The organism is Gemmiger gallinarum (genome assembly GCF_014982805.1).
Classification (GTDB): Bacteria; Bacillota; Clostridia; order Oscillospirales; family Ruminococcaceae; genus Gemmiger; species Gemmiger gallinarum.
In genome coordinates, this window is sequence record NZ_JADCKC010000003.1 from 1 (window position 1) to 57671 (window position 57671).

53 protein-coding genes and 3 tRNA genes (1 of these 56 running past the window's edge) are annotated in these 57671 nt (G+C 58.6%); 13 read left to right on the forward strand and 43 right to left on the reverse strand.

Going from position 1 to position 57671, the window contains the following annotated elements; translation table 11 throughout:
• A partial coding sequence (locus tag INF35_RS13710; RefSeq protein WP_207728298.1) for a hypothetical protein occupies positions 1–279 on the forward strand: 279 nt, incomplete at its 5' end.
• A 347-nt stretch (positions 280–626) separates the two neighbouring features.
• On the opposite strand, the gene INF35_RS09215 is transcribed toward INF35_RS13710, so the two are convergent.
• The 11 genes from INF35_RS09215 to INF35_RS09265 form a co-directional block, all read right to left on the reverse strand.
• Entirely contained in the window at positions 627–1337 is a 711-nt protein-coding gene (locus tag INF35_RS09215) for a sigma-70 family RNA polymerase sigma factor (protein ID WP_193501806.1), read from the reverse strand.
• Positions 1338–1397: 60 nt separating this feature from the next.
• Positions 1398–1850: an anti-sigma F factor gene (spoIIAB, locus tag INF35_RS09220; protein WP_193501808.1), complete on the reverse strand. Its 453-nt coding sequence runs from the start codon at positions 1848–1850 to the stop codon at positions 1398–1400.
• A gap of 15 nt (positions 1851–1865) precedes the next feature.
• Complete coding sequence (locus INF35_RS09225; protein ID WP_193501810.1) at positions 1866–2162, reverse strand: anti-sigma factor antagonist; 297 nt, start codon at positions 2160–2162, stop codon at positions 1866–1868.
• 214 nt (positions 2163–2376) lie between these two features.
• Positions 2377–3669 carry a bifunctional folylpolyglutamate synthase/dihydrofolate synthase gene (locus INF35_RS09230; protein WP_193501812.1) on the reverse strand — a complete coding sequence of 431 codons (1293 nt, stop codon included), beginning with the start codon at positions 3667–3669 and terminating at the stop codon, positions 2377–2379.
• Positions 3666–4280, reverse strand: coding sequence for a VanZ family protein (locus tag INF35_RS09235; RefSeq protein ID WP_193501814.1), 615 nt, complete (start codon positions 4278–4280; stop codon positions 3666–3668). Before INF35_RS09235 ends, INF35_RS09230 begins: the two co-directional genes overlap by 4 nt.
• Positions 4281–4493: 213 nt before the next feature.
• Positions 4494–7199: a valine--tRNA ligase gene (locus INF35_RS09240; protein WP_193501816.1), complete on the reverse strand. Its 2706-nt coding sequence runs from the start codon at positions 7197–7199 to the stop codon at positions 4494–4496.
• 412 nt (positions 7200–7611) lie between these two features.
• On the reverse strand, positions 7612–8232 hold the full coding sequence (locus tag INF35_RS09245) for a hypothetical protein (protein WP_193501818.1): 621 nt from the start codon (positions 8230–8232) through the stop codon (positions 7612–7614).
• 77 nt (positions 8233–8309) lie between these two features.
• Entirely contained in the window at positions 8310–8948 is a 639-nt protein-coding gene (locus INF35_RS09250) for a hypothetical protein (RefSeq protein ID WP_193501820.1), read from the reverse strand.
• Positions 8949–8951: 3 nt separating this feature from the next.
• Positions 8952–9866 carry an ABC transporter ATP-binding protein gene (locus INF35_RS09255; RefSeq protein ID WP_235983196.1) on the reverse strand — a complete coding sequence of 305 codons (915 nt, stop codon included), beginning with the start codon at positions 9864–9866 and terminating at the stop codon, positions 8952–8954.
• The gene (locus INF35_RS09260) at positions 9863–10243 is read right to left on the reverse strand and encodes a GntR family transcriptional regulator (protein ID WP_235983197.1); all 381 of its coding nucleotides are present in this window, start codon (positions 10241–10243) and stop codon (positions 9863–9865) included. Before INF35_RS09260 ends, INF35_RS09255 begins: the two co-directional genes overlap by 4 nt.
• A 255-nt stretch (positions 10244–10498) precedes the next feature.
• Positions 10499–11575: a 6-phosphofructokinase gene (locus INF35_RS09265; protein ID WP_193501824.1), complete on the reverse strand. Its 1077-nt coding sequence runs from the start codon at positions 11573–11575 to the stop codon at positions 10499–10501.
• Between the two features lie 281 nt (positions 11576–11856).
• Here INF35_RS09265 and INF35_RS09270 point away from each other — a divergent pair.
• The 3 genes from INF35_RS09270 (at position 11857) to INF35_RS09280 (ending at position 12324) form a co-directional block, all read left to right on the forward strand.
• Positions 11857–11930 (forward strand) — tRNA-Gln (locus INF35_RS09270).
• A gap of 35 nt (positions 11931–11965) precedes the next feature.
• Positions 11966–12041 (forward strand) — tRNA-Pro (locus INF35_RS09275).
• Between the two features lie 207 nt (positions 12042–12248).
• Positions 12249–12324: transfer RNA gene (locus INF35_RS09280), tRNA-Thr, on the forward strand.
• Positions 12325–12478: 154 nt separating this feature from the next.
• On the opposite strand, the gene rpsR is transcribed toward INF35_RS09280, so the two are convergent.
• The 4 genes from rpsR to INF35_RS09300 form a co-directional block, all read right to left on the reverse strand.
• Positions 12479–12730, reverse strand: coding sequence for a 30S ribosomal protein S18 (gene rpsR / locus INF35_RS09285; RefSeq protein ID WP_193501826.1), 252 nt, complete (start codon positions 12728–12730; stop codon positions 12479–12481).
• Between the two features lie 35 nt (positions 12731–12765).
• Entirely contained in the window at positions 12766–13233 is a 468-nt protein-coding gene (locus INF35_RS09290) for a single-stranded DNA-binding protein (protein WP_193501828.1), read from the reverse strand.
• 15 nt (positions 13234–13248) lie between these two features.
• Complete coding sequence (gene rpsF, locus INF35_RS09295) at positions 13249–13533, reverse strand: 30S ribosomal protein S6 (RefSeq protein ID WP_193501830.1); 285 nt, start codon at positions 13531–13533, stop codon at positions 13249–13251.
• 229 nt (positions 13534–13762) lie between these two features.
• Positions 13763–15445: a phospho-sugar mutase gene (locus INF35_RS09300; protein WP_193501832.1), complete on the reverse strand. Its 1683-nt coding sequence runs from the start codon at positions 15443–15445 to the stop codon at positions 13763–13765.
• Positions 15446–15670: 225 nt separating this feature from the next.
• Between INF35_RS09300 and INF35_RS09305 the strand changes: the two genes are divergently transcribed.
• Entirely contained in the window at positions 15671–17191 is a 1521-nt protein-coding gene (locus INF35_RS09305) for a YifB family Mg chelatase-like AAA ATPase (protein ID WP_193501834.1), read from the forward strand.
• A gap of 95 nt (positions 17192–17286) precedes the next feature.
• On the opposite strand, the gene INF35_RS09310 is transcribed toward INF35_RS09305, so the two are convergent.
• The 4 genes from INF35_RS09310 to INF35_RS09325 form a co-directional block, all read right to left on the reverse strand.
• Positions 17287–17652, reverse strand: coding sequence for a PadR family transcriptional regulator (locus INF35_RS09310; RefSeq protein WP_193501836.1), 366 nt, complete (start codon positions 17650–17652; stop codon positions 17287–17289).
• A gap of 144 nt (positions 17653–17796) precedes the next feature.
• Positions 17797–18141: a winged helix-turn-helix domain-containing protein gene (locus tag INF35_RS09315; protein ID WP_193501838.1), complete on the reverse strand. Its 345-nt coding sequence runs from the start codon at positions 18139–18141 to the stop codon at positions 17797–17799.
• A 36-nt stretch (positions 18142–18177) separates the two neighbouring features.
• Positions 18178–20586 (reverse strand): hypothetical protein, encoded by a 2409-nt coding sequence (locus INF35_RS09320; RefSeq protein WP_193501839.1) that lies wholly within the window; start codon positions 20584–20586, stop codon positions 18178–18180.
• 21 nt (positions 20587–20607) lie between these two features.
• Positions 20608–21399, reverse strand: coding sequence for an ATP-binding cassette domain-containing protein (locus INF35_RS09325; RefSeq protein WP_193501840.1), 792 nt, complete (start codon positions 21397–21399; stop codon positions 20608–20610).
• 351 nt (positions 21400–21750) lie between these two features.
• On the opposite strand from INF35_RS09325, the gene INF35_RS09330 reads away from it, so the two are divergent.
• The gene (locus INF35_RS09330; protein ID WP_235983198.1) at positions 21751–22077 is read left to right on the forward strand and encodes a PadR family transcriptional regulator; all 327 of its coding nucleotides are present in this window, start codon (positions 21751–21753) and stop codon (positions 22075–22077) included.
• A gap of 147 nt (positions 22078–22224) precedes the next feature.
• Here the strand turns inward: INF35_RS09330 and INF35_RS09335 are convergent, their stop codons facing one another.
• The 5 genes from INF35_RS09335 to INF35_RS09355 all read right to left on the reverse strand — a co-directional run bounded on the left by INF35_RS09335 (position 22225) and on the right by INF35_RS09355 (position 28822).
• Positions 22225–23430: an aspartate kinase gene (locus INF35_RS09335; RefSeq protein WP_193501842.1), complete on the reverse strand. Its 1206-nt coding sequence runs from the start codon at positions 23428–23430 to the stop codon at positions 22225–22227.
• 75 nt (positions 23431–23505) lie between these two features.
• Positions 23506–24396, reverse strand: a complete 891-nt coding sequence (gene thrB, locus INF35_RS09340; protein WP_193501843.1) for a homoserine kinase — start codon at positions 24394–24396, stop codon at positions 23506–23508.
• A gap of 24 nt (positions 24397–24420) precedes the next feature.
• The gene (locus INF35_RS09345; protein WP_193501844.1) at positions 24421–25638 is read right to left on the reverse strand and encodes a homoserine dehydrogenase; all 1218 of its coding nucleotides are present in this window, start codon (positions 25636–25638) and stop codon (positions 24421–24423) included.
• A 35-nt stretch (positions 25639–25673) separates the two neighbouring features.
• The gene (locus tag INF35_RS09350) at positions 25674–26102 is read right to left on the reverse strand and encodes an ACT domain-containing protein (RefSeq protein WP_193501846.1); all 429 of its coding nucleotides are present in this window, start codon (positions 26100–26102) and stop codon (positions 25674–25676) included.
• A gap of 374 nt (positions 26103–26476) precedes the next feature.
• Entirely contained in the window at positions 26477–28822 is a 2346-nt protein-coding gene (locus INF35_RS09355) for a transglycosylase domain-containing protein (protein WP_193501848.1), read from the reverse strand.
• A 425-nt stretch (positions 28823–29247) separates the two neighbouring features.
• Between INF35_RS09355 and INF35_RS09360 the strand changes: the two genes are divergently transcribed.
• The gene (locus INF35_RS09360; RefSeq protein WP_193501850.1) at positions 29248–29562 is read left to right on the forward strand and encodes a hypothetical protein; all 315 of its coding nucleotides are present in this window, start codon (positions 29248–29250) and stop codon (positions 29560–29562) included.
• A 22-nt stretch (positions 29563–29584) separates the two neighbouring features.
• Here the strand turns inward: INF35_RS09360 and INF35_RS09365 are convergent, their stop codons facing one another.
• The 17 genes from INF35_RS09365 to INF35_RS09445 form a co-directional block, all read right to left on the reverse strand.
• Complete coding sequence (locus INF35_RS09365; RefSeq protein ID WP_193501852.1) at positions 29585–30589, reverse strand: hypothetical protein; 1005 nt, start codon at positions 30587–30589, stop codon at positions 29585–29587.
• Entirely contained in the window at positions 30582–31325 is a 744-nt protein-coding gene (locus INF35_RS09370; protein WP_193501854.1) for an SDR family NAD(P)-dependent oxidoreductase, read from the reverse strand. The genes INF35_RS09365 and INF35_RS09370 overlap by 8 nt, the downstream gene beginning before the upstream one ends.
• 141 nt (positions 31326–31466) lie before the next feature.
• Positions 31467–31883 carry a MaoC family dehydratase gene (locus INF35_RS09375; protein WP_193501856.1) on the reverse strand — a complete coding sequence of 139 codons (417 nt, stop codon included), beginning with the start codon at positions 31881–31883 and terminating at the stop codon, positions 31467–31469.
• A gap of 88 nt (positions 31884–31971) precedes the next feature.
• Positions 31972–32214 (reverse strand): acyl carrier protein, encoded by a 243-nt coding sequence (locus INF35_RS09380; RefSeq protein ID WP_193501858.1) that lies wholly within the window; start codon positions 32212–32214, stop codon positions 31972–31974.
• Positions 32215–32354: 140 nt separating this feature from the next.
• The gene (gene rsmA, locus INF35_RS09385) at positions 32355–33251 is read right to left on the reverse strand and encodes a 16S rRNA (adenine(1518)-N(6)/adenine(1519)-N(6))-dimethyltransferase RsmA (protein WP_193501860.1); all 897 of its coding nucleotides are present in this window, start codon (positions 33249–33251) and stop codon (positions 32355–32357) included.
• Positions 33252–33456: 205 nt separating this feature from the next.
• Entirely contained in the window at positions 33457–34668 is a 1212-nt protein-coding gene (locus INF35_RS09390) for a S41 family peptidase (protein WP_193501862.1), read from the reverse strand.
• Positions 34669–34854: 186 nt separating this feature from the next.
• Positions 34855–36075, reverse strand: coding sequence for a murein hydrolase activator EnvC family protein (locus INF35_RS09395; protein WP_193501864.1), 1221 nt, complete (start codon positions 36073–36075; stop codon positions 34855–34857).
• Positions 36076–36122: 47 nt separating this feature from the next.
• Positions 36123–37334 (reverse strand): murein hydrolase activator EnvC family protein, encoded by a 1212-nt coding sequence (locus INF35_RS09400; RefSeq protein ID WP_193501866.1) that lies wholly within the window; start codon positions 37332–37334, stop codon positions 36123–36125.
• Positions 37335–37367: 33 nt separating this feature from the next.
• Positions 37368–38273, reverse strand: coding sequence for a permease-like cell division protein FtsX (gene ftsX, locus INF35_RS09405; RefSeq protein WP_193501868.1), 906 nt, complete (start codon positions 38271–38273; stop codon positions 37368–37370).
• Between the two features lie 18 nt (positions 38274–38291).
• Positions 38292–39032, reverse strand: coding sequence for a cell division ATP-binding protein FtsE (gene ftsE / locus INF35_RS09410; RefSeq protein ID WP_193501870.1), 741 nt, complete (start codon positions 39030–39032; stop codon positions 38292–38294).
• A 406-nt stretch (positions 39033–39438) separates the two neighbouring features.
• Positions 39439–40524, reverse strand: coding sequence for a PucR family transcriptional regulator (locus INF35_RS09415; RefSeq protein WP_193501871.1), 1086 nt, complete (start codon positions 40522–40524; stop codon positions 39439–39441).
• 145 nt (positions 40525–40669) lie between these two features.
• The gene (locus INF35_RS09420; RefSeq protein ID WP_193501872.1) at positions 40670–40879 is read right to left on the reverse strand and encodes a hypothetical protein; all 210 of its coding nucleotides are present in this window, start codon (positions 40877–40879) and stop codon (positions 40670–40672) included.
• Positions 40880–40907: 28 nt separating this feature from the next.
• Positions 40908–41522: a sugar transferase gene (locus tag INF35_RS09425; RefSeq protein ID WP_193501874.1), complete on the reverse strand. Its 615-nt coding sequence runs from the start codon at positions 41520–41522 to the stop codon at positions 40908–40910.
• Positions 41523–41548: 26 nt separating this feature from the next.
• Entirely contained in the window at positions 41549–43549 is a 2001-nt protein-coding gene (locus INF35_RS09430; RefSeq protein WP_193501876.1) for a polysaccharide biosynthesis protein, read from the reverse strand.
• Positions 43550–43841: 292 nt separating this feature from the next.
• On the reverse strand, positions 43842–45683 hold the full coding sequence (gene glmS, locus INF35_RS09435) for a glutamine--fructose-6-phosphate transaminase (isomerizing) (RefSeq protein WP_193501878.1): 1842 nt from the start codon (positions 45681–45683) through the stop codon (positions 43842–43844).
• A gap of 312 nt (positions 45684–45995) precedes the next feature.
• Positions 45996–46898: a class B sortase gene (gene srtB / locus INF35_RS09440; protein ID WP_193501880.1), complete on the reverse strand. Its 903-nt coding sequence runs from the start codon at positions 46896–46898 to the stop codon at positions 45996–45998.
• A 227-nt stretch (positions 46899–47125) separates the two neighbouring features.
• Positions 47126–47758 (reverse strand): type I phosphoribosyltransferase, encoded by a 633-nt coding sequence (locus INF35_RS09445; protein WP_328740891.1) that lies wholly within the window; start codon positions 47756–47758, stop codon positions 47126–47128.
• Between INF35_RS09445 and INF35_RS09450 the strand changes: the two genes are divergently transcribed.
• Genes INF35_RS09450 through INF35_RS09460 form a run of 3 tightly spaced genes read left to right on the forward strand, consistent with a single transcriptional unit; the run spans position 47751 to position 49893 of the window.
• The gene (locus tag INF35_RS09450) at positions 47751–47978 is read left to right on the forward strand and encodes a hypothetical protein (RefSeq protein WP_193501884.1); all 228 of its coding nucleotides are present in this window, start codon (positions 47751–47753) and stop codon (positions 47976–47978) included. The genes INF35_RS09445 and INF35_RS09450 overlap by 8 nt on opposite strands.
• A gap of 40 nt (positions 47979–48018) precedes the next feature.
• Complete coding sequence (locus INF35_RS09455) at positions 48019–48921, forward strand: DnaD domain protein (RefSeq protein WP_193501886.1); 903 nt, start codon at positions 48019–48021, stop codon at positions 48919–48921.
• A gap of 3 nt (positions 48922–48924) precedes the next feature.
• The gene (locus INF35_RS09460; protein ID WP_193501888.1) at positions 48925–49893 is read left to right on the forward strand and encodes an ATP-binding protein; all 969 of its coding nucleotides are present in this window, start codon (positions 48925–48927) and stop codon (positions 49891–49893) included.
• Positions 49894–49998: 105 nt separating this feature from the next.
• On the opposite strand, the gene INF35_RS09465 is transcribed toward INF35_RS09460, so the two are convergent.
• Positions 49999–52398, reverse strand: a complete 2400-nt coding sequence (locus INF35_RS09465) for a cation-translocating P-type ATPase (protein ID WP_328740676.1) — start codon at positions 52396–52398, stop codon at positions 49999–50001.
• 320 nt (positions 52399–52718) lie between these two features.
• Positions 52719–53840: a peptide chain release factor 2 gene (gene prfB, locus INF35_RS09470; RefSeq protein WP_193501889.1), complete on the reverse strand. Its 1122-nt coding sequence runs from the start codon at positions 53838–53840 to the stop codon at positions 52719–52721.
• A gap of 463 nt (positions 53841–54303) precedes the next feature.
• Between prfB and INF35_RS09475 the strand changes: the two genes are divergently transcribed.
• From INF35_RS09475 to INF35_RS09485, 3 genes are all read left to right on the forward strand, one after another.
• A complete protein-coding gene (locus INF35_RS09475; protein WP_193501890.1) occupies positions 54304–55323 on the forward strand; it encodes an RING finger protein in 1020 nt (339 codons plus the stop codon).
• A gap of 111 nt (positions 55324–55434) precedes the next feature.
• Positions 55435–56361 (forward strand): nucleotidyltransferase family protein, encoded by a 927-nt coding sequence (locus INF35_RS09480; protein WP_193501891.1) that lies wholly within the window; start codon positions 55435–55437, stop codon positions 56359–56361.
• 182 nt (positions 56362–56543) lie between these two features.
• A protein-coding gene (locus INF35_RS09485) for a UDP-glucose--hexose-1-phosphate uridylyltransferase (protein ID WP_235983199.1) crosses the window boundary here: on the forward strand, positions 56544–57671 show its 5' portion. It continues 468 nt past the right edge of the window; the window shows 1128 of its 1596 coding nt (coding positions 1–1128); its start codon is at positions 56544–56546; the stop codon falls past the right edge of the window.

Genomic DNA, 57671 nt, shown 5'->3' on the forward strand with positions numbered 1-57671 from the left:
CGTCCTGTCGAATTACTTGTTTTTGGAATTGTTTATCGTGTTCTTTCCAAACACGTTCAAGGTTCCACAAGTTTCAGTATTGTTCAATTTTCAAGGTCCTGTGCCGACCGTTTCTCGCGGGCAGCTTATTTATTATATCTCATTGAGTTCCGTTTGTCAAGAACTTTTTTGAAGATTTTTTTGAGCCGCCCGGCCGTTCGGCCGGCGCTGTCTCGCGACAGCTTTTTTATTTTATCTCATCGAGATCTCTTTGTCAAGACCTTTTTGAGATCTTTTTGAGCAGCTTTTCAGTTGCTCATTTACCGGCTTGTCCGTCCTGCTCCGCTCAAAGCGGTGATTCAGGCCCCGGCCGAACCGGTGCAATTATATTACCACGAGGCCAGAACAGAGTCAAGCGCTTTTTCGAGTAAAGTATCACTTTTGTCGTTTTTTACAGTTTATTTACCTCAAAGCGGACGTTTTGACAGTTGTATCACCACTGTTTATACATTGTGTAGAGCCTTTTTCCACCTCAAATTCACAAACTGTATTGGTTTGTTTTTCAGGTTTCGTTTTCTTGCCGTTTTCTATTTCTATACACATTCTTTTTCTTGTATTACGAGATTTCCCAAGCAATGCTGTATGCCTTATATTTCCCCCGTCAATTCGCTGCGCATCCACTTGAGGATCTTTCGTTCCCTGCGGGAGATCTGTACCTGCGTCGTCTTCAGGACACGCGCTGTCTCGCTTTGAGTCTTACCCCCAAAAAAGCGAAGCTTGATCAAAAGACGATCCTGAGGAGAAAGCTTATTCATAACTTCATTCAGGCTGATGCGCTCTGACAAAATCTCTTCAGGAGAATCCACTGGAATATCCCACTCTTTGCCGCTGTCCTCGCTCTCTACCGGCGTGAGGGACAAAGCTGGCAGAGAAGCCCGTATAGCCAGGGCCACCTGTTCAGGTGTAGTGCCGAGGGCTTCGGCCAGCTGGGTAACACTGGGTTCTGTACCATTTTTCTTCAGCGCCCGTTCCCGCTCGGCATTGATCTTGAGGCCCAGTTCCTTTAATGTCCGACTGACCTTGACAGTCCCTCCATCCCGAAACAGTTTCTTGATCTCCCCCAGGATAACCGGCACCGCATAGGTGGAAAAACAGAGGCCGCGGGAACTGTCAAACCCGTCGCAGGCCTTGACCAGACCCAGACATCCAGCCGCATAAAGATCTTCATATTCGATTCCCCGTCCACGGAACCGCCCGGCACAGCAATGGACCAATCCAAGGTTTTTCTGGATAAACTCTCCCCGCCGGGCGCGGGATTCTTCCAAAGAACCGGCAGCCGCCGGAAATTGTGCGGACATACGGTAATCCCTCCTTATCAGATGCGGCCGCACCGGTTTGTGCAGCCTATGTAAGGGGAATCAGCCGCGTGCGGGCAGAGCCTCCTGCACGTCCAGCCTCTTGACCATGGTGACGCGGGTACCGCGTCCAGGCGCCGATGTGACGCGCACCTTATCCATAAAGCTTTGCATCACCGCAAAACCGAGCCCTGCCCGCTCATCGGGATTGCCGGTGGTGTAGAGCGGTTCCATGGCGCGGGCCACGTCCGCAATGCCCACGCCTTTGTCCGATACTGTAATACGGACAACGCCCCCCTCATACAAGGCCGCCCGCAGTGTGATTTGCCCGATGGCTCCGGGATAGGCATGCACAATACAGTTGGTGACCGCCTCCGACACTGCTGTCTTGATGTCCGCCAGCTGCGGGACCGTAGGGTCCGCCTGCACCAGAAACGCCGCCAGGGCCGCCCGGGCAAATCCCTCATTGACGCTGCGGCTGTAAAAGCTGATCTTGACCTGATTGAGCAGTTTCATAATGCTTGCCCCCATTTACACATAATGAATCTTTGCAAGATCCAGCATTTTGCAGATCTGCGGCGGCGGGTTCTGCACCGTCAGGCGCCCTCCCAGAGACGCGATGTACTTGCCCCGGCCAAGGATCAACCCTACGCCGGAGGAATCCATAAAGGTAACCCCGCTGAAATCCAGTGCCAGCAATTCCGGCATCTGGGTGTCGATCTGGGCATCGATCTCCCGCCGCAGCGTTTGGGCTGCATGGTGATCGATCTCTCCCGAAAGATATGCCGCCAGGGTTCCGCCCGCCGGGATGAACCACACCTTTGCCATAGCTTGTCCCCCATTTTTCTGCTTCGGATGGCCGGGCATCGTCTGCCATGGCAAACAAAGAGCCCCGCATACCGGTTTGTGTCCAGTATACGGGGCCATGCCCAAATATTTTGTTGCACTCTGTCGCGCGGCAGAAAAAGATGGGCGCGATGCCTGTGGAGAAGCATCGCGCCCGGGTCGTACTTATTCTGTCTTGCCGCAAGCAGGCGGCTGGTCAGTTCTTTGCTTCCTCCAGCAGAAGCGGACGGGCTTCCGCTGCAAGGTAGAGGCTGCCGCAGACCACCACACCTGCCAGCGTATTGTCATCTGCATAATCTACCGCCTTACGGATGGCCTCGGCAACAGTACCGCCCACCTCGGCATCAAAGTGGAAACGAGCTTTTTGGTACATATCCTCCGCAGAGAGGGCCCGGGGCGTGGCGGGCGCCGTGGTAAACACCTTGGCAAAGCAGGGCTCCAGCTTTTCCAGAAAGCCGTCGCAGTCCTTGTCCGCCACCATACCGATAACCGCCACCAGGTTATCCGCGTATCCGGCATCGGCAAGAGTCTGGGCCAGGCCGGAAGCGCCGTCCGGATTGTGGCAGCCGTCCAGCAGCAGCAAGGGATGCCGCCGCAGCACCTCGATGCGAGCGGGCAGGCTGGCCACACGCAGGCCTTCCAGAATGGCCTCGTCCGAAATATCATAGCCGTATTCCCGCCACAGGGTCAGGGCGATCTCCACCGCCATGGCCGCATGGTTGCCCTGATGACGGCCCGGGAAGTTGAGGGCCACCTCATAGCCGCCGTAGTCAATGCGGTTTTCCAGCGGGCGCCCCTTGCGGCGAACCAGATCCTCCGGCTCGGGGGTAACGATGGTGACATGCTTTTCTGCCGCAGCCGAGAGGATGGGCCCCATGGCCTCGGGAGGCTGGTCGGGATAACAGACCACGGTACAGCCTTCCTTGATAATCCCCGCCTTCTCATTGGCAATCTCCGCAATGGTATTGCCCAAAAGCGCCATATGGTCCATGCCGATGCGGGTAATGGCAGAAACCAGCGTGTTGGGCACCACATTGGTGGCATCGTAGCGGCCGCCCAGGCCGGTTTCCAGCACCACAAGGTCGCACTTTTCCTGGGCGAACCACAGGAACGCCACCGCGGTGACCACTTCAAACTGGACCGGCGCTGGGCCGCCTGCAGCCTGCACGGCATCGGCGGCGTCCAGTACCCGCTCCGTCAGGTCGGCCAGCGTCTCAGGCGGGATCATCCGGCCGTCGATCTGAAAGCGCTCCCGGAAATCGGTGACATAGGGACTGATGGTCAGGCCCGTCTTGTATCCGGCCCGGGTCAGGATGCAGGCTGTCATGACGGCAAGGGTTCCCTTGCCGTTGGTTCCGGCAATCTGGATGCATTTGAGGGAGCGCTCGGGGTTGCCGAGAGCCTCCATCAGGGCGCGCATCCGGTCCAGCGTGGGTTTGCCGCCACCGGGCAGCGCGTGCAGTGCCTCAATGGCCTGTTGTGGTGTCATATGGTATCCTCCCCTTCTTCGGGTGTATTGTTGTAAAACTCACTGTCATCTCTTACGGCAGCGCGGCGGATGCGGGCGTCACGGCTGCGGCGCAGGCTGTCGCGCTCGGCACGCAGGCGGCGGTTCTCCTTTTTGATGGAGTGAAAGGCCATGATGCCCCGCAGAATCAGCAGCAGCACCAGCGAGACCAGCATGCCCGCCACCACGCCGGAAAAGTCGATCCACACATCGGTGAGCTGGGACGAACGGCCTGAGACATACTTCTGAATCGTCTCATCGGTCACGGCGGTGAGCAGCCCGCCCAGCAGCGGCCAGCTGATATGCCGCACAAACCGTGCGGTGTAGACCCGCAGGCAGAGGGTCAGCAGCAGGCCTTCCAGACAGTACTCGGCAAAGTGGGCCAGCTTGCGCACCGAGTGCTCAGACAAAGGTCCCAGGCCGATGCGATCAAGAATGGCATTCATGTAGCGCATAACTTCCTGGCTGCGGGCCGACGAGATCGCGCCCGCCTCCAGTGAGTTGCTGAAAATAAAAGCAATGCAGGCCAGCACCGCCATGGTAAAAATGATGCGGAAAGCGATCAGCCAAGGGCTTGTTTTGTGTTGTGTCATATGATAGGTTCCTCCTGCACGGCCGCCCGGGCCGTGTGTTTCCCCTCCTCCGGACGGGGCATACCCCTGCCCCATCGTACCGACATTATAGCATCGCACCGCCTTGAGGGCAAGCCGAAAGGCCGCGCCTGCGGGAAGGATTTCTCCTTCGCAGGCGCGGCCTTCTTTTCGGCAGTTCTGCCGGTTTTGTATTGTTTTGCCTAACTTGCCGGATCAGCCCAGTGTCTCAATGGACTGGCGGATGTTTGCCTGCTTGTCCTTGGCGGCGGCAAGCTTGGCGCGGACATCCTCCACCAGTTTGGCGGGAGCCTTCTCCACAAATTTGGGGTTGGAGAGCTGATTTTCAAACATAGCCAGTTCCTTCTCGGTCTTGGCCAGTTCCTTGTTCAGGCGGGCCAGCTCCTTGTCCCGGTCAATGAGCTCCATCATGGGAATGAAGCCGCGGGCGGAGGTGGTATTCACCTGCACCATACCGGAAGTAGAGCCCTCATAGCGGTCGGTGAGGGTCACATCGGTGGCGAATGCGAAGCGGGCCAGATAGACCTCGCCCTTGCGGAAGGCCTCGGCGTCCGCCGTCTCGATGACCATGCTGGTCTTTTTGGCGGGATGGACGTTCATGTCGTTGCGCACCGCACGCACCGCCTTGATATAGTCCATCAGCTTGGCAAAGTCCGCTTCCTCCTCCGGCCAGTTGTGCTCGGCGTCGAAGGCGGGCCACTGTTCGGTCATGATGGTCTCGGCGCTGCCGGGCAGGCTCTGATAGATGGCCTCGGTGACAAAAGGCATAAAGGGATGCAGCAGCTTGAGCGCCTGGCTCAGCACGTACACCAGCACCTTGCGGGCGGTGTCGGCCTGCTGCTCGTCGCCGGAGTTCAGACGGGCCTTGCAGATCTCGATATACCAGTCGCAGTAGACCTCCCAGATAAAGCTCTCGATCTTGTCGGCGGCCAGGCCCATCTCGTACTTGTCCAGGTTGGCCGTGGCATCCCGGGCGGTGGTGTTGAGCTGAGTCAGCACCCACTTGTCGCTCATATCCAGCAGGGACACGTCGGGCAGGCCGGGGACAAAGTCCTCGGGCAGGTTCATCTGGACAAAACGGGAGGCGTTCCACAGCTTGTTGGCAAAGTTGCGGCAGGCCTTGACCCGCTCCTCGCTGTAGCGCATGTCGTTGCCTGCGGTGGAGCCCACCACCAGCATCATGCGCAGGGCGTCGGCGCCGTACTGGGCGATGACCTCCAGGGGGTCAATGCCGTTGCCCAAGCTCTTGGACATTTTGCGGCCCTGGCTGTCGCGCACGATGCCGTGGATGAGCACCGTGTCAAAAGGTGCCTTGCCGGTGTAGGCCAGGCCGGAGAAGATCATGCGGGAGACCCAGAAGCCGATGATGTCGTAACCGGTGACCAGGGTGTTGGTGGGATAGAAATACTGGAGGTCCTCGGTCTCCTTGGGCCAGCCCAGGGTGGAGAAGGGCCACAGGGCGCTGGAGAACCAGGTGTCCAACGTGTCGGGGTCCTGGGTCAGGTTGGTGCTGCCGCAGTGGGGGCAGGTTTTGGGAGCTTCCTTGGCGACGATGGTCTCGCCGCAGTCGGCGCAGTACCAGGCCGGGATCTGATGGCCCCACCACAGCTGGCGGCTGATGCACCAGTCACGGGTGCCGTACATCCAGTTGAGGTAGTTCTTGGTGAAGCGCTCAGGCACGAACTTGATGTCGCCCTTTTCCACCGCCTCAATGGCAGGCTTGGCCAGAGGTTCCATTTTGACGAACCACTGCTTGGACACCATGGGCTCAATGACGGTATGGCAGCGGTAGCAGGTGCCCACCTCATGCTTGAGGGGCTCGGTGGACTTGAGGTAGCCGCCGGCTTCCAGGTCGGCCAGAATGGCCTTGCGGGCTTCCATGGCGGTCATGCCGGCATACTTGCCGCAATCGAGAACGTCGGGTTCATCGGCGGCGGCGCGGCCGCTGGCCTTGAGGGCATCGGCGGCAGCCTTGTCGGCAGCGCCGGTCATATGGCCGTCGTAGGTCAGCACCCGGATCATGGGCAGGTTGTGGCGCTTGCCCACCTCAAAGTCGTTGGGGTCATGAGCAGGGGTGATCTTGACCACACCGGTGCCCTTTTCCATGTCGGCGTGCTCGTCGCAGACGATGGGGATTTCCTTATTCAGCAGGGGCAGAATGACATGGCAGCCGTGCAGATGGGCATAGCGGGGGTCCTCGGTGTTGATGGCAACGGCGGTATCGCCCAGCATGGTCTCGGGACGGGTGGTGGCCAGCTCCAGCATTTCGCCGGTCTCCTTGACCTGGTAGAGCAGGTGCCAGAAGCTTCCATCCTTTTCCTCATACTCCACCTCGGCATCGGAGATGGAGGTGTTGCAGTGGGGGCACCAGTTGACCATGCGGTTGCCGCGGTAGATGAGCCCCTTGTCATACAGGCGGACAAACACGTCCTTGACAGCGTCGGAGCAGCCTTCGTCCATGGTGAAGCGCTCCCGCTCCCAGTCGCAGGAGCAGCCCAGTTTTTTCAGCTGGCTGACGATGCGGTTGCCGTACTTTTCTTTCCATGCCCAGGCGCGCTCCAAAAATCCGTCGCGGCCCACCATCTCCTTGGTCAGGCCTTCCTCCTGCATGGCGGCGACGACCTTGGCCTCGGTGGCAATGGAGGCATGGTCGGTGCCGGGGACCCACAGCGCGGCGTAACCCTGCATCCGCTTGTAACGGATGAGGATGTCCTGCCAGGTCTCATCCATGGCGTGGCCCATGTGCAGCTGCCCGGTCACGTTGGGCGGGGGCATCACGATGGTGAAGGGCTTTTTGCTGCGGTCGATCTGTGTGTGGAAATATCCCTTGTCACACCAGTCCTGATAGATGCGGTCCTCGGTGCTTTGGGGATCGTACTGTTTGGCGAGTTCTTTTGCCATATCCTGCGTCCTCCTGTCTGTTTGGTGCGGGACGAAAAAAGCACGGCCGTCCCGGGATGTGAATCCTCATGGGACGGCCGTGCTGATGCACAAACCGCGGTACCACCCAAATTGCCTGCCCGGCATACTGATTGCCATGGCACAGGCCCCTTGAACGCCCGGTAACGGGGGCGAAACGGAGCGGACTAGGACGCATTTGCGCCGTTCCCCCGCCCTGCTTGAAGGTGACAGCCGCCTGCGGCCTTTACCGGGTTTCCACACTCCCCGGCTTTCTGGAAAAGGCTGATGCCCGCGGCACTCCTTCGCACTGCATTTCGATACCGTTAAGTTTAGTGCAGAACGCCGCGCTTGTCAAGCCGCCGGGCGGGGTTTTGCACATACCGGTGTGCAGAAATCACTTTTTTCACCGGCATCAGCCGTTTTTGATGTTGACCCGGAGAAGCAGGATCGTACCCACCACGCCGCAGACAACGCCCAGCACTGCAAAAAACCAGGGCAGCGCGGCAAGGAGTTGTTCTTCCTCCAAAGGAATTATATTGTTCATCTGGGACGGAACGATGCAGAATGCCATGAAGGCGATATACAGAACCACACCGCCCCTGGTGCCGAAGGTCCTTACAATCCCGCTGCCGAACACCGAGAATGCCACGGGCAGCAGTGCGGCGGAGGCCCAGCCCCACCACGGGATCAGCGAAATCATATCCAGCACCGGGCGCCCGCCCGCAAAGGTTGCCGCCCAAAGCATCTGCAAAAGCACGGTAGTCAGCATGATGGCTGCGCCGTACAAAGCCCCCAGGGCCCAGATGCCCGCTACCACGCGGCGGCGGCATACCCCCAGGTTTACCGCCAGTGCAAAATAGACACCGGTCAGGGTGACGCTCATGCAAAACACCACCAGGATACCGCCGATGAATGCCGCCATGCCGGGAATGCCCAGGGCAACACCCTCCGAGCCGAATATCTGTTCCGCGATCAGCATCACGACCGAAACCAGCAGCCACAGGCCGAACTGAATACACCAGTATGTCAGCATCGTGCCGCGGCCCAGACACACCTGACGCCACACATAACTCGGGAAAGAATATCCGCCTTTTGTCTGTATTGCAGTTGTCACAGCTGCACCACCGCCCTTTCCATTCCTTTGCGGGCCAGCACGCCGAACACGATTCCCGGCACCGCAAACACCAGGCAGACGATTGCCCAGAAGGGCGTAGTCAATGCCACGGGGCTAAAAAATGCCGGGATATCGTCAAACAGGCAGACCAGTTCAATGCCCACACCCAAGAACCACCCGGCACACCAGGTCACGCCCCAGATCACGTTGCGGAGTCTGCCTTTTGACATCTGCATGATAAAAAGCACGACCTGCACCTGGGAGATCGACGGAATCACCAGCACCGGGATCGTATACAGTCTGACGGGCGCAACCTCGGGGGAAGCGGCAAGATTGGTCAGCAGCACGGTGATCCCCACAAAGAAAGCAACAAGCAGCAGCCCCACGACTTCCAGGCTCCAGAAGCAGCTTGCCCGCCGGGCGCCGAAACTCATGGCCAGGTTGGCCGTAGCCCAGCTGTTGGAGATCATCAGTGCCGGGAAGATCACGCAGAACATGGACATGACGTTGCCGTAGGTTTCAAACAAACTGATGTCCGTCAGCCGTATCCCGGCCAGGAGCAATGCGGTAAAGCCGCCCAGCACCACAACGGTGTAAAAAATCAATTCCCGATAGAGACGAAGTACCCGGGTCATTCCTCACCCCTCCTCGTCGCCGTGACCGCAAAGGGCCACGAACACATTCTGCAGGTTCATGCCCGCCACCGTCAGGGCCGGATCATCGGCAAGCGCCGCAAACAGCCGGGCATCGCCGCGGACGGCGGCCATCTTGTGTGCGCCCAGTTCCTGCACCTGCAAAGGCTGCACACCGTGTCCGGCAAGGGCTGCATCCAGCGCCGTCTTTTCTCCCGAGACATAGCGGAACTCGTCGATCAGTTCCTCGGTGGGACGGTCGGCAATGATGTGTCCCTCGTCCAGGACGATGACCCGCTCAAACACACCGGAGGCTTCCTCAATGATATGGGTGGAGACCAGGAAGGTCCGGCCGGTGGCGGCGTATTCCTCCAGCAGCATACGGTAAAACTTTTCCCGCATGATGACGTCCAGCCCCGCGGCGGGCTCGTCCAGAATAGTGATGGGAGCCTTGGACGCCAGCGCTGCCGTGATGGTGACCATGCTCATCTGGCCTTTGCTCAGCTTGGCAATGCGCTTTTTGCGGTCAATGCCGAACTTTTCGATCAGGCTGTCGGCCATGGCCTTGTCCCAGTGGGGACAGAACAGCTGCCCCGCGTACAGATATTCCTTCACCGAGATCTGGGCAGTCTCAGCGGTGGCGTTGAGTTCCCGGGCAAAGCAGAGTTCGCTCAGGGCGCGGGGGTTTTCCCACACCGGTTCGCCGCCGTAGGTCACCTTGCCCGCATCCATGGTGTTCTGCCCCGTCAGGATGCTGAGCAGTGTCGTCTTGCCTGCACCGTTGCGGCCGATCAGGCCGTAAATGCAGCCTGGTTCAATGGTAAGGTTGAGATCAAGCAGCACCTGCTGCTTGCCGTAACTTTTGCAAAGGCCCTCGGCCCGCAGTACGCGGCCGTCCGCCGGATTGGTTCTTTCCATCATTTCAGTCCCTCCTCTTGGGATACGTCGCCCACAAGCTGCAGCAGCTCTTCCCGCGACATGCCCAGGCGCATTGCTTCCCGCACAAGGGCGCGGACCTGCTCCCCGGCAAAGGCTTTGCGCCGCCGGGTCTGCAGGGTTTTCAGTGCACCCTCGGCCACAAACATGCCGATGCCCCGCCGTTTGTACAAAAGACCTTCGTCCACCAGGCGGTTGATGCCCTTGGCTGCTGTGGCCGGATTGATGTTGAAAGCCCGTGCCAGTTCATTGGTGCTGGGCACCTGGCTTTCCTCCGGATATTCCCCGCGCAGAATCCCGTCTTCCAGCATCTGCGCGATCTGCTGGTAGATCAGGTTTTGGTCGTTCAGGATTCCTTTCAACTCCGGTCCCCCTTTCTTTTTCCCGCAACGCACCTTGAAACAGGCGTCCCTGTTCACCGGTTCATTACTTGTGTAATTAACCATACCACCATTTCACCATTTTGTCAATGGCTCGCTCCTCTGTGGCGGCAATTTTACATATCGCCATGCGGGAAGGCATAAAAAAGCCCCGCAGATTTCGCGCATCTGCGGGGTCTGTCACTTTTGCCTCTTGGCAAAAGTCCGTTTTCTTTTGTGTTTTGCTTTCAAAAAGGATCAGCCCAGACTGATGCCCATGGAGCGTGCGACGTTGAGCATGTCGCAGTCATCGGGCACGCCGCGGGTCTTACCGGCAATGTCGATAAGCGGGTTGGAAGTGACATGGCGGTTGACCATGGCCACCGTCACGCCGTAATGCTCATCCGCCACCAGGCTGGCAGCGTAGGAGCCGAACTGCGTCGCCAGCACACGGTCATAGGCCGAAGGCGAACCGCCGCGCTGCATATGGCCCGGCACACAGATGCGGGTCTCGGCACCGGTCATCTGCTGAACCTGCATGGCAATGCGGTTGGTTGCGGTGGTATAACCTGCCTCGGCACGCTTGGCAGTCCACTCCTTGCGCTTCATCTTGGCTTCCGCCGTGGAGAGGGCCCCTTCTGCCACCGCCAGGATAGAGAAGTTTTTGCCCGCCTTGGCACGCTTTTCCACTGCCGCGGCGACCTTGTCGATGTCATACGGATGCTCGGGGATGAGGATGATATCCGCACCGCCCGCAATGCCGGAATACAGCGTCAGCCAGCCTGCCTTGTTGCCCATGATCTCGATGCACATAACGCGGCTGTGGCTGCCGGCCGTGGTGTGGATGCGGTCGATGACCTCCGTGGCAATGTCCACCGCAGTGTGGAAGCCGAAGGTCACATCGGTGCCGTAGATGTCGTTGTCAATGGTCTTGGGAAGGCCGATGATGTTGAGGCCTTCCTGGCTGAGCAGGTTGGCCGTCTTGTGGGTGCCGTTGCCGCCCAGGCAAAGCAGACAGTCCAGTTTGGCCTCTTTGTAGGTCTTTTTCATGGCTGCGACCTTGTCGACCTTGTCCTCCTCGACCACCCGCATCTTTTTGAACGGAGTACGCTTGGTGCCGAGAATGGTGCCGCCCACCGTCAGGATGCCGGAAAACTCCGACGGGTCCATATCTCGATAGTTGCCGTTGATGAGTCCGTCGTATCCGTTCATAATACCGACGATCTCAACCTTGTCCCCCATGCGCTGGTACAGAGCCTTAGCTGCCCCGCGAATGGTTGCGTTCAGGCCCGGGCAGTCGCCGCCCGAAGTCAGGATGCCAACACGCTTTTTCATTGAGAAGTACCTCCCTCCGCCCGACCGGTTCCGGTCGATATGGCGTTATCGACGCCGCAGCTCTGCCAGCTGCCTGCGTCTTATAGTATAGGTTAAATTTACCGCGTTTTTCCCCGCTTTGTCAATACAAACAGGATGGTTCCCCACGGTCTTTTAGGTCGGAAAGACTATCAAAAAACTTTTTTGGAAAACTTTGAAAAAAGCTGTTGACAAAATGATATTCTCCCGCTATAATAGATAACCGTTGAGGGCAGCGCCAAACGGCAAGCCCAAAACCCTGATGGGGATTCGCATAATGGTAGTGCAGCGGACTCTGACTCCGCCCGTGGGAGTTCGATCCTCTCATCCCCAACCAAAACCGCAGCAGCGAGGTTGCTGCGGTTTTTTTATCGGGGTGTAGCGCAGTTGGTAGCGCGCTTGGTTCGGGACCAAGAGGCCGTGGGTTCAAATCCCGTCACTCCGACCAGAAAAAGGACTGTAACCGAAACGGTTGCAGTCCTTTTTCCTTTTCTTTTTTCTCCTTCAATCTCTGGACTCCCCGGTAATTCCCTTTCCCTTGTTCCTGCTCTTATGTGCCTCCCTCTCCCCCACAACTTGTCATACCGGCGGAAAGTACAGCCACACAGTTCCGCATTGACAAAAGTCCTTTCTCATGATAAAATATACAAGTTCAGCTGGCATAGCTCAATTGGCAGAGCAGCTGATTTGTAATCAGCAGGTTGCAGGTTCGATTCCTGTTGCCAGCTCCAACCGCAGCCGCGATCCATATTGCCGAATCTTGGCCATGGATCGCGGCTTTTTTATTTTGCGCCGGAAAGTCCGAAATAAATACACAACAAAAAAGCCGCCCGCGCACTAAGACACGGACGGCTTTTTCACGAGGCTTTTGCCCGTCAGGCGAGATTAGTCGCTGACGTAGGGCATCAGAGCCATATGACGGGCGCGCTTGATGGCAACCGTCAGCTCACGCTGATGGAAGGCGCAGGTGCCGGTCACACGGCGGGGAATGATCTTGGCACGCTCGCTCACGTACTTGCGCAGGCGGGGCAGATCCTTGTAATCGATATGATCGATGCGGTCAACGCAGAAGCTGCAAACCTTTTTGCGGCCGCGATGCATGGGGCGAGACGGACGCTCGCTTCTCTCCATAGCCATGTCAGTTACCTCCTTATCAGAGTATGAAATCGAAATCAGAAGGGCAGATCTCCTTCGTCCTCAATGACGGCAAAGTCGTCATTGGAGCCGGCCGAGTAGCTCGGAGCCGCAGGCTGTGCGGCAGGACGGGAGTAATCGGCCATGGGGGCCGGAGCGGGCTGAGCTGCTCCGACAGAGTTGGAGGATTTGGGGCCTGCAAAGTTGATGTTGCTGGCCACGATCTCGACAGCAGTGCGATTGTTGCCGTTTTTATCCTGATAGCTGCGGGTCTGGAGACGTCCGTCAACGACGATCAGAGAACCTTTCTGGAAGTAACGGCAGACAAACTCTGCGCTACGGTCCCAGGCAACGACATCCAGGAAGTCCGCCTGGTTCTGGCCGTTGGCGTCCTTGCGTCCACGGTCACAGGCGATGCGGAAAGACGCAACGTTTTTGCCCGTCGTCGTCTGGCGCAGCTGAGGGTCCGCCACAAGGCGGCCCATGATCGCAACAACATTCAGCATGATGTCTTACCTCTCTTACTCTTCCTCAGCAATGATGATGCTGCGGAGAACACCCTCGGTGATCTTGTAGACGCGATCCAGCTCCGCCGGGAAATCGGGGTTGCTGGTGAACTTGATCACGGTGTAAACGCCCTCGGTCTGGTCGTTGATGGGGTAAGCCAGACGCTTTTTGCCCCACTCATCGACAGAATCGATCGTACCATTTGCCTCAATCAGGGACTTGAACTTGCCAACCAGAGCGGCGGAAGCCTCCTCGTCCAGAGCGGCATTGGTAACCAGCATGGTTTCGTACTTAGCCATTTCTGTGCACCTCCTTTTGGACATAAGGCCCTCTTTTGCAAGGGCAAGGATACCCGAAAAAAACTTTCCGGGGTTGTGTCGTCTCGACACAGCAATTTATTATACCAAGTGTGTCACTGCTTGTCAAGGCATGTCACACGGAATTTCTGCGGTGTTGCGACGGCATCCGAAAAAAGAGACCGCCCTGCCTTTCAGAGCGGTCTCTTTGATGGCATTTATAAAGGAGAAATTATGCCAGAATGGGCTTGATGGCCTCAGCCAGCTTGTCCTTCTGGGCCTGAGCCTCTGCCAGGTCCTTGCCCAGAGTGGTAAAGTAGGTCTTGATCTTGGGCTCGGTGCCGGAAGGACGCACCACCACCGTGGCGCCGCTCTCGAGAGCATAGATCAGGACGTTGGCTGCGGGCAGCCCCGTCTCCTCCGGCTTCTTGTAGTCGGTGACCTTGACCACCTTGTCGCCGGCAAAATCCTTGGGCGGATTTTCGCGCAGGCCCGCCATAATGCCGGCCATCTTGTCCATGCCGGACAGGCCGGGGAACTCAAAGCTGTCAACCTTGTTGAGGTAACGGCCGTACTCGGCATAAATGCGGTCCAGCTCCTCCTTGATGGAGCTGCCCTTGGCGCGGTAGTAAGCCGCCATCTCGCAGATCAGCATGCTGCCGATGATGGCATCCTTGTCGCGGACGTAGGGACCTGCCAGATAGCCGTAGCTCTCCTCGAAGCCGAAGATGAAGCGGTCCACCTGACCGTCGGCCTCCAGCTTGGCGATCTGGTCGCCGATCCACTTGAAACCGGTCAGCACGTTGCGGCACTCCACACCATAGTGGGCGGCCACCTTGTCGGCCAGCGGGGTGGAGACGATGGACTTGCACATGACGGGGTCCTTGGGCATAGTTCCCTGCTCAATGCGGCCGGCGCAGATGTAATCCAGCAGCAGAACGCCCACTTCATTGCCGGAAAGCAGCTCATAGCTGCCGTCCTTGCACTTGACGGCAATACCCACACGGTCGGCGTCGGGGTCGGTGGCCAGCATCAGGTCGGCGCCGTTCTTCTCTGCCAGCTCCAGGCCAAGGCGCAGAGCCTCGAAGATCTCGGGGTTGGGATAGGGGCAGGTGGGGAAATTGCCGTCCGGGTCCTTCTGCTCGGGAACGATGGTAACGTCGGTGATGCCGATGTCCGCCAGAACATGGGTGACGGGGACCAGGCCGCTGCCGTTGAGCGGGCTGTACACCAGCTTGAGGCCTGCGGTCTTGCAGATGCCGGGACGGATGGAACGGGCTTCAATGGCCTCGTACAGAGCGTTGATGCAATCGTCGCCCACATACTCGATCAGGCCCTTCTCCATGCCCTCGGCAAAAGGCATGGTCTTGGCTCCGGTGAGGATGTCGGTCTTCTGGATCTCGGCATAGACAATGTCAGCGGCCTCATCGGTCATCTGGCAGCCGTCGGGACCGTAAGCCTTATAGCCGTTGTACTTGGCAGGGTTGTGGCTGGCCGTGACCATGATGCCGGCATTGCAGTGATAGTAGCGGGTGGCAAAAGAAAGCGCAGGCACCGGCATCAGATGCTCATAAATGCGCACGTGGACGCCGTTGGCGGCCAGAACTTCGGCCGCGGCCTTGGCAAACACATCGCTCTTGATGCGGCTGTCGTAGCTGATGGCAACCGTCTGGGTGCCGCCCTGGGTTTTGACCCAGTTGGCAAGGCCCTGGGTCGCCTGGCGCACAACATAGACGTTCATGCGGTTGGTGCCGGCGCCGATGACGCCGCGCAGACCCGCCGTACCAAATTTGAGAGCGATAGCAAAACGATCCTGAATCGCGGCGTCATCTTCCCGGATGCTTTCCAGTTCCGGTTTGAGGTCCGCGTCATCCAGATCGGCTGCAAGCCATCTCTCATACATTTCTTTATACATATGTGACCACCTTCGCTTTCCAAGTTGCTCCATTTTTGGGCAAAATCACTGTTACAAGATAAATATACCAATCTGTAACGATATTGTCAATGAAAACGCCCGGTTTCGAGCCGTTTTTTGCCCGCCTGACCTTGTTTGCAGAGCCCCCGGGCGGTATACTGAGAATAAGAATACAGTTTACCGGGCAGTTTGCCCACTCAAACTGCCGGTACAGGAGGGCTGCACGTGTTTGCCAGGGTGATGAGTTTCGGCGTGAGCGGAATGGACGGCTACCCGGTGGGTGTCGAAGTGGACACCTCCGGCGGGCTGCCTCAGTTTGCCATAGTAGGCCTGCCCGACTCCGCTGTCAAAGAAAGCTCCGAGCGGGTGCGCAGCGCGGTAAAGAACCTCAAATACCCCTGGCCCGCCAGCCGCATTACCGTCAACCTCTCCCCTGCCGACGTGCGCAAAACCGGGCCGGTCTACGATCTGCCCATCCTGCTGGGCATACTGGCCGCCGAGGGCACCTTGCCCGCTCCTGACGCCCATCAGGCCTTTTTGGGGGAATTGAGTCTGGACGGCAGTCTGCGGCCGGTATCCGGCGTACTGCCCATGACTCTGGCCGCTGCCCGCCACGGCATCCGGGAGCTGTTTGTTCCGGCGGAAAATGCTGCGGAGGCCGCCGCGGCGGAGGGGATCACTGTCTACCCGGCCCACACCGCCCGGCAGGTAGCCGCTCATCTGGCAGGCGACACTTCCCTGTCCCCCGCCCGGCATGAGACATACAATGCCGACCAGACCTGGAACGGTCCCGACTTTGCCGATGTCCGGGGACAGGAGGAAGCACGCCGGGCGCTGGAGGTCGCGGCGGCAGGCGGACACAACATCCTCCTCATCGGCCCGCCGGGCACCGGAAAAAGCATGCTGGCCAAGCGGCTGCCCGGCATTCTGCCGCCCCTGAGCTACCAGGAATCACTGGAGACCACCGCTGTCTACTCGGTGGCGGGGCTGCTGCCCGAAGGCGGGCTGCTGCACCAGAGACCCTTTCGCAGTCCTCACCATACCACCAGCGCTTCGGCCATATCGGGCGGCGGCAGCGTCCCCCGCCCCGGGGAGGTCAGCCTGGCCCACAACGGCGTGCTGTTTCTGGATGAGCTGCCCGAGTTTTCCCGGGAGACACTGGAAGCCCTGCGCCAGCCGCTGGAGGATCGGATGGTCACCGTCAGCCGGGTACACGGCAGCGCAGTGTTCCCCTGCCGTTTCATGCTGGCCGCCGCCATGAACCCCTGCAAGTGCGGTTACCTGGGCCATCCCACCCGGGCCTGCACCTGCACCCCTGCCATGGTGGAACAGTACCGGCACCGCATTTCGGGGCCGCTCCTCGACCGCATCGACCTGCACATTGGCGTGCAGCCGGTGGAATACAGTGCTCTTGCTGCCGAACACGGCGGAGAATGCAGCGCCGATATCCGGGCCCGGGTCATGGAGGCCCGCGCCCTTCAGCTCAAACGCTATGAGGGTACCGGCGTTCGCTGCAACGCCGATCTGCCCAGCGGCATGCTGCGCCGCTACTGCCGCATGGACACCGGCGCCGAACGCCTGCTTCGCGGCGCCTTTGAACGTATGGGCTACAGCGCCCGTGCCTACGACCGCATCCTGCGGGTGGCACGCACCATTGCCGATCTGGATCACAGCAAAATGATTACCGCCGCCCATCTGTCGGAAGTTCTGCAGTATCGCAGTCTTGACCGCGGAGGCCGGAGATAAAACACAAAAAGGACATCTTCTCAAAGGGGAAAACTCCCCCGCGAAAAGATGTCTTTTTCTATATGCTATTGAAATGCCATTGACAATGTTTCGGATCAGAACCGCGTGAGGTCAACGACCCGGTCGGCGGCCGATATGAAAGCGCGGTAATCCTCCACCATTTCCTGCAAATGCTTTTTGCCTTCGTCTGTGGCGATGAAATACACCCTGGCCGCATCCCCGTCGGGAGGGACCTCCGTCTGTCGGATAAACGCCTGACGCTGCAGACGGTTAAGCGGAGAACTCAGTTTGTCAAAAATCAGTGCCTGGTCGGTCAATTCCGTCAGTTGCCGGCGAATCTCATACCCGCACATGGCTCTGCGGCACAAAAGCGTCAGCACCAGCATGTCCACCACATCCCGCTGCAGCAGCTGTTTCAGGATTCCCGGTTTCCATATCCGCGGTTTGGGGGTTCTCGGCATAGCGTTCTCCTTTGGCTCAAAAATACCGCACCACAGCCGGTCAAAAACCGACGGGGTCTCAAATTCCGGTAGATTATTATATCAAAGAATGTGCCATGTGACAAGAATTCCGGCAGCGGCGGGCCCCCTGCCCCGCCTTGTCTTTTACCGCCGAAGCATGTATCCCACCTGAAACACTGTTACAATGTCGTTTTGCAGGTCCAGCTTGCGGCGCAGGTGGGTGATATGCATATCGGTGGTACGGCTGCGCACCGGTACCGAGGTGCCCCAGATGCGGTCCAGCATTTCCTCCCTGGTGACCGGGCGTCCGATCCGGCCCAGAAGGCAGCCGAACAAAGCACACTCCGCAGGGGTCAGCTGCAGCTCATTATCCCCGCGCAAAACCCGGCCGGTCTGAAGATCCACGGTCAGTTCCCGGTACCGCACCTTACCGCGGGGGATCCTGGGTTTACGTTTGTTCACTGCCTGCCGATTATTGGTCATAGACATATGGGTTCGACCTCCTTTTTCCGGATGCTTTGGGCGTCACCCTTCTGTGTCCAGCGGTGCGCCGCGCCATTCATATTGCCCAATCAGATTTTGGGCCAGAGCCCACGCCGCTGTCAGCGACAACAGCAGAATCAATACCACGGCCCAGGACAGCGAATAGGGGCTGCCGTCCAATGTACTGTACCCCTGCGTCGAAAGCAGCGCTGCCCCGTGAAACAGCGGATAGGTGCCCAGCCACTCAATTCCGCCGGACATTCCCGACAGGGAAAGCAGCGGAGGCAGGCACCAAATGACCGCGCTCACAAACATGGCCGGGAGAAAATTTCCCAGAGCCTGTCCCAGCCACAGAGTCACCGCCGTCATCAGCAGGCAGGCAGCCACCCGGCACAGGACCCAGAACACCAGCAGATCACTCAATCGGATGGCCCGGGGCAATGTTTCAAAGCCGGAAATGCTCATGGCCGGGGCTCCTGCGGCCGGCAGTCCGTAGTCCCGCAGAATCTGCCAAAGATGGGGCAGGCAGGTCGTCAGGGCAATGCATACTGCCAGCAGTCCGCTCTGCATCAGTTTGGCCCGCACGGTGTGCCGGCGTCCCAGCGGCGTTGTGCAGAGGATCTCCTCCATGCCGCCCCGCCGCTCCATGGCAAACAGCCCCGCAAAGCAGACGGCACACAGCAGCCCCGCATACAGCGTGTCCTGAACATCCGCCGTCCCCGTCAGCCCGAACAGTTTCATGTAACCGGTCTCGTACACCGGCCAGGCGCCGGGGTGCTCTTTGAGGTAGGTATTGATGCGGTCGTCCACCACCCTGCAGTAGACGTTGTACTTCTGCTGCAGCGCGGTGTAGGCATACATGGCTTCCGGCGGGGCGGTCCCCGCCTGGATCATCTGCTGTGTTTCCAGCATGGGGGTGAATTCCTCCCCCTGCTGCGTCAGCCAGTCGGCCCGCTCCTGAGTGAAGGGACCGGAGATTGCCTTCATGTAGTAAGCGTAATAGATTTCATCGGCATCGATGTAACTTTGGGCCGACGCCCCCTGATAGATGCCGAACGCCAAAAACACTGCGGCAAAAACACCGGCTCCGCAGGAAACCAGCAATTTCCTGCCTTCCTCTATAAATACGACAGTCGGCCGCGTTTTGTGGCAAATCTGCAAAGAAAATTTATTTTTTTCTGCTGTAAGCAGTTGGGCCCGGGCAAATACCAGGCAGAATGCCCCGGCGAACGCTGCCGTATACCCTGCCGCAGCCGTCCATTCCACCAGCGGCAGACCGATGGGGCTGCCGAACCAATAGAGATTCCGATAGTTGCCCAGCAGTTCGTTGGTCTGCAGCAGGCTGGCAAGATTTGCATACTTAACGACGTTGAGCCGTCCCGTAGCAGGAATCCATTCCCGCACGCCATACATGGCCACCGGCACTGCCAGGGCAGCCGTCCACCCGGCCGAGGCACGCCGGGCATACAGTGCCGCCAGCATGACCCACAATCCCATGGCAAATGCCCCCGCCCACTTGGCCAGCAGGAACCGCAGCAGATACTGCCCCACCGAGATCTGCATGGTACAGCGCATGAGGGCGGGCACGCTCTGAATGGTGCGGGTCACCGGCCCCAAACCAAAGGTCGCCCCGCAATAGGCAAGGTTGACGCCGTACAACACCATAAGCACCGCCAGCAGGCTGGTGGCAAACGCCGCCAGCTTGGCCAATGCGGTCTGAAGCCTTCCGCCGGGAAGGCTTCGCACAAGTCCCAGCAAACCGCTGTCCCGCTCCCTGCGCACAAGAATCAGCGCCAGAAGAAGCATGGCCGCCAGCAGGATCACATCGGTGAAGGCATAGGAAATGGCCATGTACAATCCTTTTTGCGGATAGTAGCGGATTTGGGTCTCTCCCAGGCCGGCATATACGTCGGCCGTCATCTCAATGTTTTTGAGGTCGTAGCCGGACTCGTCATTTTGAAAAATGGAGATGCCCGCCAGCTGCCCTGCCTTGGTCTGCACGCTTTCCAAAAATTCCGGATAGGCCGCTACCGTGTCGTATTCCCCGCAAAGCTCACTGAACAGACGGTAGTCTGTATTCAGGTCTCCGGTATACAGTGGATAGCTTTTATCCCTGTAGCTTTGTTCATAGGTATCGAACAGCTCGGCGTTTTCCTCCCGGTAATTGGAAAGATAGCTTCCGCCATAGGCAAGCTGACGGTAATAGTTGTCGATTTTGAGGATACTCTCATACTGAGTGAGGCGGTCGTGCAGAAAAGTGCCCATTTCTTCCATGGACATGGAAGAGAGTTCGGCGCCGACGGCACGGTAAGCCGAGGCCGGCGGCTGATCGGCCGTGGGCCGGGTGCCCATCCAGAGCAACAGCAGGTTCGCCGCCGCCAGAACTGCCAGCAGCATGGGGAAAACCTTGTCTCCCCAGACTTTACGCAGCTCTGAAAAATAAATACTCATGCCATTTACCGACCTTTCCCTTTAGCGTCCGTCCCCTTCCCCGAACACCGAAAGATAGACATCCTCCAGTCCCCCGCCCGGCGCATACCGTTCCACAAGCTCCGGCACTGGAGCCACATCCACGATCTGCCCTGCCCGCAGCAGAACCACCTTGCTGGCAACGCTTTCCACGTCCGAAACCACGTGGGTCGCCACCAGAATGATGCGGTCGGCGGACATCTCAGCCAGAAGCGTCCGCAGCCGGACACGTTCCCGAGGGTCAAGTCCTGCCGTGGGCTCATCCAAAATCAGAAGTCTTGGGTTTCCCAGCAGCGCCGATGCCAGCAGAAGCCGCTGCTTCATGCCGCCTGAATAGGCTCCCAGACGCTTGTCCAGTTCCCCCGCCAGATTGACCGCCTGAGACACCCGAGCAACCTCCTCCGACACAGATTTGCGAGGGATCTCCTTGAGGGCCGCCATATAGGCAAGAAACCGGCGGCCGGTATAACTGTCATACAGGCCCTGCTGCTGGGGCATGTAGCCGAGAATCCTCCGGAACCCGATGCCCCGGGCCGGATGCCCGCACCAGAGCACCTCCCCGGAATCGGGGGCAAGTCCGCCGGTTATGATCTGGATTAATGTACTTTTTCCCGCACCATTTGGGCCCAGAAGTCCGTACAGTCCGGGCCCCAGCGTCAGGCTGACCCCGGCCAGAGCCCGCTTGACGCCGGGACCCGTGCCAGCCTTTTTGCGCAGCAGCGGTCTTGGCAGCAGATAGCTTTTGCGCAGGTCATCCAGAGTCAGAGCAGGGATTTCAGCTTTGTCGTTTTGCATAAAATGCTCCCTTTCTTTGTTGGGGAAGGTCCGCCGCAATGAAATGTTTTTCTTGAATATCATACTGGGAGCATGTTTCAAAAACGTATCACCCCGGGGTATTCCGTGAGGGGAAACAAACTCTCTGCACGGGGAAAATGTGCCGTCATTCTGACCTTTTGAACGAGCTGCCTTTCGGCAGGGAAGGCCGGGAGCAAGATGTTTTATCAATAAAATATATGGATTTTTGAGCAGGCCTGTGCCATACTAAAAACAACTTGTTTATTTAATAATTTCGAGGTTAAAGCAATGCCTGATCGCCCCGAGTCACGACAAATACGAAGTGGTACCATCGCAGGAATGCGTGAATCCATGAAAAAGACCGTCACCGAAATGATGGTCTTGTTTTTGCTGCGCCAAAAGCAAATGTATGTCTACGAAATGTCTCAGGAAATCAGCCGTCTGACCAATGGCGTTTATACTTTTAACACATTATATCTGGCAATTTACCGCCTGCAGGAACGTGGACACATAAAAGAAGCCGGTAAACGTCAGGCCGACAATCGGGTTCGCGTTTATTTCAAAATCACCAAGTCCGGGCAGGAGTATCTGCACGACCTGCTGGAAGAGTACCGTCTGCTGACGGATTCATTGGATCGTCTGCTGGCTTTGGATGGAACATTGTATCCTGAGGAATGACGGCGGCCCTTTCTCATCCGGTCCGCTCTTTCCGGTAAAATTTTGGATAGTTCAGTTTTCCCGCAAGACGGCAAAAAGGCCTCCAGCTTTCAAGCTGGAGGCCTTTTTATATTCTGCCCTGCTGCAGCCGGGCAGGCCGATTTACAGTCAGTGGATGAAGGCGTCATGGATGGCGGCCACCGCACGGTCGGCATCCGTCTTGTCGATGATGACGCTGATCTTGATCTCGCTGGTGGAGATCATATGGATGTTGATGCCCTGATTGAACAGAGCCTCGAACATGGAGGAAGCCACACCGGAATGGCTCTGCATACCGGCACCAACGATGGAAACCTTGGCATAGTCGGTGCTGACCTTGATGTCACCGCCGCCGAAGCGGTTCTTGTTCTCATTGAGGACAGACAGAGCGGTCTGGGCCTCGGTGAGAGGAACGGTAAAGATCAGATCCTTGCTGTTGTCACGTCCGGAGCTCTGCAGGATGATATCCACATTGATGTTGCGCTGTGCCAGCAGGCTGAACACCTTGAAGGACATGCCGGGCACATCCGGCACCTCCATGATCGAAATGACGGCTACGTTCTCGTCCTTGGCCACGCCCTTGATCAGCATACCTTCCACTTTCGTTTCCTCCTTCACAATAGTACCGGGAACGGGGTTCAGGCTGGAGATAACTTCCAGCTCAACTCCGTATTTTTTGGCGAGTTCTACACTGCGGTTGTTCAACACCTGTGCGCCCAGACTGGCAAGCTCCAGCATCTCGTCAAAGGTGATTTCCTTGAGCTTGGTAGCCTTGGGCAGTTTGCGCGGATCGGCGGTATAGACGCCTTCCACGTCGGTGAAGATCTGGCAGCGGTCGGCATGCAGCGCCGCAGCCAGCGCCACAGCGGAAGTATCGCTGCCGCCGCGGCCCAGGGTTGTGATGTCATCCGAACGGTTGAGGCCCTGGAAGCCCGCCACAACCACCACACGGTTGCGGGCCAGTTCGCTTTCCAGGCGTTCGGTATTGATACGCTTGATGCGCGCCTTGGTGTAGGAACGGTCGGTGGCAAAACCTGCCTGCCAGCCAGTCAGGCTGATGGCGGAAATGCCCAGTTCCTGCAGCGCCATGGTGAGCAGCGCAATGGAGATCTGCTCGCCCGTGGACAGCAGCATATCCATCTCCCGGTCGGAGGGGTTGCTGGATATCTCAGCCGCCTTGGCAATCAGGTCATCTGTCGTGTCGCCCTGGGCCGAAACCACAACCACAACGTCGTTGCCCGCCTTGCGGGTGTTGGCGACGATACGCGCCACGTTGAAGATCCGGTTGCGGTCCTTGACCGAGGTACCACCAAACTTTTGTACGATCAGTCCCATATCGTGAAATTCCTCCCCATTCATTCGCCGCGGTATGCCCGAAGGCCAGCCCGCAGCCGGTTTCTATTTACACGGTCACTGCACAGTTGCGCCGATATTGTCGGCCAACAGCCGGTGAACGGTGAACGCCTTGAGTTTTTCATCGGCCGCCAGCGCTGCCGATGCCCGTTCAAAGAATTCCTTATCATTACGGCGGACTACCGCCATGATGGTCGGCCCTGCACCCGAAATATACACGGCCAAAGCGCCCATGTCAAGTGCCAGCTCAAAAACCTCGTCCCCGCCGGGGATCAGAGGCAGGCGGTAGCTCTGGTGCAGGGCATCCTTGGTGGCAACCCCCAGCAGCTCATAGTCGCCGTCGCAGAAGGCCGCCGTGGCCAATGCCGCACGGGACAGATTGTAAACGGCATCCTTATGGGATACCATCTGGGGCAGGGCCGCGCGGGCCTTGGCGGTCAGCAGGCCAAAGTTGGGCACAAAGGCCGCAAAGGCCAGCTCCTCGTCAATATGCTTTTTGACGGTATAGACCTGACCCTCGTCGTAGACGCTGGTGACAAAGCCGCCCAGCATGGCAGGCGCCACGTTGTCGGGATGACCCTCAATGGCGGTGGCCAGGGTCAGCATCTGGCGCTTGGTCAGGCGGTCTCCCAGCAGGGCGTTGGCCCCCAGGATGCCCGCCACAATGCAGGCGGAGCTGGACCCCAGGCCCCGGGCCATAGGAATGTCGTTGCGCTGGGTGATGCGCAGGCCGGGCAGCGGAATGCCCAGCTGATCGTAGACCGCCCGGGCGCTGCGGAAAACCAGATTGTTGGCTCCCGCCGGGACCCGCGTGTTGTCCACCGAGGAAATATAGATGCGGTCGGCCTCCTCAAAGGTAAAGACGTTATGCATCGAGAGCGCAAGGCCCAGAGAGTCGAAGCCGGCGCCGACGTTGGCGCTGGTGGCAGGTACGGTGACCGTAATCATTGTATGCAGTTCCTCCCTTTGGCGTTACGCCGGCATCTGTTTGAGGGCCAGCAGCAGCTCGCAGCCGCGGGCCTTCATTTCGACGGCCAGCGCATCGATCTGCGCCCGGGTGGCGTTGTGCACCCGGCAGACGGTCTGGCCGTTTTCGGAGCGGACCGGCTCCATGGGCAGCGAGAAGCCATAGGCTCCGCCCCGCACCCGCACGCACCAGCTGCAGGGCTTTTTGTCCTCCAGCATATGGTCCAGCTTTTCAGCGGGCTGCCAGAAAAGGCTGTCATGTACCGCCGCGCCCTCCTTGAGAGCGTCGATCACATCGGCAACCACGGCGCTGGCGGTGGGCAGCTTGCCCGCGCCCTTGCCGTAGAAAACCACATCGCCCAGCATGTCGCCCTTGACGAGGATGGCATTGAACACGTCGTCCACACCGGCCAGCTGGTTGGTGTCCGGCACCAGCATGGGCTCCACGCCGGCGCTCAGGCCGCCATTCGCCTCCTCCCGGTACCAGGCGATCAGTTTGATGACACATTCCAGCGATTCCGCCGCCTTGACATCCAGGGAGGTCAGCTCCCGGATGCCCCGGGTGGGAATGTTATCCGGGTAAACATGATGCCCGCAGGCCAGGCTGGCCAGAATGGCGATCTTGCGGCAGGCATCCCGGCCGTCCACGTCATCACCGGGGTCCTTGGTCTCGGCGTAGCCCAGCTTCTGGGCCAGGCGCAGCGCCTCATCAAAGCTCATGCCCTCCCGCTTCATCTTGGTCAGCATGAAGTTGGTGGTACCGTTGACGATGCCCTCGATCCGGCTGATGTGGTTGGCCGCCAGGCACTGGTGCATGGGGGTGATAATCGGGGTACCGCCGCCCACGCTGGCCTCGAACAGAAAGGCCGCTCCGTGTTCCCGCGCCAGAGCCAGCAGCTCGGCGCCGTAGGTGGCAACCATTTCCTTGTTGCTGGTGCAGACGCTGCGGCCGCTCTCCAGGCAGCGGCGCACATACGGATAGGCAAAGCGGGTACCGCCGATGGTCTCCACCACTGCCTTTACCTCCGGGTCGGCCAGGATGATATCCAGGTCCTTGACAAACAGCGCCGCATCCGGACTGTCGGAAAAGTCCCGCACATCCAGAATGTATTTGACCTCAACGGGTTCGCCTGCACGGCGGGCAATGGCTGCGGCATTTCTGCGGCAGACTTCCAGCACACCGCTGCCGACTGTGCCAAACCCCATGATCGCGATTTTTGCCATGTGTAATCTCTCCCCTCAAAACTACCGGCGCGGCTTCAGGTGCCGCGATGGACCTCGACCACATTGGGCTGACGCGAAAGATGCATCAGCATGTTTTCGACGCTCATCTGCATCATGCCGGTCCGCACAGTGACCTCCACCTGGGCGGCACCGTTCTCCGGCCGGGACTGAGTGATCGTCACGATGGATGCCCCTGCCGACGAAATGCCCGACAGCAGGCTTTGCAGCGCGCCGGTCTTGTCCAGAAGCGTCGCGATAACGGTGATCGTCTCGCGGCCCGTCTCGGCATCAAAGACACAGTCCTTATATTTGTAAAACGCGCTGCGCGAAATGCCTGCCCGCCGTGCCGCCGCCGAAATGTTGGTCACTTTCCCCGCAGCCAACAGCTGCTTGGCTTCCAGCACTTTGAGAAAAACGTCAGGCAAAACCGACGTGTCTACCAAAAGGAAACGTCGTTCGCTCATATTGTCCCTCCCTCAAGTACATTTGTTTCTGAAACAAGGATAATCATACCACGTGTGTACGCGTCGTGCAAGCAAAAATGCCTGATTTGTCCCCCGTGGACGCATTTTTTGGCATTCGTCACATCTTTCAACCAAAATTTGTTTTTCATTTTTGGCGCTATGACCTATTGCAAAATTCAGGATGACCTCCCAAAACGGTTCCCGGCGTGTGTCTGCCCCATACGCACAGAGGCGTTTTCCAGCCAGAAACACTGCACAATAAAATTTTACGGTAAACCACGCGCAGTCAGACTGTCACGCAATTTACCGTAAAATCAGGATTCTGTCTCTTGCCGGCATCCGCCCGGCGGCTCAGCCTGCTGTTCCGTCAGGAATCAGCCGGTGGTGTCGGTGGCCGCATTGAGGGCATCGGCTGCATAGGGATCCACATCATCGGTGTAGTTTTCGGGGAGGTTATCCTCGGTATAGTAACCGGTCAGGCCGCCGCCCGAGATGATGGAACCGGTAGACGGGTCAAACTGCTTGGTCACCACATCGTCCGCCATGGGGAAGTCCTTGTATTCCTTGTCGGCCTGGATTTCTTCCATCAGGGCCTTCCACAGAACCTGCGTGGGTTTACCACTGGTAACGCCGTAGGTGTCCATGGGCGTCGGATCATCAAAGCCCCACCAGACTGCGGTGACATAGTACGGTGTCATACCCGCAAAGGTAAAGTCCTTGAAGTCGGAAGTCGTACCGGTCTTGGCCGCTGCGGGCAGGTTGCTCTCCGTATCGGGGACCATGCCGCGGGCAGTACCGGTTTTCAGAACGTTCTGGAGCATGCGGTTCATGATGGTCGCCGTGGAAGGCTTGATGGCCTGCGTCGTGGAGATCCGCTTGGAGTTGTCCAGATACAGGTTGTCCTTCGAGTCGTAGACCTCCGTGAAATAATGGGGCGTAGTATAGGTGCCGTCGTAGAAGATGGTATAGGCCGCCGCCAGCTGGACCGTCGTCAGGCCGCGAGACTGTGCGCCCAAAACCAGAGGCGCATAATCCATGTCCTTCTCCGCATCCAGATAGGTGCACTGGAGGGTGTCGTGGGCAAAGTTGAACATCATCTCGGTACCGACCAGCTGGCCGATACGCACAGCAACGGTATTCAGCGACTGCTGCAGTGCGTCATAGGTGAGCACCGTAGCGCCGTCGCCGCCCGAACCGCCGTAGTTCTCCGGCCAGGAGCGCCAGACATCATCCCGGGCCAGTGTGCTGGCCGCGAAGGGGTCCAGATAGGAATACTGACTCTTCAGGACTTTCTTGTCCGCGGCTGTATAGATGCCAAGGTCGATCTGACGGGACGAATAGGTGGTCAGACCATTATCAATGGCAAGGCAGTAAGCCGCAATGGGCTTCATGGTAGAACCGGTCTGGTGGGGCTCGGTCGCACGGTTGAAGACCAGATCATACTTTTTCTCGCCCAGGCCGCCAACCACGGCAACCACCTGTCCGTCGTAATCCACAACGGCAGCTGCTGCCTGCGTACGGACCTTTTCATAGAAAATCAGAGTATTGGTCTCCTCATCCACCGTTGTCTTGAAGGCGGTGCTTTCATCGTCAGTATAGACCGGAATGGCATCCTGCCCAAAAACGGATACCATCTCGCCGTCAGAGTTTTCCTGCAGAGGAAGGCCATCCTCATCATAGGTGATCTCGCCGTCTGCCGGAATGGTCGTTTCGACTTCCTCATCATGCCACAGAGCCGGGAAGTACTCGTCATTCTCGTTGAGCATGAGAGTCTCCAGCGTGGACTGAACTTTGGGATCCACCGTGGCGTAGACGCGCAGGCCGCCATTGAGCACCTCGCTCCGGGCCTCCTGCGCCGTCATGTTGTAGGTCTCCATGATGGCTTCCACCAGGTCGTTATACAGCGCATCGGTGAAGTAGGAGTTGTTGGAACTGACCGTCGCGGTTTCGGTGGAGGAGGAACTTTCCACCAGGGTAATGGGCTCCGCGCTGGCGGCGTCACATTCTTCCTGGGTGATATAGCCCTGATTGCACATTTCCTGCAACACATGGTTGCGGCGGACGGTCAGGTTCTCAGGGTTATAGAAGGGGTTGTAGCTGGTGGGATTCTTGGTGATGGAGGCCAGCACGGCGCACTCACTCAGCGTCAGGTCGGATACCGTCTTGCCAAAGTAGGTCTGCGCGCCCACCTCCATACCGTAGATCTGTCCGGTCAGCGGGATGGTGTTAAGGTATGCTTCCAGAATGGTCGCCTTGCTGTACCGGTTGCACAGACCGATGGCGCGGAAAATCTCGCGGATCTTGCGCAGATAGCCGTCAATACCGCCCACATCGTTATCCTGGGTCAGGTTTTTGACCAGCTGCTGCTCCAGCGTGGAGGCGCCGGTGGTCTGACCGTAGATGGCATTGCCGGTGAATTCGTTCAGGGCCGCGCCGATGGTACGCTTGATATTGATGCCGGGCTCGTCGTAGAAGTTTTTATCCTCAACGGCAATGACGGCCTGCTGCAGATACAGCGGCATCTCATCCAGCGATTTCCAGATACGGTTGTCGCTGCCGGAGAAGGTGGCATAAGGCTCCCACTCGTTGGTGTCCTGGTTCAGGGCGTAGACGATGGTGGTTTCCTTAAGCTTCTGGTTGTCCAGGTCAAGCTCGGTGTCGTTGGCAGTGACTTCCACAATGTACATTGCCAGAATCACGCCCGCCACGCTGCACGCCATAATGCCGACGCAGAACAGGCAGACAAAGGTCCGCCAGATATATCCCCAAACGCTGTGGCGGCGTTTGCGGGGCTTTTTCTTTTTACCGCCTGCGGCGGAATTTCCGGCATTTTGTGCGGGATCAGACGCATTTTTGGCGCCGTCGACCGAGATATGCCGTTCTTTTTTGGGGTCTATGGGGACCGCCTCCTTTGCGGAAACTGTTCAACAATCTGACAAGGTATCCCCTGCCGCCCTGCGCAGTCACACAGTTAGCGAGGATACCATAGACTGAATTATAACACAAAGTATTGCCAAAAGTATAGGCGTCAAAGAAAAATTCACAACAAAAAGGGTTACCCCTCTGCCTGCACGGGAATACTGTGTGCAGCAACGTTATTTTTTTGCCGTCCTGTTCCGGTCGGCTGAAAGGGGCGCATTGACACATGCAAAAGGAACACAGAACAGGCTGGTGGCTGTATCTCTCACTGCTGGGAGCGCTGGCATTGCTGTGCATCGTGGCCGGAGCCCTGTGGTTCGCGCTGGGCAGCCGACCGCAGGCAGAGCAAAGCACCGGCTATCTGCTCAAGGACAACGGCGGGCATCTTGCCCTGTACACCGCCGACGGCACCGGGCCATTGGCTGAGTACGATATCTATACCAGTCTTTTGCCTGAAAACGACATTCTCGCCCTGCAGGAAGGCGTCGCCGTGGCTGACGAGGCGGAACTGCAGCAGCGGCTGGAGGATTACGGGCTGTAAAGCATTTATGCCTGCCGGCTCCTCACTCGTCGGCGGGAAGGTTGGGCCGGTCCTGGTCGCCGTCCGCCTTGAAGATGACAAAGCCATCCGGTTTGTTGGTAAAGTAGTAGTACTCGGTATTTTCGCGCAGAGGCGGCGACAGATAGTTGGGGATGACAGTGCCGTCCCCCGGCACACGCTCACAGAATCCTGCGGCACGCCAGATCTCCGCCGGGATGCCTGCGTTATAGCAGTCCATATACTCGGCGCCGGATGCCCGCAGAATGGCATCCAGTGCCCGGCCCAGGGTGGGCAGCACCTCGTCGGGACCGATATAGTCCACCAGGCGCACTACCGGCACACAGCCGGTCTCCTCCGCGGAAACGATGCGTGTGACCACATAGGCCAGCGGGCGGCCGGCTTCCATGGCCGCCCATACATAATAATGGAAGTGCGGATAGTAAAAATACCGCCGCCGCAGATACCACACATCCTTCTGCGGGGTATGGCCCGAAGCCGGGACCCCCAACGGGATCAGGTCCGCCGCCGTACGCACCGGAGTCAGGATCCTGCTGCTGCGCACCGGAAGAATGTTCTTCTCGGTAAACTGCGCCAGATGGTAGGACGGCAGATTGGCCAGGCGGTAATAATGATTCATGCGCTCAGCCTTCCACCCCAAAAAGTGATAGAGGGCACAGGTCGCGGCGCGGATGTTGTTGCAGGCCAGCACCCGGGCATGGGTAAGCTCGGGCAGGGCGTTCATCAGCTCCAGCCCCACACCGTTATGGCCCTTCTCCGCCACCCAGATGGAAACCCACACATCCGGAGTCGCCGAGGTGTTGGCCAGAATATACCCGGCCACACTGAGGAAGCGGCCGTGATGTTCCGCCACTGCAAACTGGGGCACGCCGCCCCTGCCCACATAATAATGGCGGTAGAGCTCTGCCCGGTTGATGAGGGGCAGTCTCATATCGAAATGGCCGTTGATGAAGTCGCGGATCGCGTCGTCCTCGCCCAGGCGTGCCAGGCGGTATACTACATCAGACAATGGCGGACCCTCCGGTGACGGGCAGCGTGACGCCGGTGATAAAGCGGGCTTCCTCCGACAGCAGGAATGCCATGGCCGGCACCACGTCGTCCGGCGTTGCGTTGCGGCCCATGGGATTGTCGGCAGCTGCGGCCTGAACGATGAGGTCGGGGGTATCCTTGAGGAAGTGGGTCTCCATCATGCTGGGCGCCACACAGTTGACCGTGACGCCCTGACGGGCATACTCCACGGCCAGGCTCTTGACCAGTCCGCCGATGGCACTCTTGGCCATGACGTAAGCTGCCGTGTTCTTGGGCGGGCAGCCAATGGTGTAACTGGTCTGGATGAACAGCACCCGGCCAAAGCCCGCCTTGGCCATTTTGGGCACAAAGACCCGGCAGATTTTGACGGCGCTGTGAACCTGGATCTCCATATCCCGGGCAAAGCGTTCCTCGTCAAAATTCTTGAAGCGGGTATTGACCACCGGCAGGGCCGGCAGATGGACAAAGTGAGTGGGTGCCGGAGCAGTCTGCTCCACCAGCCGGATGAAAGCATCCACCTTGTACATATCCGACAGATCAACGTCAAAAGGCCGCACCTGGCCGGGATATTTCTGGCAGAGGGGGGCGAGCTTTTCCACATCGCCGCAGCCCTGGGCCAGTACCAGGGTATCGGCAGGCGCGCCGTCCAGCAGGCGGGAAATCAATGTGGTGCCCACGTCACTGGTGGCACCGGTGATCAGATAGGTATATGCCATAAAAGGACCTCCTTGCTGTGCATCGGGACAGAGTGAAGAGACCTGCATGCCATAAAGCGTTGTGTCCGCCATGAAGGTTCCTCTCTCCCCTGCCGTCTGCGCATGTCTGAGCGCCGCAGGGCGCGGGCAGTGTTTCCTATATTATTTGGCAAGTCCCGCCCGGATGATTCCGCGCGTAACTTTTTTGCCGTCCTGGTTGGTGATGACCGCCTTGATCTCGGCCTCGCCCACCGCCTCGCTCACATGGGTGACAGTGCCCGAAACGGTCAGGGTATCCCCCACAAAGACAGGGCGGGCAAACTTGCACTCCACCCCGTGGAGCAGGCAATGCTCGCCGGGAAGATAAACACCCGCCAGCGTGGAGAAAAAGCTGGCCCCCAGCATGCCGTAGACCACCCGGCCCGGGTATCCCCGGCCTTTGGCATACTCCTCATCCACATGGATGGGCGAGCAGTCGCCGGTGAGGTTGAGAAAGGCATCCATCATCTCCTGGGAGATGGTGACGGTAAAGGACTGAGTCAGGCCGGGCTGCATCTCGGCCAGTGTATAGTGGTTCATGGGGGACCTCCTTGCGGGTCTTTTCCGGATACGGCAAAGGGCGGGCGCACGGCCCGCCCAAAGACTTTGTGTTCTGCGGTGAAAAGGCTCAGCCGACCATCCGCTTGACCAGGTCCAGCAGATCGCCCACATCCTTGAGTCCGCGGACATCCGCCAGCTTGAATTTGATGGAGAACTTCTTCTCGATGGCAGTCAGCAGATTGATCTGCTCCAGGCTGTCCCAGTCCTCAATGTCATCGGCGCAGGTGTCGCGGGTGATCACCAGGGTGTCGTCGTCAAAATTATCGCGGAAAATTTCCTGAACCGCGTCCAGAATTGCTTGCTCAGTCATTGGTCAACTCTCCTTAAGCTGTTTTGCCTGTGTTTCCTGTCCTTGGGGCAGAAAACGGTATTATACCGGATATAGTGTACCACAAACGGCCTGCGCAGGCAAGCCGAAGGGGGTTCAAACCGGGCCGGTTTCCCCGGTTTTCAGACTTCCGCCGGTTCCCCGGCAGGCTGTACCCCGTCCTGTTCCAGGCGGGCCCGCAGGCTGAGAAAATCCTGAAGCGTCATCTGTTCGGGACGCAGGCGGACATCCAGCCCCGTCTCCTCCATGGCCTGCAGAATGGCGGACTTCTCCACTTTGAGGCCCGACGAAATGGCATTGGCCGCCGTCTTGCGCCGCTGGGAGAAGGCCGCCCGGACCAGGCGGAACAGGCTTTTTTCCGCCTCGGGCGTCAGGTCGCCTTTCGGGGTTTTGCGCACATCCAGCCGAATGACCGCACTGGTCACCTTGGGCGCGGGATAGAAGCTTCCCGGCTGCACCGTGAACAGCTGGCGGGCCTGGGCATAGTAATCCACCGCATAGCTGATGGCGCCGGCCTCCCGGGTCCCCGGAGGGGCACACAGCCGCTGAGCCGCCTCCCGCTGGACCATGACGGTGATATTTTCCACCGGCAGGCGTTCTTCCAGCAGTCGCATGAGGATGGGACTTGTAATATAGTAGGGCAGGTTGGCACAGACCGCCACCGGACGATCACCGAATTCCTCCCGGATGAGGGCTTTCAGGTCCACCTTGAGGACATCGCCCTCCACAATGCGGACGTTGTTGTACCCTGCCAGCGTCTCGGCCAAAAGAGGCGGCAGGCGGCGGTCGATTTCCACCGACACCACCCGGGCAGCCCGCATGGCAAGCTGTTCGGTAAGCACGCCGATACCGGGGCCGATCTCCAGCACGCCCCACTCCGGCCCGATGCCTGCCGCCTCGGCAATGCGGGGGCAGACCCCCGGGTTGATGATGAAGTTCTGTCCGAATCCTTTGGACAGAGAAAAGCCGTACCGGTCGCACAGGCTGCGAATGGTGGATAGGTCGGTCAATGCAGGCACAAAGCCCACCTCCTGCTGGTCATTTGATGTAAAGTCTTACAGCTTGGCAGGCAGGAGCGTTCTCCTGCTCTGCGGCGCAAAAACGCGGCGAACCGCGCGCCCGCCACCGCGTTTGCCGCACACAATTCACCGCATTTTTTCTGTATGCGTCTCTACCGCAGAAATTCTGCGATGGGGACGGTTCCTTCTTTTCCGTTTTCCGGGATCATTGCCCGGTCAGAGCCTGCGCGGCGCTGACGGCACGGGAGATCTGGGGATCGGTATCCACCGTAAAGTCATAGTAGCTGCTGGCTTCATCAGCGGAGAGAGCCGCCTCGATATCGGGGGTAAGGCCGGTGCCGTTCCAGTTCTGGCCTTCATTGTCCAGGATCAGGCCCCGGGTGATGACGACGGCACTGCCATCGGACAGGCTCTGAGGATCGGACAGGACAACGCCCTTTCCCGCCGTGGTGGTGCCCACCAGCGTGGCGCCGCCCATCTTGCGCAGAGTGTTGGCGAACAGTTCGGCGCCGCCCGCCGTACCGGAATTGACAATGCAGACCATGGGCTGGGTGATCTCGGTGTCATCGGAGACACGCAGATCCTCCACCGTGCCGTCCTTGTACTGTCCCTGAGCCATCAGGCCGGAAGGCACGCAATAGTCCGCCGCAATGAGGGCGGAGGTCAGATTGCTGCCCGCATTGTTGCGCAGGTCAAAGACAAAGCAGGTGGCTCCCTGGGAGCGCAGGCTGTCCACCGTATTGCGGAACTCGGTACCGGTAGAGGTGCTGAAATCGTCGATGCAGATATAGGCACAGCTGTCACCGATCATCTGGCCGAAAACGGTGCCCACCGTATAGTTGGCCCGGGTCACATCCTGGGTGACTTCCTCCCGGCTGGGGGTCAGGTATTGGATGGTGACCACACTGCCTTCCTCTCCCAGCAGGGCAGACTGGATGGCTGAGGTATCCGCCAGATTCTTGACGCTGGTTTCTCCGATGGAGGTGATGAAGCCCCCTGCCTCAAAGCCCAGATCCTCCGCCGGAGAGTTGGAATAGACTCGGATGATGCGGGCATAGCCGGAAGAGGTATCCTTGACAACGGACACGCCGATGCCCATGAGACGGCCGGACTGGGTGCCCACCAGTTCATTGTACGCCTGCGCGGAATAGTAGCGGGCGTACTTGTCGCTGATGCCCAGCATGTAACCGGAGGCGATGGTATCGTTGAGGGTATCCTCATTGATTTCAAAATATTCGTTGGCACGCACATAGCGGTCGATCTCCGACAGCTTGTTGTACATGCGCTCCCGGTTTTTGACACTGGTGACGGTATTGTTGAACATATTCATGGACAGGACCATCGTAATTGAGAAGGTCACCGCCATAGCGATCAGCGTAACGGTAACCGCCACGCTCAGGCTGACTTTTCTGCTCATAATTGATTGTTCTCCCCTCTGTGCACGTTCTCACATCGCCATAAGCGACACAACAGCTGAGCCGAACAGCGTCACACACATCAAAACCGCAATAACCAGGCAGGTGACTCGGACAACGATTTTATGCTGTTTCATATCCAGACAAACCTTTCTTGTTCTGCGCCGTGTTTTCTCCGCGGCCGGAAATCAATAGGAAATATAGGGCAATACACTGACGCGCACACCGTTGACCCGCATCTCCAGATGCAGATGGTTGCCGGTGGAGTTGCCCGTGGTGCCCACATGGCCGATCAGCTCGCCCTTGCTCACCGTCTGGCCGACACTGACAAGAGGCTGGGAATTCATGTGGGCATACAGCGTGGCATAGCTGTTGCCGTCGTCCGCCGTGCCGTGATAGATCATGACATAGTAGCCGTAGCTGTAATGATAGGTGGCGTTGGTGACAACACCGTCCGCCATGGCGTGGATATCGGTGCCGCCGGGGGCCGCAAAGTCAGTGCCGCCGTGGCCGCCGTCGCCGAAGTAACAGGAAATGTACTTGTAGCTGTTGAGCGGGTTGATGAAGTCCAGCGAGCAGTGAATCTGCACACTGGTGCCGTACTGCTTGATCTGGGACTGCAGGTAGGAGTCATAGGCGTTTTCCGCCTCGGTGGCGGCCGCCTGGATCTTCTTCTGCTCCTCGGTCAGCGACTGGGCCAGCGCCTCCGACTCGGAGATGGTGGCGTCCTGCTCCTGGATGCTGGCCTTGAGTTCCTGATTTTTGCTGTCCAGTTGATCGCCCAGGTCGGACAGGGTGGCAAGGTTGGATTCCAGCTCCGCCTTGTCGTTTTCCAGATCCTGCTTCTGGTTGTTCAAGTCGTTGTACTCGGCATCCAGTTCGGCCAGAACTTCTTCATCCTTGGAGTAGATGTCCTCCAGCGTCTGCTGAAAGCTGAGCAGCTCATAGAGATTGGTCGCCGCGCTGAGCAGCGCGATGGAGCCGCCGTCGTTAAGCTGCTGCATGGCCTTCATGCGCAGCTTGAAGTCCGACCAGCGCTGGTCGATATCCGCCTGTTTGGCGTCGATGTCGGCCTGCTTCTGGTCGATCTCCTGCTGCTTGGCCGTGATCTGCTGATTGACATCGTTTTTCTGCGCCGTGATCAGGTCGATCTGGCTGGTGATCACGCTCTGCTGCTGCTCCAGCAGCTGCTTCTGTTCCTCCGCATCGGCGCGGTTGGACTCATTGTCAGCGATCTGCTGATTGATCTCCTCCAGCTGTTTCTGATACTCCTGCTTTTGCTTGAGCAGCTCGTCCAGCTTGTCGTCCGCCGAAGCCGGCACCGCTGCCGACAGCACCAGCGACACGGCCGCCGCCGTGCTGAGCAGGATGGAGATCAGGCGTTTCCAATTCCAGTGATGGATACGCAAATAGACATCTCCCTTTATTTTATGGATTGTCAAAAGCCGCGTCGTGATCAGTGCGGCACATAATTGAGCGGATTGGTCCGCACGTTGTTGACGCGCAGTTCCAGATGCAGATGATTGCCGAAAGAGTAGCCCGTGTTGCCCACATACCCCAGGGTATCTCCCTTGCTCACTGTCTGGCCGACGCTCACCGAAGCCGGCGCCTGCATATGGGCGTAGAGCGAAACGTAGGTGTTGCCGTCCTCATCGGCGCCATGGTTGACCATGACATAGTTGCCGTAGCTGTCATGCCAGGTAGCTGCGATGACCACGCCCTCCGCAATGGGATGGATGGGCGTGCCGCCGTAAGCCGCAAAGTCGGTGCCGGTATGGCCGTCCTCTCCGAACAGAGTGGTGAGGTATTTATAGGAGTCCAGCGGGCAGGAGAAGTTGAGGGAACACACAATGGGCGGCGTTCCCGCATTGTCCACCGCCTGAGCCAGCAGAGAATCCAGCTGCTGCATGGCCTGATTGTACTGCTTCTGAAGCTCCTTCTGATCCTCGGTCAAACTGTTTTCCAGTGCCTCGGCGGCGGAGATGGCTTCGTTCTGCTGCTGGGCACTGGCAACCAGCTCGTCCTGCTTGGATTCCAGCTGACTGGACTGGTCGGCCAGGGCGTTCATCTGGGTCTCCAGGTCCGCCTTGGCGGTTTCCAGCTCCTGTTTCTGGTTGTTGAGATCCTCGTACTCGGCGTTCATCTCCGCCAGGACTTCCTCATCCTTTTCGTAGATGTCGGAGAGAGTCTGCTGGAAGCTGAGCAGCTCATACAGGTTGGTGGCTGCACTGAGCAATGCAATGGAGCCGCCGTCGTTAAGCTGCTGCATGGCTTTCATGCGCTGCTTGAAATCCCCCCAGCGTTCATCAATATCCGCCTGCTTGGCGTCGATGTCCGCCTGTTTCTGATCGATCTCCTGCTGTTTGGAGCTGATCATATTCTGGGTATCGTTGATCTGGGTGGTAAGCAGCGAGATCTGATTCTGAATGGTCTGGGCCTGCTGTTCCAGCAGTTTTTTGGTGTTCTCCGCGTCCGCCTTGTCCGACTGGGCATTGGAGATCTGCTTGTTGATGTCGTCAAGCTGCTGCTGATACTGGGCGATCTGATCCCGCAGTTCCTGCTCGGTACTGGCCGCGGCGACCTCCGTCATGGAGGAGCCGATCACTGCAACTGCCATGACGGTGCTGAGCAGCACCGAAATCGTCTGTTTCCATCTGTTTTGTTTCATGCCGCCTGCCGTCCTTTCCCGCCGCAGCGTGGGTCATACATTCAGATGCTTGCGGATACTGGTGGCCGTACCGATGCCGCACAGCACAAAGCCCAATACCACAAAGCCGATTACAATATAGTACCAGACACTGGTCAGCGGCACCAGCTCGCCGCCGAACATCTGGGAAAAGTTGCTGGGGTTTTCCGCATACCATTTGCACAGGCCATAGTAAGCGCCGCAGACAATCCCGGATGCAATGGCCGCCGAGATCAGCCCGGATGTGGTGCCCTCCACAAAGAAGGGGAAGCGGATAAATCCGTTGGTAGCTCCCACCAGCTTCATGATGCCGATCTCCTTGCGGCGGGCAAAGACCGTGATGCGGATGGTATTATTGATGACCACAATGCTGACAATGGCCAGCACCGCCACCAGACCGTAGCTGGCATAGCTGACCACCCGCTGGATGGAGGTGAACGCCTGTGACAGCTCCAACGGTGCCGAGACAGTGGCAACCCCTTCGATCTGCCCCAGCTCGTCCGAGATCTGCTCCAGCTGAGAGATATCCTCGATGACAACGCGGTAATTGGCAGAGAAGGGATTGTCGTTTTCAAAAGCCTCGTACATGTTGGCGTACTCATCCAGCATGCTGCTGTAGGTGGCAAGAACATCCTCCGGGGAGACGTAGGTCACCGACACCACGCCCGGCGTGGCACGGATCTGGGAATCAATGTCCGCGATCTGTTCCTCAGACAGTCCGTCCTCCAGGTAGACGATGGACTCATTCTGTTCGCCGATATACTCCACAATGGCGTCCACATTGACACCCAGGAGATATGCCAGACCGATCAGCACCATGCAGACGGTCAGGACGCCCATGGAGGCGAAGGTCATCAAACGGTTGGCCCGCATGCTGTGCAGGCCCTGCCGTACCAAATACGTAAAACTGGAAAAACGCATACCGCCATTTCCTCCCCATCAATGTGCGTAGTCAAATTCTTCGGGCAGAACCCCGCCGGCTGCCTGATAGGCCTCGGCGACCTCGGGGTGGGCGGTGTCGGACACAATATGGCCGTGATCGATGGTGACCACCCGCTTGTTGAAGCGATGTACCAGCTCATGCTCGTGGGTGACGACCACCACCGTGATGCCCACGCTGTTGATGGCCGACAAAAGCTCCATCATCTCAAAGCTCATCTCAGGGTCGATGTTGCCGGTGGGCTCGTCCGCAATAATGAGTTTGGGACTGTGGGCCAGAGCACGGGCCAGGGCAACGCGCTGCTGCTCGCCGCCGGAAAGCTCGTCCGGCAGACGGTCCATCTTGTCTCCCAGACCGACCAGGCCCAGCACGTAAGGCACGCGCTTTTTGATCTGGCGGGTGGGAATGTTGGTGACCCGCATGGCAAAGGCCACGTTCTCATAGGCAGTCATGGTGGGGATCAGGCGAAAGTCCTGGAAAACAACTCCCATCTGACGGCGCATGTACGGGATCTTGCGGCGCTTGAGCCTGGTCAGGTCCTGACCGTTGATGATGACGGTACCCTCGGTGCATTTTTCCTCCAGAAGAATCAGCTTGAGGAAGGTAGACTTGCCCGCGCCGGAATGGCCCAGCACAAACACGAACTCGCCGTCGTCGATTTGAAGATTCACATCCTCCAGCGCTACGTTCTCGTCGTTCTGAGTCTCGTATACTTTTGTCACATGTTCAAATTCGATCATGTCAGTTGCTCCTGTTATGTCCCCTGCCGCTCTGTTTCCATCCATCCGGCGCCGGGCCGGATACTCCATCCTTCTGCCGCCGACAGGGCGCGGCTATACCCATTAAGCTTACCATGCAATACCGCCGCCCGTCAAGATGGCCCCTACCGGAGCAACCCCCGCTTTTTCTCGTAAAGACGGGAAACATTTAACTTTTGTTACAGGCTTGGACGAATGTGGAAAGTTTGTAAATTTTTTGTACAGCGCATCCTTTTTGCTGTATTTTAGCAGAATGAGACAGAAATTTCCGCCCCGGTGCCTCCTGTTTTGTGGAACTGCATCCGGCCGTGACAGCAATGGAAAAGGCGCCCCCGAAAAGCAGGGACGCCTTTTGAAACTGCAATGTACAGCCGGAAGGTCCGGACAATCAATACTTGGCAGGATTGGCCGAGAGATACTTTTTGACCATAAGCGCCACCTTGAAGACGATGGCATCGTCAAACTTGCGCAGGTCCAGACCGGTGAGCTTCTTGATCTTTTCCAGACGATAAACCAGCGTGTTGCGGTGGACGAAAAGGCCGCGGCTCGTCTCGGAAACGTTGAGGTTATTCTCAAAGAAGCGCTGGATGGTGAACAGCGTCTCGGAATCCAGCGAATCGATGCTGTCCTGCTTGAACACTTCACGCAGGAAAGCCTCGCAGAGGGTAGTGGGCAGCTGATAGATCAGGCGGGCAATGCCCAGATGATCGTAGGAGATGACCTGACGCTCGGTGTCGAATACCTTGCCCACTTCCATGGCGATCTGCGCTTCCTTGAAGCTGGCCGCCAGATCCTTGACATTGCCGATGGGGGTGCCGATGCCCACCACCGCCTTGATGTAATGCTCACCCGACAGGGTATCCACAATGGATGCCGCCAGCTTTTCCATATCCCGGGTGTTGTTGTCGGGCTTGATCTCCTTGACCAGAACGGTGTCCGTCTCGCTGATGTTGAAGACGAAGTCCTTCTGCTTGTCGGGGAACAGACCGCTGACCACATCATACGCCGAGATATCGTTGCCGCTGGTGACGCGGATCAGCAGGACCACCCGGGGCACATCGGAGACAAAGTGCAGTTCCCGCGCCTTGGCGTAGATGTCGCCGGGCAGGATATTATCCAGCACCACGTTCTTGATGAAGTTGGTCTTGTCGAACTTTTCATCATGATATTGCTTGATGCTCTGCAGGCTGATCGACAGCATCGACGCAAACTGCTCGGCGGTGGTGTCGGTGCCTTCCACAAAGACGGCATAGTCGTTGTGCTTTGCGCCGGAAAACTGATGATAGGCGTAACCGTCGCGCACAAAAGCATCGCCGGAGGTCAGACGCTGTGCAGCGAAGCCCTCGCGCACTTCACCGATCTGGCCCAGCTCGGAACAGGAAATGACAGCGCCGGTTTCGTCCACTACTCCGACAACACGGTCCACTGCATCCTTCATCTGGTATACCACGTTTTGGAATACCCTGTTTGCCATAACAGCCTCTCCTTACCTAGCAAAATGTACAAGTATCGCCCTGAGGCGACCTGCTGCTGCGGGACCTTGTGCAGTTTACCATCTGGAAAACCGCCGTCCGCAGGATTGTGAATTTTAACAAATACAAATACCTTTGATGTATATTTTACACAATCCGCTTGACTTTTGCAACATATTTTACCGAAACACTTTGGTTTTTCTTGTATAAATTTTTTGCCAGTTTTGAAACAGCAAAACGACAGCCCGGCCGATGGCAGGCAAAATCCGTCATTTTGCCCATAACAAAGCCGTTTGCAGCCGGTCTCGCCTTCACAAAAACAGCGGCACAGCCCTTTGGCTGTACCGCCTGTTTCACGGAAAAATCCGACTTTGTCTGCCGTCCGTCACTTCTTTTTCTGCTCTTCCATGGCGCCGGTGCCGCCCTCGACAACGCCGCGGCGCTGGAATACATAGCCAATGGTGCGGAAAAAAATGCTGCAATCCATCCCGAAGGTGACATGGGCGGCATATTCGCCGTCGTACTTTGCCTTGACATCAATGGGCAGCTCATCCCGGCCGTTGACCTGAGCCAGACCGGTCAGCCCCGGGCGCACATCGTTGGCGTGGACCTTTTCCCGGGCTTCAATCAGGTCATACTGGTTGTACAGGGCCGGACGGGGGCCGACAATGCTCATCTGTCCCGCCAGAATGTTATAAATCTGGGGCAGCTCATCCAGGCTGGTCTTGCGCAGAAAAGCGCCGCTCTTTGTAATGTAGGAATCGGCGTTTTTCAGCAAATGGGTGGGCACGTCATGGGGGGTGTCTCCCCGCATGGTGCGGAACTTGAGAATATTGAAATAGGTACGGTCCCGCCCCACACGGCGCTGGCGGAACATGACGGGGCCCGGGCTGTCCAGCTTGATCCACAGCGCGATGATCCCCATAGGAATTGCCAGTATAATGACCGCTGCCAGGGACAGGATAAAGTCCAGCAGACGTTTGATATAGTTCTGATACACGTGGATTCTCTCCCTTCCCGGCTGTGTCAGTCCGTATTGTTCCGGGTCTCGGCCAGAGCCTTTGCCACCTCTGCCTTATCCAGAACGCCGGTGTTGCCGTTGGCAGCGCTGACCGTATGATCCTTGTTCAAACGGCGGTTGGGATGGTAGCTGTGGACGATCTTCTGAAGCTGTTCCACAACACCCTCATCGTTCTTGTCAACATGCTGCTGCAGCTGCTGCAGCTCGGTGTAGAATTCCGCCAGATTGATCTGCATGGGCGGCGCAATAAAGATCTTATCGTGGGCTGTCTTGATCATCTTGTCCTGCTCCGAATCCAGCATCAGCTCCTCGTAGAGCTTTTCGCCGGGACGCAGGCCGGTGATCTTGATCTCCATGTCCACGTTAGGCTCATAACCGTAAAAGCGGATGAGTCTCATAGCCAGGTCCATAATACGCACCGGCTTGCCCATGTCGAGAACATAGATGCTGCCGCTTTTGGCCAGAGCGCCTGCCTGCAGAACCAGCTGGGCGGCCTCGGTGATGGTCATGAAGTAGCGGACGATATCCGGATGGGTAATGGTGACCGGGCCGCCCTGCTTGATCTGCTCCTCAAACAGCGGAATAACGCTGCCGTGGCTGCCCAGAACGTTGCCGAAACGCACGGCCATGCATTTCATGGTGGTGTTCTGGGCAAAGGTCTGGATCAGCATTTCGCAAATGCGCTTGGTGCAGCCCATGACGTTGGTGGGATTGACCGCCTTGTCGGTGGAAAGCTGCACAAAGCGCTCGACGCCGTGCTCCGCCGCCGAGGTCAGCAGGTTCTTGGTGCCGAAGACGTTGTTCTTGACTGCCTCCGCCGGGCTGACCTCCATCAGGGGGACATGCTTGTGGGCGGCAGCGTGGAAAACAACCGACGGATGATAGGTTTCGAATACCTCATCCAGACGGCGCTTGTCGCGGATGGAGCCGATGAGGGTCACGATGGGCAGGTCCCGGCCGTACTTGTTGCGCAGCTCCATCTCCAGCTCATAGGCACAGTTTTCGTAAATGTCGAAAATCAGCAGCTGGCGGGGACGGTAACGGATGATCTGGCGGCAAAGCTCGCTGCCGATGGAGCCGCCGCCGCCCGTGACCAGAACCACCTTGTCATGGAGGTACTCGGAAATCTGGGCGTTGTTGAGCTGGACTTCATCCCGGGAGAGAAAGTCCGCCGTGTTGAGCTCGCGCAGGCCCATGCCCCGGGAGGTGGGATTGCCGCTCTCGTCCACTGACTGCGGGTCAGAGAGCATCCGTACCCGGCAATGGGTGGAGTTGCACAGATTGATGACTTCACTCAGGCGATCGCCCTTGAGGCTGGGGATGGCAATGACGATCTCGGCAATATGGTACTTGCGCACCAGCTCCGGAATATCCGAGATGGTGCCACGCACCGGAACCCCCTGCACACGCAGGTTCTTCTTGGTCAGGTCATCGTCCACAATGACCACCGGATCGCCGAAACTGCGGTTTTTGTTTTTGCACAGATTGACTGCCCAGGCGCCTGCATTGCCCGCTCCCACAATGAGCAGGGGTACGGTATGTTTGCCCCGGCGGCGGTCCCTTTGCCGGTTCCGGGCCTGCAGGGCAAGGCTGCGTACCAGCCGCCAGAACAATCGGATGCCGCCCACAAAAGCCACATTGAACACCGCGCCGAGAACCAGCACGGTGCGGTACAGAACACCGTCCAGCATCAGGTCCACCAGCATGATAATGCCTGTTGCCAATCCTGACAAAAGCGTCAGCCTGGCCAGATCACGCATGCCGGCGTATTCCCACAGGATCTCGTACAATCCGCCGAACCAGAACACCAGCAGGTAGATCAGCAGGATATAGGGCATCCAGGGCGTCATGGTGTGGATAACGCCAATGCGCTGGTAGGCATCCACCCCGTCAAAGCGCAGCATGATGGCGATGAGATAGGACAGCACGATCAGCATGCAGTCCAGCGCCATCAGTGCCAGGCGGCGCGGCAGGCCCCGTATGATTTGTTTATTGTCTTGCTTCATCTGACTGTATTCCCCGTCCCGACGCGCGTCACGGCCAAAAAAGCCGACTTTTCCCCCGCCGCCTGTCTTCTGGCAGCTGCGCGTCCCATATTTTGAAATTGCCTGTGCAATATACTTTCTGGGCCAAACGGCGGCACTTCAATCAGCCGTGCCGAAACCGCACCCGATTTCTCTCTTTTTTGTGTATTATAACACAAGTTCGCTCCGTCTGCCCCGGCAAATACGGGGCAAACGGAGCAAATCTTGCACAAAATTGGTCAGTCTGTTTTGTACGGTCCTGTCAAAAGCAGGATCACTCCACCGTAACGCTCTTGGCCAGGTTGCGCGGCTTATCCACGTCCAGGCCCTTGGCGCAGGAGACATAGTAGGCCAGCAGCTGCAGCGGAATCACCGACAGGCTGGTGGCAAAATGAGGATCGGTGCGGGGCACATAAACCGTAAAGCCCGCCGTGTCCTCAATATTATAGTTGCCGTAGGTGGTGAGCCCCATCAGGAAAGCGCCCCGGCTCTTGGCCTCCACCATGTTGGAGATGGTCTTTTCATACAGATCCGGCTGGGTCAGCACACCCACGACCAGGGTCCCCTTCTCCACCAGAGAAATGGGGCCGTGCTTCATCTCACCGGCTGCAAACGCCTCCGAATGGATATAGCTGATCTCCTTGAACTTGAGGCTTCCCTCCAGCGCCACGGCGTAATCCAGGCCGCGCCCAATGAAGAAGGCATCCTTTGCCGCCGCGTACTTGCTGGCAAACCACTGGATGCGCTCCTTGTCCGAAAGGGTCTTTTCGATCTTGCCGGGCAGGGCTTCCAGTTCCTCCACCAGACGGGCGTACTGTTCTTCATCCAGAGTACCGCGTACCCGGCCGAACTCGGTGGCCAGCAGGTAGATGGCCGCCAGCTGGGTGGAATACGCCTTGGTGGTGGCCACGGCGATCTCCGGGCCGGCCCAGGTGTACAGCACCGCGTCGGCCTCCCGGGCGATGGAGCTGCCAACCACGTTGACAATGCCCAGCGTGGGCACGCCCCGGGCATGGCATTCCCGCAGTGCCGCCAGAGAGTCTGCCGTCTCGCCGCTCTGGCTGATGATGATAGCCAGGGAGTTTTCCTCCAGCACCGGGTTGCGGTAGCGGAACTCGCTGGCCACATCCACTTCCACCGGCAGCCGGGCCAGGCTCTCAAACACATAGCGCGCCGCCACACCCACATGGTAGGCGGAGCCGCAGCCGATGATATACAGCCGCCGCACCGAACGGATGGTCTCCTCATCCAGAGAGATCTCGGACAGTTCGATGCGGCCGTCCTTGATGCGGGGAGAAAGGGTGTCGCGCACGGCGGCGGGCTGCTCGTGAATCTCCTTCATCATGAAGTGCTCGTAGCCGCCCTTCTCGGCAGCTTCCGCATCCCACTCAATGGTGGAGGGCGTCTTTTCGATGCGCTCCTTGTCGATGTTGTAGAACTCGATCTCGTCCGGGGTCATGCGGACGATCTCCTGGTTATCGATATAGTAGACGGTGCGGGTGTACTTGAGCAGTGCCGGAACGTCGGAGGCAATGAGGTTGCCCTGCTCCGCCCTGCCCACGATCAGCGGGCTGTCCTTGCGCACCGCGTACACCACGCCGGGCTGATCGGCAAACAGAATGCCCAGCGCATAGCTGCCCCGCACATGCATCATCATGCGGGTGATGGCGTCGAGGGCATTGCCCGCCGACTCTCCGCAGTAATAATAGTCGACCATCTGGGCCACGACCTCGGTATCGGTCTGGGAGACAAACTCGTACCCCCGGGCCGCCAGCCGGTCCTTGAGTTCCTGATAGTTTTCAATAATGCCGTTGTGGACCACTGCGATCTTATGATCCCGGGAATAATGGGGATGGGCATTGACCACCGAGGGCTCGCCGTGGGTGGCCCACCGGGTGTGGCCGATGCCGCAGGTTCCCGGCACCGTGGTGCCGCCGTCGGTCATCTCGGACAGTACACGCAGGCGGCCTTTTGCCTTGACGATCTCGATTTTGCCCGCTGCATCCTCCACCGCAATGCCGGCCGAGTCATAGCCGCGGTATTCCAGCTTTGCCAGACCGTCAAGAAGAATCGGAGCCACCTGGGCTTTGCCTGTAAAACCAACGATTCCGCACATATCAGTTCCCTCCGTTGTTTTGCAGTAAATTTGTTCTGTTTTGTGTATATGGTGCCGCTGCCGTACGGCTGCGCACTCTGCTCCTCATCCAACATTTTTATGCGGAGCAGCCTTTGGATTTGTTTGGTTTCCCGGCCTGCCGGGCCGGGATTCAAAAAAAGCGGGGCAGCCGTCAAGGGCAACGGCCACCCCGCCGCGCGCATTCTCCCTTTCCAGTTTCTTACACCATAAGTCCAGATGGGCTTTCTGCGCGATTTAAGCATACCACACCCGGCGCGCCGGGGCAAGCCCCGCGTCCGAAATGTCATAAATTCAGTCGGTATTCTGCACACGACGGGCGCATACCACATAGCGACCGTTGCTGCTGGAATATTCGCAGGTGGACAGCGTCAGAAGCTCATCGCCGTATTCCGGCGTGATGCCGCTGTCCACGTCGCTGCGGCGCTTGACCTCACCGACAAACTTGTCAAATGCCGCCTCGTCCATATCAATGTAGGTATTGTAGGCAAAGCTGGTGTCCGATACCACGTCGATGGCAAAAGCGGCAAACACCTCATAGGTGCCGTCGCCGTACAGCGTGTCGAACTGGATATACGGGTGCTCTGCATAGTAGGAGGACTCTTTATATCCGGTCAGGCAGCCGAAAATGGTGCCTGTCTTCATATTGTGACCGTAGATGATAAGGTTGTTGCTGCGGCTGTCCGCCGTAAGGGTGCAGTCCTCGTCCAGATAGGGCACACCGTAATTGCTGTACTCTCCCTCAAAGTCGTGGCGGAGGTAGAAGTCCGCCCGGGTGGGAGAATACATGACCGGGAAGTCCAGGTTGGTATCCTCAATGCTGATCCAGCCGATAAACTCGGAATTGCGCTCCACCAGACGGGCAAACTTTTCGGCATTGGTCTCCCCTTCTTCGGCGGGCTCCGCCGTCTCGTCGATCAGGTCGGACAGGGCCGCAAACTCGCCTTCCGTCTTTTTGTCGTCAATCAGCCGCTTGACCAGCAGGCCGGCGCACACAAGAAAGATAATGGCAAAAATGACAATGGCGATGGTATACAGAATATCGCTTCCGCTGCGCTTTTTTTTGCGGCGGGGGCGTTTGTAATCGGTATCTCTATCCTGATCATACATGATACGTGTTCCTTCTTCAGCAAACAGCGGCGCAGGCTGCTGGTCCGGCCGGGCAGCCTGACGCCTCTGCGGGTGTTTTTCCGCCATGCAGATACACCTCCCAATTTACAACATTGATAGCATTACTTCCCAATATTACCCCATCCGCGCCCGGATTGCAAGTGCGTGCGGTCGTCCTTTTATTCCTATGGAAGGATTTACCTGACCGGATTCCTTTTTCCGCGTCCGCAACTGCAAGCGGCGTCCGGCCGTCGGTGGAAATCACCGTCACAGCCGGACGCCGCATGGAATTCGATAGTTGTATGCCGAAGCCTTTACAGCTTGGAGTATCCGTAGCTGTTGACCAGGGCGTCGATGCGCTGCCCCGCCTTGCAGAAGGGGCACTCGTGAGAGTCGTAGGTCTGGTAATCAGGCAGATCGTTGGGGTCAAAAATGGAAGCCACCGGGTAGCCCTCACATTCCTTGACGGTGGCAAAGATAGCCGCCAGGCCCGCCACCATGCCGCCGTAATACTTGACCGCCTCAATGGCCGCCTGCACGGTATAACCGGTGGTGACCGACGCCGCCAGGATCAGCACATGCTTGCCGGTGATCATGGGGGTGGTATTGTCCCGGAACAGCAGCTGGCTGCCCGTCGTATGTTCAGGCGTGACAATGTAGATCGTCTGGTGCGCGTTCATGTTGACAAAGCCGTCACGGGTCAGCTCGCTGGCCAGGCAGGCGCCGATGACCTCGGTGCCGTCCAGGCAGAGCACTGTATCCACAATGGTCGTTGCCTTGTAAGCCGAGACCAGCTCCCTTGCCACAGCGCGGGCCTCAGACAAGCGGGTCTTCTGCATCGTCACATCAATATAATAGTTGATATGGCTGTGGCTGGTGGCAAAGTGCCCTTTCGCCACGCGCAAAAACAGATCCGCCTTTTTTGTCGGAAGTTTGACCATGTTCATTCCCATCCTGCACAGCTCCTTTCAGCTTTTCCCGCCGCTGGGACGGGCGCACGATATCACTAACTACTATTTTAGTTGGATTGTTAAAAGCTTGCAACCAAAATCGGATAAGAATTTCCGCCAAAATCCATCCGGCATTTTCGGCGTTTTGCACCCTTTTATTTCCAGCAGCCGGGGATCGGGCGGGTTCGGTTTACAGATTTTCGCGCCGATGCTATAATAGCATTAAGTTTGCGGTTTTTTCAGGGGGACATATGGGGATGATGTATAAACTGGCCAATCTCAGCGGCGATACCGTGGCGGTGCCGCAGGTGATCTTTTCTCAGCTGCCGCGCACCGACGGCGATTTTATCCGGGTGGCGCTGTATGTGCTGAGCTCCGGCTGCACCGATGCCCGCACCATCGCCCACGATCTCGGGCTGAAAAGCGTGGAGGCGGCCAACCGTGCATTGCAGTACTGGGCGGGCGCCGGGCTTCTGGAACGGGAGCGCACCGGCGTGCAGGCGACTCCTGCTCCCGCTGCCAAGACCGCGGAGATCGACCTGGCCGCCATCAACGACCCTTATGTGGGGGTTCTGTGTGAGGAAGCCCAGACCGCTTTCGGCAAGGCGCTGAGTCGCAGCGATCTGCAGCGGCTGGTGGGGCTTTACCTGTCCGACGGCTGGCAGCCCGACGTGGTGCTGCTCTGCTGTGCCGAGGTTGCCCGCCAGGGACGCCGCACCGTGGGGGCAGTATCCCGGGAGCTGGTCCGCTGGCGGGATGCCGGTGTGGAGACCGGTGAGGACGCCGAGCGCTATCTGCGTCATGTCAAGCAGTGCGAGGAATGGTGCATTGAGGCGGCTAAGCTGTTCGGCATCGAGCCTCACACCCTGACCCAGTGGGACCGCCGGGCCGTCGCCCGCTGGCACGAGGAGTGGCGCATCGGCAGCGACATGATCGAGGAGGCCCTGCTCCATGCCGAGAATCACCGCACCATCCGCTATGTGGACGGCATCCTGCGGTCCTGGCGGGCCCAGGGTCTGACCACGGTACAGGCGGTGCGCGGCAAGGGCGCTCTGGCACCGTCCAACATTCTGGCCACCGGCAAGGCTCCCGCCAAGCCCATGAAAGACATGTTCAACCGCAACTGGAATGCGGTATTTGATGACGAAACAGAGGGATAAGCCATGCGTACCAAGGATGAACTGTTCCGCGCCGCCCAGCGTGAGGTTGCCGCCCGCCGTCAGCGTGCCGTCACCCGGGCTGAGGCCCTGCGTACCGAAGCGCTGCGCCGTCATCCCGAAATCGGCCGGGCCGAGGCGGAGCGCACCCGTCTGGGCGCTGCCTACCTGATGGCTGCCGCCCAGGGTGCCGACATCACCAAGCGGGCCGCCGCCCAGCGCGCCTTTGAGCAGGCCGGTGAGACGCTGAACGGGGTCATCCGGGCAGCCGGGTACCAGCCGGAGGAGTTTGTACCCAAGTACACCTGCCTCGCCTGCCAGGATACCGGCATCTGCAAGGGACGGCCCTGCACCTGTGTGGCAGAGCTGGCCCGCACCCTGCGCCGGGAGGAGATCAATGCAGCCTCTCCCCTGGCGCTGTGCAGCTTTGATTCCTTTCAGCTGGAACGCTACCCCACCGCCGTCGATCCCGAGCTGGGTGGTCCCGTCCGGGAGTACATGGGCAAGATCCTTGCCTACTGTCGCAGGTGGGCGGCGGAATTCAGTTCCAAAAGTCCCAACCTGCTGTTTACCGGCAGTGCCGGACTGGGCAAGACCCATCTGGCCCTGGCCGTGGCGGACGCCGTGCTGGACCGGGGATACGACGTGCTCTACACCAGCTCCGCCGCTCTGGCCGCCCAGCTGAGCCGGGAACATTTTGACCGCGACACCGACGACGACTGGCTCAACGCCTGCAAGGAGGCCGACCTGCTGATTCTGGACGACCTGGGCACTGAGTTCATGACTCAGCTCACCGTCAGCGTCCTGTATGAGCTGGTCAACACCCGCATGCTCTGCCGCCGCCCCACCATCTACACCACCAACATTGTGGATCAGGCGGTGTTTGAGGCCCGTTATACCGAGAAGGTCGCCAGCCGGATGCTGGGCAACTGCCGGATGTTCAAGTTTTTCGGCACCGACCAGCGGCTGAAATGACCGTTTTGGCCTGACAAATATAATAGAAAGACCGCCCGCCGGGGTCGTTTGCCCGGGCAGGCGGTCTTTTTAATATTGTACAAGACCATCAGGGTGCCGGTTTCCTCAAAAGGGCAGCCGTTCCTGAACCGACGGCAGATAGCCGGTCAGCTTGTCCCAGAACCGGACCGCAGCGGCCACGGCGGCACGCATTCCCCGCATGACGGGCACGGTAAGCGCCCAGAACACCAGCAGAATCAGGATGCCCTGCAAATCCAGGGTGACCAGTTCCAGCACAGGGGCAAAAATCCAGGCACAGGCCCCACCCAGCACCAGCATGCCCGTCCACAGGGCAATGTGCAGCGGCGTGAAAGGACGGCAGACATACCAGAGCACCGTCAGGCCCACCCCCAGCATGACCAGGGTACAGATGGTGGACAGCACGGCGTTGGGCAGGTCAAAGGCGTAGGCAAACGCCTGAACTCCCAGCACCAGAATCAAGTCGGTAAGGCCGCCGGGCAGCGCCGCGTAAAAGACGTTGCGCAGGAAATGGCCCCGGATGCGCTCATGGTTGGGCTCCAGCGCCAGAATAAAGGACGGAATGCCGATGGTGGTGGCCGAGATCAGGGTGAGCTGCAGCGGCTGAAGCGGATAGGGCATGGCGATAAACAGCGTGAGCAGGCTGAGGCAGAAGGAGAAGATATTTTTGACCAGGAACAGCGATGCCGAGCGCTGGATGTTGTTGATGACCCGGCGGCCTTCCGCCACAACGGCAGGCAGCCCCGCAAAATTGGAGTCGGTGAGGACCAGCTGAGCCACCTGGGAGGCCGCCTGCGCCCCCGACGCCATGGCGATGCCGCAGTCGGCATCCTTGAGAGCCAGAACATCGTTGACGCCGTCCCCCGTCATGGCCACGATGTGACCGGCGTCCTGCATGGCCTTGACCAGCTTGCGCTTTTGTTCCGGCGTCACCCGGCCAAAGACAGTGTATCGTTCCGCTGCGGAGGCAATGTCCTCATTGGTGCGCAGGGTGGAGGCGTCCACGTACTTTTCGGCGCCCTCAATTCCCGCCTGCCGCGCCACCTCGCTGACCGCCACCGGGTTATCCCCCGAGATGACCCGCACTGCCACCCCCTGCTCTGCAAAATAGCGGAAGGTCTGCGGCGCTTCGGGACGGATGCGGTTGGCCACGGGAATCAGAGCAATGAAATGCAGTGACGAAACCGGCAGCCCCGTTTCCGGTTCCGGCTCGCCGTCACAGGAGGCAAACAGCAGCACCCGGTATCCCCTGCTCAGGTAGGGCTCCACCTGAGCGGCCAGCTCGGCATATCTTGGCCCGGCCACAAATTCCGGCGCGCCGATGACAAAGCTGCCATGCCCCGCAAAGGTGGCCGCGCTCCATTTATAAGCCGAATTGAAGGGTACTGCCCTCTGGCGAACCCAGCCCGAACCTCCGCCAAATCTCCTGCACATGGCACGGGCGGTATCATTTTCCGGCTCGCTCTCACCGTAAAAGGCCTGAAGCGCCTCCCGGGTGAGCTCGGCGTTCCAGTGGGTTTCGTCCAGAAGGACAGGGTCGCCCGCCTCCATGGCCGCCTCGGTGATGGTTCCTGTCTTGTCCACGCAGAGCACATCCACCCGGGCCAGCGTCTCAATGCAGTTCATGTCCTGGGCCAGTACCTTGCGCCGGGCCAGGCGGATCATGCTGACCGCCAGCGCCACGCTGGTCAGCAGATAGAGTCCTTCCGGGATCATGCCGATGAGCGCCGCCACCGTGGCCTCGATGGAGTCCCGCAGGCTGAGGGCCAGCACATCATACTGCTGCAGGAAAAGCATCACCCCGAAGGGCAGCAGGATCAGACCGATGAAGCGGATGAGCCTGTCCAGCGAGCGCATCATCTCGCTCTTGGCCAGGCGAACGTCGGACTTTGCCTCCACCATCAGTCGATTGGCGTAGGAATCCGCCCCCACCCGGGTCAGCTGAGCCCGGCAGCGGCCGGACATGACAAAACTGCCTGAGCGCAGGCCGTCCCCCGGCTGCTTGGACACCGGGTCCGCTTCGCCGGTGATGAGGGCTTCGTTGACCTGAACACTGCCGGTACGCACCACCGCATCGGCACAGATCTGTTCCCCCGCGCCGAATTCCACAATATCATCCCGCACCAGAGCTTGGGGAGGCAGCTCCAGCATCTCTCCCCCGCGCAGGCAGCGGACCTTATGGACAGTGACCAGCGTCAGCTTGTCCACTGCATGTTTGGAGCGCAGCTGCTGAAAAATGCCGATGACTGCATTGCAGACCACCACGCCCAGAAACCCCATGTTGGCAAAGCTGCCCACCATGGCCAGGAGAGCTGCCAGCACCACAAACACCAGGTTGAAAAAGGTGAAGATATTTTCCCGGATGATCTGGGCCTCCGTCTTGGTAGGCGACGCCACCTCCCGGTTGTCCAGCCCCGCCGCCATGCGCTCGGCTGCCTGCTGGGGCGTCAGGCCGGTGTGCGGGTCCGGGGCTGCAGGCGTTATCACTGGCTGCGCCGTTTCCCGTCCGGCATTTCTGACGGTTCGGGCCGAAAATGCCTTTGCAGCAGTGGGTTTTGTCCGTTTTTCGGATTGTTCTTTCTCCGGCAAGGAAAATTCCTCCAGTGCAGTTGCGAGATGACCCGCCCGCGCAGGGCTTTTTTCCCGGGGCGGGCATCGAATATATTCAGTATAACGACCGAGTATGAACAAATATAGCAATGAATGGGAAAATCAGTGCTTCCTACATGCAAAAAGCCCGCAGAGCCGGAAAAGTTCCGGTTCTGCGGGCCTGTATTCTGTATTTACGGGTTGCGGCGGGGCAGAAATCAGACATCCTGCAGTTCGCCGCGGGAGGCCGCCTTGAGGTAAGCATAGATGAAACCGTCCAGGTCGCCGTCCATCACCGCCTGAACATTGCCGTTCTCATAGTTGGTGCGATGATCCTTGACCAGGGTATAGGGCATAAAGACATAGCTGCGGATCTGATGACCCCAGGCGATCTCGTTCTGGACGCCCTTGATGTCGTCGATCTTTTCCTTATGCTGCTGCAAGGCGATCTGGTACAGCTTGGCCTTGAGCATTTCCATGGCGTACTCCCGGTTCTGCAGCTGGCTGCGCTGGGTCTGGCAGGACGTGACAATACCGGTGGGCTTGTGGATCAGACGGACAGCCGAGGAAGTCTTGTTGATGTGCTGGCCGCCGGCGCCGGAGGAACGATAGACCTGCATCTCAATGTCCTCGGGACGAATCTCGATCTGGATATTGTCGTCCAGTTCGGGCATGACCTCCAGGCTGGCAAAGCTGGTCTGGCGGCGGGCATTGGCGTCAAAGGGGCTGATGCGGACCAGGCGGTGAACGCCGTTCTCGCTCTTGAGCATGCCGTAGGCGTTGGGCCCCTTGACCATCATGGATGCACTCTTGATGCCGGCTTCATCGCCGTCCAGTACGTCCATGACCTCCACCTTGTAGCCGTGGGCATCCGCCCAGCGGGTGTACATACGGTAGAGCATCTCGGCCCAGTCCTGCGCCTCGGTGCCGCCGGTGCCTGCGTGGAAGGTCAGAATGGCGTTGGAGTGGTCGTACTCGCCGTTGAGCATGGTCATGAGCTGCAGCTCGTCGATTTCCTTCTCCACCTCATTGACGGCCGCCTCGCCCTCGGGTGCCAGAGAGGGATCGTTCTCCTCAGCCAGCATCTCCAGCAGGGTGCCCGCATCCTCATACTGCGCCTGCAGCTTGGTGAAGCGGTCCAGCTTGTTCTTGAGATCGCTCATCTCGGAATACACCTTCTGGCTGCGCTCCTGATCGTCATAAAATCCGGGCAGCGTCATCTGGTGCTCCAGCTCGGCCAGACGCTTCTGGCTCGACTCGATGGCAAGCGCGTCCCGCAGGTCGTTGATCGAAGTCTCGAAGCCGCCCAGCTTGGATTTCAGTTCGTCAATCGTGATCATACTGTCAAATACCCCTGTCTTTCTCGTATGTTTCTATTTTCAGCATCAGCCGCACAGCGCGCGGCGCAAATTTACACAGTATCAGTATACCGAAAAATTGTCCGCTTGTAAACAGTTCGGGCAAAAGCATGGCATTTTGTGCCGGGACCTGGCTGCCGAAAGGCTTTGCCGCGGGCGTTTTTTACCATTTTGTTGACAGCTGTTAACAGAAAATTCTTTGCTTTTTATATGGTACTGGGGTATAATGTCGGTAAACCGGCGTGGCCGCATGCCACCGGCCTTTGCGGGCCCTGCGCCTTCCCCCTGCACGCCGCAGAGTCTATTTTCCAACCAAACCGTTTCTTTCCTAACGGGCAGCTCCCGCTGCTGTTTCCGGCTGATTATGTTGCCGGAATGCTTTCCGGCATTCTGCGCTGTATAGATCGCGTGCAAAAGGGTCATGTTCAAACACGGAGGCTATTGAATGGCAAATTATAAAGGCAATCACTGTCCTGTATGCAACGAGGTCTTTGCTGAGGGGGACGACATCGTCGTCTGCCCCGACTGCGGCACCCCTTACCACCGGGCCTGCTGGTTCAAAACCGGCGTCTGCATTCACAAGGACCTGCACGGCACCGGCTTCGAGTGGAAGCCCGATGTGGTTCCCGGCGTGGACGACACCCGCGTCTGTCCCAACTGCGGCACCCCCAACCCCGCTTCTGAGCGTTACTGCGGCCACTGCGGTGTTCCCCTGCCGCTTCCTGACGACACTTCCCCTGATTCGGAGCAGGACCAGGGGCCCATTTATGCCCGTCCCAATGGGCCTGCCCCCCGCCGCACGGCACCCGGCAGCAATTCCGGCAGTTCCGGCACCAACGGACAGGCAGACTCTTTCGGCGGCATGTTCCGCCGGGAACTGGGCCCCGATGATCCCATCGACGGCATCAAGGCCCGGGACTGGGCCAGCTATCTGGGCGGCTCCAGCCTGTACTATCTGCTTCAGTTTCTGCGCATGGATGAGACCCGCCGCAAGACCAGCGTCTCCTTTGCCGCATTCTTTCTGGGCCCCGTCTATTTCTTCTACCGCAAAATGTGGAAGGCCGGCGTCCTCTTTGCAGTGATCTCGCTGGCGCTGACCTTTCCCACCGTGCTGGCCCTTCTGCAGGCGGCGGGCTCTCCCCTTGTGGCCGGTATGAGTCTGGGCTGGCTGACCACCGCAAGCTATGTCTGCGCGTTCCTGAACTGGTGCCAGATGTTTGTCCGCAGTCTGTTTGCCCTGTACTGGTACAAAAAGGAATCCGCCCGCCGCATCCGCGAAATCTATGACCGTGTGCCGGAGGGCGAGGCGCGCTCCGATGCTCTGATCCTGCGCGGCGGTACCAGCATTGCAGCTGTGGTCGTCTATCTGCTGGTGTATATGGCCCTTGTCATCGGCCTGTACTGGCTCATGGGTCCCGGCCGCGACGCAGCCGTCAACGCCCTGATGTCCGCATTCGTCATGTAACAGACGGCATTTGCCGTTTTAACAGAAGGCGTCCGGCGCACCGCGCGGCGTCTTCTCCGTATCAGGCGGTTTCGGCATTTCCGGACGCCAATATTTAGGAGGAATCTCAACATGAAAACTGCACTGGTTATTATGGCCGCCGGAATCGGCTCCCGCTACGGCGGCGGCATCAAACAGCTTGCCGCCGTGGGCCCCAACGGCGAGATCCTGATGGACTACTCCATCCACGACGCCATCGAAGCCGGTTTCGACAAGATCGTGTTCATCATCCGCCGCGACATCGAGGAGGCCTTCCGCGAGGTCATCGGCAACCGCATCGAAAAAGTCTGCGCCGGGCTGGGCGTTGAGATTGCCTACGCCTACCAGGCTCTGGATGATCTGCCCGAGAACGCCCAGCTCCCCGTCGGCCGTACCAAGCCCTGGGGCACCGGTCAGGCTGTGCTGGCCTGCCGCGACATCCTGCATGAGCCTTTTGCCGTCATCAATGCCGACGACTATTACGGCAAGCAGGCCTATGTCAATCTGCACGACTTCCTGGTGCAGTACGATCCCGCCAAGCCGGGCCGGCTGTCCATGGCAGGCTTTGTGCTGAAAAACACCCTGAGCGACAACGGCGCCGTCACCCGCGGCATCTGCAAGATGAACGACGAGGGCTTCCTTACCGGCGTGGACGAGACCAAGGGTATTGAAAAGACTGCCGACGGCGCCCAGGCGGGCGGCCGGGCCCTCGATCCCGAAAATCTGGTCAGCATGAACATGTGGGGCCTGACCCCCGAATTCATGGGTCTGCTCAGGGACGGCTTTGTGGAATTCTTTGCAAAGCCCGACGACGACATGACCAAGGCGGAGTATCTGCTGCCCATTTATATCGACGAGCTGCTGCACAAGGGCACCGTCAGCGTGGAGGTGCTCAAGACGCCCGACAAGTGGTTCGGCGTGACCTATCAGGAGGACAAGCCCGCTGTGGCACAGGCCTTTGCAGACCTGATCGCCCAGGGCGTCTATCGCTCCAATCTCTTCAGCGATCTCAAGCGCTGATCCCCGCACATCGTAAAAAACTGCAAAATCCCAGGGCTGCCGCGTCACGGCGGTTCTGGGTTTTGTTGTATGCGGGAGAGCGGTCTTCTCCCCCGCGTCAAAAGCACAAAAGCTTGGGTTTTGTGCACATGGAAAAGGATGTAAAAATGCGGTATCGTAAATTTAACAGGAGGGATACAACTATGTCGAACGAAATGCTGCCCAACGCCTCTCAGTCCACCGCTCCCGACATGGATCGGGATCAGGCCCTTGCTTTGGATGTCGAACGCCTGCTGCGCTTCGGCAAAAAGCACAAACTCGTGCGCGACCTGGATATCATCGTTGCACGCAACACCCTGCTGGATATCCTTGGCCTGTCCGCCCCCTTTGAGGGTACCGTCCCCAAGGAGGACTTCGACACCCCCACCGAGATTCTGGAGCATATGCTCGACCTTTCCGCCGAAAAAGGTCTGTTCGACAACACCGTGCCCCAGTACCGCATCAACTTTGAGACCCGCCTCATGGGCGCCATGATGCCCCGGGAGAGCGAGGTCTGCAAAAAGTTCCGCAAGCTGTACGCCAAAAAAGGCCCCCAGGCCGCAACCGACTGGTTCTATGACCTGTGCGTCGTCTCCAACTACATCCGCACCGCCCAGATTGCCCGCAACATCCAGTGGGACACCAAGACCCCTTACGGCGACCTGGAAATCACCATCAACCTGACCAAGCCGGAAAAGGACCCCAAGGTCATTGCCATGGAGCGCCTGCAGCCCAAGAGCGGCTATCCCCAGTGCATGCTGTGCAAGGAAAACATCGGCTATGCCGGACGCATCAACTTCCCCGCCCGTCAGACCCACCGCATTGTTCCGCTGAACCTGGCCGGCGAGCAGTTTTATCTCCAGTACAGCCCCTACGCCTACTTCCATGAGCACTGCATCATCCTGCACGACGAGCACAAGCCCATGGAGATGACCCGTCAGACCCTGGCCGAGATCTTCGACTTTGTGGCGCAGTTCCCCCACTACACCTGCGGTTCCAACGCCGACCTGCCCATCGTGGGCGGCAGCATCCTGAGCCACAGCCATTTCCAGGGCGGCCGCTATGTCTTCCCCATGCAGAAGGCCAAGATCCGTACCTCCCTGTACAATCCCCGCTATCCCGGTGTGCAGGTGGGCATCCTGAACTGGCCGGTCTCCGCCGTCCGTCTCATCGGCCGCAGCTCCCAGCAGGTCCAGAACGCAGCCAACGACATCATGGATACCTGGCGCGGCTGGAGCGACGAGAGCGTGGATGTGCTGGCAAAGACCGGCGACACCCCGCACAACACCGTC

Coding starts and splice junctions, on each gene's coding strand:
- INF35_RS09215 (WP_193501806.1), bottom strand. CDS start 1,337: ATGTCCGCACAATTTCCGGCGGCTGCCGGTTCTTTGGAAGAATCCCGC.
- spoIIAB (WP_193501808.1), bottom strand. CDS start 1,850: ATGAAACTGCTCAATCAGGTCAAGATCAGCTTTTACAGCCGCAGCGTC.
- INF35_RS09225 (WP_193501810.1), bottom strand. CDS start 2,162: ATGGCAAAGGTGTGGTTCATCCCGGCGGGCGGAACCCTGGCGGCATAT.
- INF35_RS09230 (WP_193501812.1), bottom strand. CDS start 3,669: ATGACACCACAACAGGCCATTGAGGCACTGCACGCGCTGCCCGGTGGC.
- INF35_RS09235 (WP_193501814.1), bottom strand. CDS start 4,280: ATGACACAACACAAAACAAGCCCTTGGCTGATCGCTTTCCGCATCATT.
- INF35_RS09240 (WP_193501816.1), bottom strand. CDS start 7,199: ATGGCAAAAGAACTCGCCAAACAGTACGATCCCCAAAGCACCGAGGAC.
- INF35_RS09245 (WP_193501818.1), bottom strand. CDS start 8,232: ATGCTGACATACTGGTGTATTCAGTTCGGCCTGTGGCTGCTGGTTTCG.
- INF35_RS09250 (WP_193501820.1), bottom strand. CDS start 8,948: ATGACCCGGGTACTTCGTCTCTATCGGGAATTGATTTTTTACACCGTT.
- INF35_RS09255 (WP_235983196.1), bottom strand. CDS start 9,866: ATGATGGAAAGAACCAATCCGGCGGACGGCCGCGTACTGCGGGCCGAG.
- INF35_RS09265 (WP_193501824.1), bottom strand. CDS start 11,575: ATGAAAAAGCGTGTTGGCATCCTGACTTCGGGCGGCGACTGCCCGGGC.
- rpsR (WP_193501826.1), bottom strand. CDS start 12,730: ATGGCTATGGAGAGAAGCGAGCGTCCGTCTCGCCCCATGCATCGCGGC.
- INF35_RS09290 (WP_193501828.1), bottom strand. CDS start 13,233: ATGCTGAATGTTGTTGCGATCATGGGCCGCCTTGTGGCGGACCCTCAG.
- rpsF (WP_193501830.1), bottom strand. CDS start 13,533: ATGGCTAAGTACGAAACCATGCTGGTTACCAATGCCGCTCTGGACGAG.
- INF35_RS09300 (WP_193501832.1), bottom strand. CDS start 15,445: ATGTATAAAGAAATGTATGAGAGATGGCTTGCAGCCGATCTGGATGAC.
- INF35_RS09310 (WP_193501836.1), bottom strand. CDS start 17,652: ATGCCGAGAACCCCCAAACCGCGGATATGGAAACCGGGAATCCTGAAA.
- INF35_RS09315 (WP_193501838.1), bottom strand. CDS start 18,141: ATGTCTATGACCAATAATCGGCAGGCAGTGAACAAACGTAAACCCAGG.
- INF35_RS09320 (WP_193501839.1), bottom strand. CDS start 20,586: ATGAGTATTTATTTTTCAGAGCTGCGTAAAGTCTGGGGAGACAAGGTT.
- INF35_RS09325 (WP_193501840.1), bottom strand. CDS start 21,399: ATGCAAAACGACAAAGCTGAAATCCCTGCTCTGACTCTGGATGACCTG.
- INF35_RS09330 (WP_235983198.1), top strand. CDS start 21,751: ATGAAAAAGACCGTCACCGAAATGATGGTCTTGTTTTTGCTGCGCCAA.
- INF35_RS09335 (WP_193501842.1), bottom strand. CDS start 23,430: ATGGGACTGATCGTACAAAAGTTTGGTGGTACCTCGGTCAAGGACCGC.
- thrB (WP_193501843.1), bottom strand. CDS start 24,396: ATGATTACGGTCACCGTACCTGCCACCAGCGCCAACGTCGGCGCCGGC.
- INF35_RS09345 (WP_193501844.1), bottom strand. CDS start 25,638: ATGGCAAAAATCGCGATCATGGGGTTTGGCACAGTCGGCAGCGGTGTG.
- INF35_RS09350 (WP_193501846.1), bottom strand. CDS start 26,102: ATGAGCGAACGACGTTTCCTTTTGGTAGACACGTCGGTTTTGCCTGAC.
- INF35_RS09355 (WP_193501848.1), bottom strand. CDS start 28,822: ATGGCGTGCAGCGTGGCGGGCGTGATTCTGGCAATGTACATTGTGGAA.
- INF35_RS09360 (WP_193501850.1), top strand. CDS start 29,248: ATGCAAAAGGAACACAGAACAGGCTGGTGGCTGTATCTCTCACTGCTG.
- INF35_RS09370 (WP_193501854.1), bottom strand. CDS start 31,325: ATGGCATATACCTATCTGATCACCGGTGCCACCAGTGACGTGGGCACC.
- INF35_RS09375 (WP_193501856.1), bottom strand. CDS start 31,883: ATGAACCACTATACACTGGCCGAGATGCAGCCCGGCCTGACTCAGTCC.
- INF35_RS09380 (WP_193501858.1), bottom strand. CDS start 32,214: ATGACTGAGCAAGCAATTCTGGACGCGGTTCAGGAAATTTTCCGCGAT.
- INF35_RS09390 (WP_193501862.1), bottom strand. CDS start 34,668: ATGAGCAGAAAAGTCAGCCTGAGCGTGGCGGTTACCGTTACGCTGATC.
- INF35_RS09400 (WP_193501866.1), bottom strand. CDS start 37,334: ATGAAACAAAACAGATGGAAACAGACGATTTCGGTGCTGCTCAGCACC.
- ftsX (WP_193501868.1), bottom strand. CDS start 38,273: ATGCGTTTTTCCAGTTTTACGTATTTGGTACGGCAGGGCCTGCACAGC.
- ftsE (WP_193501870.1), bottom strand. CDS start 39,032: ATGATCGAATTTGAACATGTGACAAAAGTATACGAGACTCAGAACGAC.
- INF35_RS09415 (WP_193501871.1), bottom strand. CDS start 40,524: ATGGCAAACAGGGTATTCCAAAACGTGGTATACCAGATGAAGGATGCA.
- INF35_RS09430 (WP_193501876.1), bottom strand. CDS start 43,549: ATGAAGCAAGACAATAAACAAATCATACGGGGCCTGCCGCGCCGCCTG.
- glmS (WP_193501878.1), bottom strand. CDS start 45,683: ATGTGCGGAATCGTTGGTTTTACAGGCAAAGCCCAGGTGGCTCCGATT.
- srtB (WP_193501880.1), bottom strand. CDS start 46,898: ATGGCGGAAAAACACCCGCAGAGGCGTCAGGCTGCCCGGCCGGACCAG.
- INF35_RS09450 (WP_193501884.1), top strand. CDS start 47,751: ATGTTCATTCCCATCCTGCACAGCTCCTTTCAGCTTTTCCCGCCGCTG.
- INF35_RS09445 (WP_328740891.1), bottom strand. CDS start 47,758: ATGAACATGGTCAAACTTCCGACAAAAAAGGCGGATCTGTTTTTGCGC.
- INF35_RS09455 (WP_193501886.1), top strand. CDS start 48,019: ATGATGTATAAACTGGCCAATCTCAGCGGCGATACCGTGGCGGTGCCG.
- INF35_RS09460 (WP_193501888.1), top strand. CDS start 48,925: ATGCGTACCAAGGATGAACTGTTCCGCGCCGCCCAGCGTGAGGTTGCC.
- prfB (WP_193501889.1), bottom strand. CDS start 53,840: ATGATCACGATTGACGAACTGAAATCCAAGCTGGGCGGCTTCGAGACT.
- INF35_RS09475 (WP_193501890.1), top strand. CDS start 54,304: ATGGCAAATTATAAAGGCAATCACTGTCCTGTATGCAACGAGGTCTTT.
- INF35_RS09480 (WP_193501891.1), top strand. CDS start 55,435: ATGAAAACTGCACTGGTTATTATGGCCGCCGGAATCGGCTCCCGCTAC.